Annotated in this window: 55 protein-coding genes and 1 tRNA gene (1 of these 56 only partly in view); 17 read left to right on the top strand and 39 right to left on the bottom strand. The window is 63.7% G+C overall.

Features of this window, described 5'->3' with window-relative positions:
* Positions 1-21: 21 nt before the first annotated feature.
* Positions 22-1365: a M20/M25/M40 family metallo-hydrolase gene (locus MSP7336_RS16075; protein WP_181786778.1), complete on the bottom strand. Its 1344-nt coding sequence runs from the start codon at positions 1363-1365 to the stop codon at positions 22-24.
* Between the two features lie 93 nt (positions 1366-1458).
* Between MSP7336_RS16075 and MSP7336_RS16070 the strand changes: the two genes are divergently transcribed.
* A tRNA-Leu gene (locus MSP7336_RS16070) sits at positions 1459-1544 on the top strand.
* Here MSP7336_RS16070 and MSP7336_RS16065 read toward each other — a convergent pair.
* The 4 genes from MSP7336_RS16065 to MSP7336_RS16050 form a co-directional block, all read right to left on the bottom strand.
* The gene (locus MSP7336_RS16065) at positions 1526-3166 is read right to left on the bottom strand and encodes a recombinase family protein (RefSeq protein ID WP_083080120.1); all 1641 of its coding nucleotides are present in this window, start codon (positions 3164-3166) and stop codon (positions 1526-1528) included. The genes MSP7336_RS16070 and MSP7336_RS16065 overlap by 19 nt on opposite strands.
* A gap of 186 nt (positions 3167-3352) precedes the next feature.
* Positions 3353-4837 (bottom strand): replication initiator, encoded by a 1485-nt coding sequence (locus MSP7336_RS16060; protein WP_234808194.1) that lies wholly within the window; start codon positions 4835-4837, stop codon positions 3353-3355.
* 86 nt (positions 4838-4923) lie between these two features.
* A complete protein-coding gene (locus MSP7336_RS16055) occupies positions 4924-6336 on the bottom strand; it encodes an FtsK/SpoIIIE domain-containing protein (protein WP_083080117.1) in 1413 nt (470 codons plus the stop codon).
* A 91-nt stretch (positions 6337-6427) separates the two neighbouring features.
* Complete coding sequence (locus MSP7336_RS16050) at positions 6428-6766, bottom strand: SCO3933 family regulatory protein (protein WP_083080115.1); 339 nt, start codon at positions 6764-6766, stop codon at positions 6428-6430.
* 104 nt (positions 6767-6870) lie between these two features.
* Between MSP7336_RS16050 and MSP7336_RS16045 the strand changes: the two genes are divergently transcribed.
* Together MSP7336_RS16045 and MSP7336_RS16040 are read left to right on the top strand one after the other, a co-directional pair.
* Complete coding sequence (locus MSP7336_RS16045; RefSeq protein ID WP_244917477.1) at positions 6871-8139, top strand: hypothetical protein; 1269 nt, start codon at positions 6871-6873, stop codon at positions 8137-8139.
* The gene (locus tag MSP7336_RS16040) at positions 8136-8855 is read left to right on the top strand and encodes a creatininase family protein (protein ID WP_083080114.1); all 720 of its coding nucleotides are present in this window, start codon (positions 8136-8138) and stop codon (positions 8853-8855) included. The genes MSP7336_RS16045 and MSP7336_RS16040 overlap by 4 nt, the downstream gene beginning before the upstream one ends.
* A gap of 142 nt (positions 8856-8997) precedes the next feature.
* Here MSP7336_RS16040 and MSP7336_RS16035 read toward each other — a convergent pair whose 3' ends face one another.
* The 14 genes from MSP7336_RS16035 to MSP7336_RS15970 all read right to left on the bottom strand — a co-directional run bounded on the left by MSP7336_RS16035 (position 8998) and on the right by MSP7336_RS15970 (position 25705).
* A complete protein-coding gene (locus tag MSP7336_RS16035; RefSeq protein WP_083080113.1) occupies positions 8998-10197 on the bottom strand; it encodes an acyl-CoA dehydrogenase family protein in 1200 nt (399 codons plus the stop codon).
* A 164-nt stretch (positions 10198-10361) separates the two neighbouring features.
* A complete protein-coding gene (locus MSP7336_RS16030; protein WP_083080112.1) occupies positions 10362-11468 on the bottom strand; it encodes an NDMA-dependent alcohol dehydrogenase in 1107 nt (368 codons plus the stop codon).
* A gap of 146 nt (positions 11469-11614) precedes the next feature.
* Positions 11615-12025 carry an SCP2 sterol-binding domain-containing protein gene (locus MSP7336_RS16025; RefSeq protein ID WP_083080110.1) on the bottom strand — a complete coding sequence of 137 codons (411 nt, stop codon included), beginning with the start codon at positions 12023-12025 and terminating at the stop codon, positions 11615-11617.
* 93 nt (positions 12026-12118) lie between these two features.
* Positions 12119-13177, bottom strand: a complete 1059-nt coding sequence (locus MSP7336_RS16020) for a BtrH N-terminal domain-containing protein (protein WP_083080109.1) — start codon at positions 13175-13177, stop codon at positions 12119-12121.
* Between the two features lie 46 nt (positions 13178-13223).
* On the bottom strand, positions 13224-14369 hold the full coding sequence (locus MSP7336_RS16015) for an acyl-CoA dehydrogenase family protein (RefSeq protein WP_083080107.1): 1146 nt from the start codon (positions 14367-14369) through the stop codon (positions 13224-13226).
* A 38-nt stretch (positions 14370-14407) separates the two neighbouring features.
* The gene (locus MSP7336_RS16010) at positions 14408-16027 is read right to left on the bottom strand and encodes a fatty acid--CoA ligase (RefSeq protein WP_109560643.1); all 1620 of its coding nucleotides are present in this window, start codon (positions 16025-16027) and stop codon (positions 14408-14410) included.
* Positions 16028-16053: 26 nt separating this feature from the next.
* Positions 16054-16707 (bottom strand): transglutaminase-like domain-containing protein, encoded by a 654-nt coding sequence (locus MSP7336_RS16005; protein ID WP_083080104.1) that lies wholly within the window; start codon positions 16705-16707, stop codon positions 16054-16056.
* Complete coding sequence (locus MSP7336_RS16000) at positions 16704-18161, bottom strand: cytochrome P450 (RefSeq protein WP_083080103.1); 1458 nt, start codon at positions 18159-18161, stop codon at positions 16704-16706. Before MSP7336_RS16000 ends, MSP7336_RS16005 begins: the two co-directional genes overlap by 4 nt.
* A 100-nt stretch (positions 18162-18261) precedes the next feature.
* Entirely contained in the window at positions 18262-19824 is a 1563-nt protein-coding gene (locus MSP7336_RS15995; protein WP_083080101.1) for a flavin-containing monooxygenase, read from the bottom strand.
* Between the two features lie 76 nt (positions 19825-19900).
* Positions 19901-20866, bottom strand: a complete 966-nt coding sequence (locus MSP7336_RS15990) for an alpha/beta hydrolase (RefSeq protein ID WP_012296509.1) — start codon at positions 20864-20866, stop codon at positions 19901-19903.
* The gene (locus tag MSP7336_RS15985; RefSeq protein WP_011560579.1) at positions 20863-22380 is read right to left on the bottom strand and encodes a flavin-containing monooxygenase; all 1518 of its coding nucleotides are present in this window, start codon (positions 22378-22380) and stop codon (positions 20863-20865) included. The genes MSP7336_RS15990 and MSP7336_RS15985 overlap by 4 nt, the downstream gene beginning before the upstream one ends.
* 44 nt (positions 22381-22424) lie before the next feature.
* Positions 22425-23918 (bottom strand): flavin-containing monooxygenase, encoded by a 1494-nt coding sequence (locus tag MSP7336_RS15980; RefSeq protein WP_083080100.1) that lies wholly within the window; start codon positions 23916-23918, stop codon positions 22425-22427.
* Positions 23915-24838 carry a reductase gene (locus tag MSP7336_RS15975; RefSeq protein ID WP_083080098.1) on the bottom strand — a complete coding sequence of 308 codons (924 nt, stop codon included), beginning with the start codon at positions 24836-24838 and terminating at the stop codon, positions 23915-23917. The genes MSP7336_RS15980 and MSP7336_RS15975 overlap by 4 nt, the downstream gene beginning before the upstream one ends.
* A gap of 12 nt (positions 24839-24850) precedes the next feature.
* The gene (locus MSP7336_RS15970) at positions 24851-25705 is read right to left on the bottom strand and encodes an SDR family NAD(P)-dependent oxidoreductase (RefSeq protein WP_083080097.1); all 855 of its coding nucleotides are present in this window, start codon (positions 25703-25705) and stop codon (positions 24851-24853) included.
* Between the two features lie 128 nt (positions 25706-25833).
* Between MSP7336_RS15970 and MSP7336_RS15965 the strand changes: the two genes are divergently transcribed.
* Positions 25834-26466, top strand: coding sequence for a TetR/AcrR family transcriptional regulator (locus MSP7336_RS15965; RefSeq protein ID WP_109560635.1), 633 nt, complete (start codon positions 25834-25836; stop codon positions 26464-26466).
* A gap of 178 nt (positions 26467-26644) precedes the next feature.
* Here MSP7336_RS15965 and MSP7336_RS15960 read toward each other — a convergent pair whose 3' ends face one another.
* Positions 26645-27514, bottom strand: coding sequence for a metal-dependent hydrolase (locus MSP7336_RS15960; RefSeq protein WP_083080095.1), 870 nt, complete (start codon positions 27512-27514; stop codon positions 26645-26647).
* Between the two features lie 69 nt (positions 27515-27583).
* Here MSP7336_RS15960 and MSP7336_RS15955 point away from each other — a divergent pair, with 69 nt between their 5' ends.
* The 6 genes from MSP7336_RS15955 to MSP7336_RS15930 all read left to right on the top strand — a co-directional run bounded on the left by MSP7336_RS15955 (position 27584) and on the right by MSP7336_RS15930 (position 35844).
* Complete coding sequence (locus MSP7336_RS15955) at positions 27584-28258, top strand: TetR/AcrR family transcriptional regulator (protein ID WP_083080094.1); 675 nt, start codon at positions 27584-27586, stop codon at positions 28256-28258.
* A 343-nt stretch (positions 28259-28601) separates the two neighbouring features.
* Positions 28602-30203, top strand: coding sequence for an acyl-CoA carboxylase subunit beta (locus tag MSP7336_RS15950; RefSeq protein WP_011560585.1), 1602 nt, complete (start codon positions 28602-28604; stop codon positions 30201-30203).
* Positions 30204-30208: 5 nt separating this feature from the next.
* Positions 30209-32242, top strand: a complete 2034-nt coding sequence (locus MSP7336_RS15945) for an ATP-binding protein (protein ID WP_005116476.1) — start codon at positions 30209-30211, stop codon at positions 32240-32242.
* A 54-nt stretch (positions 32243-32296) separates the two neighbouring features.
* Positions 32297-33451, top strand: a complete 1155-nt coding sequence (locus tag MSP7336_RS15940) for an acyl-CoA dehydrogenase family protein (protein WP_011560586.1) — start codon at positions 32297-32299, stop codon at positions 33449-33451.
* 26 nt (positions 33452-33477) lie between these two features.
* Positions 33478-35031 (top strand): acyl-CoA synthetase, encoded by a 1554-nt coding sequence (locus tag MSP7336_RS15935; RefSeq protein WP_011560587.1) that lies wholly within the window; start codon positions 33478-33480, stop codon positions 35029-35031.
* Positions 35032-35250: 219 nt separating this feature from the next.
* The gene (locus tag MSP7336_RS15930; RefSeq protein ID WP_011560588.1) at positions 35251-35844 is read left to right on the top strand and encodes a TetR/AcrR family transcriptional regulator; all 594 of its coding nucleotides are present in this window, start codon (positions 35251-35253) and stop codon (positions 35842-35844) included.
* On the opposite strand, the gene MSP7336_RS15925 is transcribed toward MSP7336_RS15930, so the two are convergent.
* From MSP7336_RS15925 to MSP7336_RS15870, 11 genes are all read right to left on the bottom strand, one after another.
* A complete protein-coding gene (locus MSP7336_RS15925; RefSeq protein ID WP_011560589.1) occupies positions 35841-37565 on the bottom strand; it encodes an acyclic terpene utilization AtuA family protein in 1725 nt (574 codons plus the stop codon). The two genes, MSP7336_RS15930 and MSP7336_RS15925, sit on opposite strands and share 4 nt — an antisense overlap.
* Positions 37562-38374: a TIGR03084 family metal-binding protein gene (locus tag MSP7336_RS15920; protein WP_011560590.1), complete on the bottom strand. Its 813-nt coding sequence runs from the start codon at positions 38372-38374 to the stop codon at positions 37562-37564. Before MSP7336_RS15920 ends, MSP7336_RS15925 begins: the two co-directional genes overlap by 4 nt.
* Position 38375: 1 nt before the next feature.
* Complete coding sequence (locus MSP7336_RS15915; RefSeq protein ID WP_011560591.1) at positions 38376-39143, bottom strand: enoyl-CoA hydratase/isomerase family protein; 768 nt, start codon at positions 39141-39143, stop codon at positions 38376-38378.
* A 43-nt stretch (positions 39144-39186) separates the two neighbouring features.
* Positions 39187-39657: a hotdog family protein gene (locus tag MSP7336_RS15910; protein ID WP_011560592.1), complete on the bottom strand. Its 471-nt coding sequence runs from the start codon at positions 39655-39657 to the stop codon at positions 39187-39189.
* Positions 39654-40145, bottom strand: coding sequence for an FAS1-like dehydratase domain-containing protein (locus MSP7336_RS15905; RefSeq protein WP_017205330.1), 492 nt, complete (start codon positions 40143-40145; stop codon positions 39654-39656). The genes MSP7336_RS15910 and MSP7336_RS15905 overlap by 4 nt, the downstream gene beginning before the upstream one ends.
* A gap of 32 nt (positions 40146-40177) precedes the next feature.
* Positions 40178-40603, bottom strand: a complete 426-nt coding sequence (locus MSP7336_RS15900) for a dihydroxy-acid dehydratase (protein WP_011560594.1) — start codon at positions 40601-40603, stop codon at positions 40178-40180.
* Positions 40600-41058: an FAS1-like dehydratase domain-containing protein gene (locus MSP7336_RS15895; protein WP_011560595.1), complete on the bottom strand. Its 459-nt coding sequence runs from the start codon at positions 41056-41058 to the stop codon at positions 40600-40602. Before MSP7336_RS15895 ends, MSP7336_RS15900 begins: the two co-directional genes overlap by 4 nt.
* Complete coding sequence (locus tag MSP7336_RS15890) at positions 41051-42094, bottom strand: LLM class flavin-dependent oxidoreductase (RefSeq protein ID WP_014382413.1); 1044 nt, start codon at positions 42092-42094, stop codon at positions 41051-41053. The genes MSP7336_RS15895 and MSP7336_RS15890 overlap by 8 nt, the downstream gene beginning before the upstream one ends.
* The gene (locus tag MSP7336_RS15885; RefSeq protein WP_011560597.1) at positions 42091-42528 is read right to left on the bottom strand and encodes a Zn-ribbon domain-containing OB-fold protein; all 438 of its coding nucleotides are present in this window, start codon (positions 42526-42528) and stop codon (positions 42091-42093) included. Before MSP7336_RS15885 ends, MSP7336_RS15890 begins: the two co-directional genes overlap by 4 nt.
* On the bottom strand, positions 42525-43691 hold the full coding sequence (locus MSP7336_RS15880; protein ID WP_011560598.1) for a thiolase family protein: 1167 nt from the start codon (positions 43689-43691) through the stop codon (positions 42525-42527). Before MSP7336_RS15880 ends, MSP7336_RS15885 begins: the two co-directional genes overlap by 4 nt.
* Positions 43692-43971: 280 nt before the next feature.
* The gene (locus MSP7336_RS15870) at positions 43972-44976 is read right to left on the bottom strand and encodes a helix-turn-helix domain-containing protein (protein ID WP_011560599.1); all 1005 of its coding nucleotides are present in this window, start codon (positions 44974-44976) and stop codon (positions 43972-43974) included.
* A gap of 114 nt (positions 44977-45090) precedes the next feature.
* Here MSP7336_RS15870 and MSP7336_RS15865 point away from each other — a divergent pair, with 114 nt between their 5' ends.
* Genes MSP7336_RS15865 through MSP7336_RS15855 form a run of 3 tightly spaced genes read left to right on the top strand, consistent with a single transcriptional unit; the run spans position 45091 to position 48026 of the window.
* The gene (locus MSP7336_RS15865; protein ID WP_011560600.1) at positions 45091-45411 is read left to right on the top strand and encodes a 2Fe-2S iron-sulfur cluster-binding protein; all 321 of its coding nucleotides are present in this window, start codon (positions 45091-45093) and stop codon (positions 45409-45411) included.
* A gap of 30 nt (positions 45412-45441) precedes the next feature.
* Complete coding sequence (locus MSP7336_RS15860) at positions 45442-46830, top strand: cytochrome P450 (RefSeq protein WP_113964954.1); 1389 nt, start codon at positions 45442-45444, stop codon at positions 46828-46830.
* Complete coding sequence (locus MSP7336_RS15855) at positions 46827-48026, top strand: NAD(P)/FAD-dependent oxidoreductase (protein ID WP_113964111.1); 1200 nt, start codon at positions 46827-46829, stop codon at positions 48024-48026. Before MSP7336_RS15860 ends, MSP7336_RS15855 begins: the two co-directional genes overlap by 4 nt.
* A gap of 84 nt (positions 48027-48110) precedes the next feature.
* On the opposite strand, the gene MSP7336_RS15850 is transcribed toward MSP7336_RS15855, so the two are convergent.
* The 4 genes from MSP7336_RS15850 to MSP7336_RS15835 form a co-directional block, all read right to left on the bottom strand.
* Positions 48111-48692 (bottom strand): TetR/AcrR family transcriptional regulator, encoded by a 582-nt coding sequence (locus MSP7336_RS15850; RefSeq protein WP_181786994.1) that lies wholly within the window; start codon positions 48690-48692, stop codon positions 48111-48113.
* 90 nt (positions 48693-48782) lie between these two features.
* Positions 48783-49694: an alpha/beta fold hydrolase gene (locus tag MSP7336_RS15845; protein WP_113964109.1), complete on the bottom strand. Its 912-nt coding sequence runs from the start codon at positions 49692-49694 to the stop codon at positions 48783-48785.
* Positions 49694-50131, bottom strand: coding sequence for a PaaI family thioesterase (locus MSP7336_RS15840; protein WP_085149944.1), 438 nt, complete (start codon positions 50129-50131; stop codon positions 49694-49696). The genes MSP7336_RS15845 and MSP7336_RS15840 overlap by 1 nt, the downstream gene beginning before the upstream one ends.
* A gap of 53 nt (positions 50132-50184) precedes the next feature.
* Positions 50185-50871 (bottom strand): TetR/AcrR family transcriptional regulator, encoded by a 687-nt coding sequence (locus tag MSP7336_RS15835; protein WP_113964108.1) that lies wholly within the window; start codon positions 50869-50871, stop codon positions 50185-50187.
* Between the two features lie 45 nt (positions 50872-50916).
* On the opposite strand from MSP7336_RS15835, the gene MSP7336_RS15830 reads away from it, so the two are divergent.
* From MSP7336_RS15830 to MSP7336_RS15815, 4 genes are all read left to right on the top strand, one after another.
* Positions 50917-52410 (top strand): acetyl-CoA acetyltransferase, encoded by a 1494-nt coding sequence (locus tag MSP7336_RS15830; protein ID WP_164517852.1) that lies wholly within the window; start codon positions 50917-50919, stop codon positions 52408-52410.
* Positions 52407-53507, top strand: a complete 1101-nt coding sequence (locus MSP7336_RS15825) for a zinc-dependent alcohol dehydrogenase (protein WP_113964106.1) — start codon at positions 52407-52409, stop codon at positions 53505-53507. Before MSP7336_RS15830 ends, MSP7336_RS15825 begins: the two co-directional genes overlap by 4 nt.
* A 33-nt stretch (positions 53508-53540) precedes the next feature.
* Positions 53541-54119, top strand: coding sequence for a carboxymuconolactone decarboxylase family protein (locus tag MSP7336_RS15820; protein ID WP_085149371.1), 579 nt, complete (start codon positions 53541-53543; stop codon positions 54117-54119).
* 218 nt (positions 54120-54337) lie between these two features.
* Positions 54338-55021, top strand: a complete 684-nt coding sequence (locus MSP7336_RS15815) for a phosphoribosyltransferase (protein ID WP_113964105.1) — start codon at positions 54338-54340, stop codon at positions 55019-55021.
* 24 nt (positions 55022-55045) lie between these two features.
* On the opposite strand, the gene MSP7336_RS15810 is transcribed toward MSP7336_RS15815, so the two are convergent.
* The 4 genes from MSP7336_RS15810 to MSP7336_RS15795 form a co-directional block, all read right to left on the bottom strand.
* Positions 55046-55384, bottom strand: coding sequence for a DUF308 domain-containing protein (locus tag MSP7336_RS15810; RefSeq protein WP_113964104.1), 339 nt, complete (start codon positions 55382-55384; stop codon positions 55046-55048).
* Between the two features lie 86 nt (positions 55385-55470).
* Entirely contained in the window at positions 55471-56271 is an 801-nt protein-coding gene (gene wag31 / locus MSP7336_RS15805) for a DivIVA-like cell division protein Wag31 (protein WP_069397875.1), read from the bottom strand.
* A gap of 221 nt (positions 56272-56492) precedes the next feature.
* Complete coding sequence (locus tag MSP7336_RS15800; RefSeq protein WP_069397876.1) at positions 56493-56783, bottom strand: YggT family protein; 291 nt, start codon at positions 56781-56783, stop codon at positions 56493-56495.
* A 120-nt stretch (positions 56784-56903) separates the two neighbouring features.
* Positions 56904-57060: the 3' portion of a cell division protein SepF gene (locus MSP7336_RS15795; RefSeq protein ID WP_069397877.1), read on the bottom strand. 464 nt of this gene lie beyond the right edge of the window; 157 of the gene's 621 nt are visible here — the last part of the coding sequence; its start codon lies off the right edge, out of view; the stop codon is at positions 56904-56906.

Raw genomic sequence — 57060 nt, 5'->3', positions numbered from 1 at the left:
TTTCTTATCGCAGTCTTGTCGCTAGCAGTGGGTCAAAAAGTGCGACATCACTTCGGTGCCGAACTTCAGCGCCTCGACGGGCACGCGCTCGTCGACGCCATGGAACAGTGCAGTGAAATCCAGTTCCGGCGGCAACCGCAGCGGGGTGAAGCCGAAGCAGCGAATTCCCAACCGCGCGAAGGCTTTCGCATCTGTGCCGCCGGAAAGCATATAGGGCACGGTCCGCGCATCCGGGTCCACCGCCAGCAGTGCGGAGTTCATGGCGTCGACCAGGTCGCCGCCGAAATGGGTCTCGTAAGAGGGTAACGAGGTCATCCACTCCCGGCTCAGGTCGGGTCCGATCAGCTCGTCGACCTCAGCCTCGAACGCCGCTTGGCGTCCTGGCAGCACGCGGCAGTCCACCATCGCCTCGGCGACGGCCGGGACAACGTTGGCTTTGTAACCGGCCTTGAGCATGGTCGGATTGGCGGTGTCGCGCAGCGTGGCTTTCACGATGCGGGCAACGGGGCCCAGCTTGTCGATGGCGCCCTCGATGTCAGGCGACGCGATGTCGAAGACATGCCCGGTCTCCTCACCCACCGCCGTCAGGAACTGGACCACGGTTTCGGTCAATACCAGCGGGAAGCGGTGCCGGCCCAGCCGCGCCACCGCCTCGGCGAGCACCGTGACGGCGTTGTGATCGTGCACCATCGAGCCGTGCCCGGCCCGCCCCCGCGCGGTCAGCCGCATCCACTGCAGGCCCTTCTCCGCGGTCTCGATCAGGTAGAGCCGGCGCTCACCGCCGTCGCGCCGCGGCACCGTCAGCGAGAATCCGCCGACCTCACCGACCGCCTCGGTGACGCCCTCGAACAGCTCGGGGCGATTGTCCACCAGCCACTGCGCGCCGAATTTGCCGCCGTGTTCCTCATCGGCGAGAAAGGCGAATACCAAGTCGCGGGGCGGCACGATCCCAGCGCGGCGAAAATGGCGCGCCACCACGATCATCATGCCCACCATGTCTTTCATGTCGACGGCGCCACGCCCCCACACGTAGCCGTCTTCGATCGCCCCGGAGAACGGGTGCACGCTCCAATCCGTCGGCTCGGCGGGCACCACATCGAGGTGGCCGTGGACCAGCAGGGCCCCCCGCGAACTGTCCGCGCCCGGCAGCCGGGCAAATACGTTGCCGCGGCCCGGCGCGCCGGACTCGAGGTAGGTGACCTGATAGCCGACCTCTTCGAGCTGGGCCGCGATCCACTGGGCACACTCGGCCTCGCCCTTGGTGGTCTCGAGTTCACCGGTGTTGCTGGTGTCGAACCGGATCAACCTGCTGACCACGCTCACCACATCGTCGGCAGAAGTCTCGGTTGGCACCGTCACAGTCACCTTTCCTACCACCTGGACGACAATTGGCCCGTTCGACTTCGGTTTGGGTCCGCTGTGGGAGATCCGATAGCCTTAGCTGCCAAATCAGATTCGGTCCGAGTGGCGGAATGGCAGACGCGCTAGCTTGAGGTGCTAGTGCCCTATTGATGGGCGTGGGGGTTCAAGTCCCCCCTCGGACACATCCGGCGACACGACTTAAGTCGGCCGTCGCCTTGACTTGTCGCAGGTGGGGATCGTAATCAAGACGTAGGCCCAGGCTTGCGTACACCTGAGCACGCTCCGGCCCGGTTGCTTCACCGAGCACCGCTGCCAGCCCACCCAACTCCTGCACCAATTCGGTGATCTGTGCAGCAGACATGGCGCGAGGTTGCTCGACTCGTTCCAGGCGCGCCTTCAGTTCGTCGCGCTCGGCGCTACGGCGGCGCAACGCTTCGGTGAGATCTTCGACAGCCACGCCGGACTCCACGGCGGCAATCAAAGCGGCAACCTTGCTGTTCGCTTCGCTGAGTTGGCGCAGCAAGGCGGCGTTGCCGGCTCCCGGGTCGACTTCCTGTCCGCGGGCCAGGTCTTCTGGATCGGCCAGGCTGGCGATCCATTGGTCGAGTCGGGGTGTCACCGCGTCCTCACGCAGGTAGACCGTGCGCGGGTGATCAGTCAGGTCTACAGGTACAGAACGCGACTTACCCAGTTCACATCGGTACAGGATGCGTGTTGCTTGCTTCCCGCCGCGAGCGGCGCCCTGCATCCGCCGTCCACACACAGCGCAGAACAGGATTCCGCGAAGCGCATACGGCACCGTCGATTCCCTGCTGCACACCAGGCCGGGACCACGCCGGGTCTGGGTGCGAAGACGAACGGCCTGCGCCAGTTCGTCGGTGATCAGCGCTTCATGAGTGCGGCGGTCCGGCACGACCCAGGCAGCCTGATCGCGCCACCGCATCCGTGTCTCATACCCCGCAGCGACATCGTCAGGATTGACCAGGACTTCGTATTTCTCCTGCTTGCCCCACACGCGCACACCGAGATAGGTCGGGTTGTCGAGGATGGCGCGGATCGCCGAATGAGACCAGCCTCGCGGGTCACGGTGGCGATTGCGTGCCGGGTCGTATTGGCTCGGAGACGGCACACCGTCGTCGGTGAGCCGCTGCGCAATGTAGCGCAGGCCCGCGCCGTCGGCGTACATGCGGTAGATCCGCTCGACGACCGGCGCCGTCGCGGGGTCCGGTTCAAGACGGTGCAGCCGCTGCCCAAGACTTGCCTTGGCAGGGTTCGGGTGCGGGCCGGCATCAACGAGCCGGTAACCGTACGGCGGTCGACCACCGAGATATCTGGTCGTGTCCTGCGCCAGTGTCGACATCGCGGTGCGCACGCGCATCTGGATTCGAGCGCGCTCACCCTTGCTCATGCCACCGAACAGAGTCATCACCAGGTCGTGCGCCTCAGAACCGGGATCGACCGCGCCACCGACCTCGGGCACCCACAGGCCGACTCCGTAGTGCGTGAGCACCGGGAAAGTCAGCGCGAACTGCGGACCGTAGAACGCCCGAGCGGGTTCCCCGATCACGACGGCATCGAAGCCACGGTCACGACCGGCGACATCGGCAAGCAGCCGTGATGCCTCTGGCCTGCGCTTCCACGGCAGCGAGCGGCTCTGCCCCACATCGAAGTAATCAGTGACAAGGACTCCGCCGTGCGGACCGATTAGGTCCGTGGCGCGCCGCTTCTGCCAGCTACGGCTCGCCTCCGGATCTTGAGCGTCTTCCGTGCTCACTCGGCCGTAGAAGGCGAACCTCAGGCTCACGCGACTCCCCTGTCTGATCCGAGCATCCGGTCCCGCACGGCCATTATGACGCGCACCAGCGCGCGGTTGGCCTCATGCGGAAGGCAATAGCTCTCTGGTACGACAATTTCAACACCTCCCTCTGACATCGTCGGCGCATCGCTGCGACCGTTGTACTCGGAGTGAGGATGTGCTGTTTGGGAACCGTCAGCCATCGTGTCCCCCTGGCGGATCTCCATGCTGGTCGCGGACTTGACGACGGGCTTCCACCAATCCAATGCGCCGGGTGTGGATGCGTTGGAGGGCCGCGGAGTAGACGAGGGTGCGCTCCCCCGCACTGGTGTGTCCGGCGTGGTTGAACTTCCAGAGCACCTCGTCAGCATCCAGGCTGGCCTGCGCCTCCGTTGTAGGGACGTCACGCCCGATTGGCCACGTATGAACCTGGTGTTCAATCGGTTTGGCGTTTTTCTTGCTCGTCCAGGTCGCACGTGCGGCGCGCAGGGCGCCCATGGTGGTCGAGTAGTGCCGCGATTTGGTGGTGATGTGTCCGCGATAGCCCAGCGTGTGCAGCCATCGCCCAATTCCGGCCATCGGCTCAACACGTTCGGCGAGTTCGGCGATGGTGGTCAAGATCGACCGGACGTGTTCGCTGACGTCGAGGGTGGCGATCGCTTCCGTCGAGAGTCGCCGGGCGGTGATACCGAAGTCCTGCAGGGATTTGGTGACGTATTTGGCCAGGTATGCCGCCACCCGGCGCGGCGACAAGCGAGCTGTCGGCGCTGCGCCGACCGGTTCGGCCATTGCTTCGCCGCTGAGCGGTTGGGCGTCGATCTGGGTGCCGAACCGCAGCTCGCGTACGTCGCCATCGAGGGCGAGAACGTCAACACGGATCTGGCGCGCAGCACTCTGAATCAGCGTGGCCAGCTCGCCCGCGGTGATCGGCGATACCCAGCCGCGGGGTCCGGCACCCGAACGGGGCTCCCCACCGCCACAGGTGGCGGCGGGGCCGTAATGGTTCTGGTCACTCTGGGTGGTGGGTGCTGACGGTGGGTCGAGGCGGATCAGGGCATGGATGTGCGGGATGGCACGGGCTTGCAGTTCGACGACCTTGACGAAACTCACGCGTACCGAGCCCCGGTCCATCCCACGTGCTCTCAACTGTGCTGCTACGGCGCGCCGCAATGCGATGGTGAAACGGCGCCACAGCTCGGGCAGATGCCAGGTAAAGAGAACATGCCCGACGTAGTCGTAGCACTGGCCGCATAACGGCTGGCCCACTATTGGATCACCGACGGAATGGGTTAGGTTGCACCGCACTGGATTCCCATGAATACAGCGGCTTCCTGGACTCGTCGATGTGGGGCGGCAACGCGCGCCGGTGGCGTGGTGCACCGTGCCGTAGCTCGGCGCGGTCAAGGTGGCGAACACCTGTGGGCGAGCGGCGACCTCGGCGGGCATGTTGTGGTGGCCGCCGGCGGCACCGGCGTGCACCAGCTGCCAGGTGTCACGGGCGTACAGGTCCGAGCATGACGGGCAGACGCTGGCTCGGCGGTTGTTGCACCGTGTCCACACCACCTGCCGGCGCCCAATAGAGCCAGCGCCGACCAGCTGAATCGGGTGAGCACAGCATCCCACCGATTCGACACGCCGCCACCACATCTCGAAACCCGCAGAGGATGCGCGCCGAACCATCTGGGTGATCACCCGTGCGGAGTCGGTGGTGGTGGGCAGGCCCGGCAGCGAGACCACCGATCCGCCCACACCGTCGGCTGGAGCACTCACTGTGGTTCCCGGCCCTGCGAATGCTCACCGCCCGTGCGCGGCGCCCGAAAGGTGCGGGCCAAGCCGGCGATGTCGCGGTCAGTGACGTGAAAGGCGCGCACCCGCACCGGCTCAGCGGTGCCGTCGATCATCACGTACCCGACCCCGGGGGTGGCATCAGCAATCAGATCGCATTCGGCACCAGCATCACGAGCCCCCTGGCCGAGCACCATCGTGGTCTGGGTGGCCTCAGTCATGCGCAACCCGATCCGCACCGTGAACAACTGCCGCACCGGCAGGGTGTCTTTGGCCGGGTCCTGCACCGCCGCCACCACCGAAATCCCGACCGCACGACCCTGCGACAACAACAGCCCCAGCAGCTGCTCGATCTCGGTGCGCAGTTTGCGGTCGGTGACATAGGCGGTCAGTGCGGCGATCTCGTCAACGATCAACACGATCAGCGGCTCGCTGGGCGTGGGGTTGTGCAGGCGAGTGTGTCCACGCAGCCGGTTGGCGCGTGCCTGCATCAGCTCCACCAGCTCGTGCAGCAGCACCACCACGGGTTCACCGGTGTGGTGACAGAACCGGGTGAACAGCGCTGCGCCAGCGCCGAGTTCCATGCCGCCTTTCGGGTCGATCACGCACAACCTGACCCGGCCGGACTTGACCTCGGGCGCTAGTCCGGCAATCAGCGACCACAACACCGAGCCCTTCCCAGCCCCGGTGGCACCGGCAACTAGGAGGTGCTGACCCAACACGGGTAGGCGCCACCAGGCGCGGGCTTCGGTGATGCCGACCCGCACCGCGCCCAGATCAACGGGGATCGCAAGGCGCGGCATGGACAACGCGATCGGTTGGCCGAGTACATCACCGCGACCGATGATGATCCGCACCTGCCCCGGCGTGGTGGCCCGGATTGTCAACCGCTCGGCCCGCCACGCCGCCGCCAACGCCGGACCGCGTTTCTGCCAGTCGGTGAGGCATTGGCCGGTCACGACCTTCACGGTCAGGGCGTCAGCGTGATGGCCGATGCGCGCCGAGATGACGGCCGGTACCAGGGTGCGCTCGCCGTGTTTGGCGGTCAAACCGTGCAGAGCGCACACCGATTCCCAGGTGCGGTGATAGCGCCACCACGCCAGCCAGCGGTGCCGCAGCGGTGCGCTCACCCACCGAGTGAATGATGCCGGTTCCAGCACAGCCCAGCCGATATATGCCGCGACCGCCGCGAGAGCAATCCCTAACCCGGCGCGGGCGCCGTGGCCAACACCGACCCAGATCGCCGCAACGGCGGGGATGCTCAGGGCGGGGAACAGGATCGCCCACCACAGCAACTGTCCGGTGGCTTTGACTCCTGCCCAGATCAGCTCGCCGATCCAGTCATCGTCTGTTTGATTAGTGTTGTGGTTCTTACGGTTTGGGGTATTGGACATGGGGATCTGCTTTCGCTACGGCGGGAAGATGATGGGGGCGCTGACCCGGCAAGCGCGCGCTGCTGCGGTTGCTTGCCGGGCCAGGCCTTGGTTACCGGGGCGGCTGGGCCGGCTTGGCCGCCGCGGCCGGGTCGGCGGCGGTGATGGTTTCGGCGCGGTACGCGATGCCGGAGCGGCCGTCCTGCGACCACGGCAGCGCGACCAGACCCGACACCGCGACCGGCTGTCCGACCGTGAGCTTCGGCTCCCCGACCACAGTGACGGCGAGCACCTCGCCGCCGGTGGCGTCCAGGGCGATCAACTGCACCTGCCACAACGCTTGACCAGTTGCCTTATCGATGCGTGGCGTACCGGTGTCGAAATTGGTGCGCTGCTCCGGAATCCGGGTGCACAGGAACGTCACGCCGGTCGTATCGATTTTCAGTTTCATCTCGGTGCTGTCCTTCCTTTGTTGTTCTCACGCGGGCGTGTTCATCCGCGGATCAAGGACAGCGCTACCGGCGATGCTTCTGGAAGTGACGGGCAGTGATAACAGTGATAACCGCAAACGCGCAAACCTGGCTGACCTGCGCCGATGTATGCGGCATGATCGACACCATGGCCGCAGCCGACCCGATCCGCGCACTCAATGCGCAGCGGCTCAGCGCGGCCCGGAAACGCTACGGCTACAGCCTGCGTGAGTTGGCAATCGAGGTTGAAAACGTCCGCAAGCTACGTGGCGATGCCGACCTACCCGAACGGGAGTCCCTACGACAAAAGATCGCCCAGATCGAGCGAACCGGGATGCTCGGCCCGATGTGGCGTGAAGACCTCGCCGCGGTGTTCGGCGTCGAACCCGACGAGTTGTTCAGCGTGCCCATCGCCACCGCATTGCCGCACCCGCTGCTGGTGCGACTTCCTGTCAACCGCGACGTACTCGCTGTCATCGAGTCCCGGCAACAAGCCCATATCGAAGTCGAGCACACCTTCGGCCCTCAGCACGCCCGCCCCCTGGTGGAATCCGACCTTGCCACGATCGAATCCCTGATTGCGCACGCACCTTCGCAGATCAAGACCGAGATGCGGCATGCTGCCGGGGCTACCGCCGAGGTCGCTGGATGGATCGCCCAAGATGTCGGTGATCACGCCGCCGCAGAGAAACTCACCCACACCGCTGCCCTGCACCTGCGCACAGCCGGCCCAGCATTCAACGCCATGATCCTGATGCGCCAGTCCAACATCCTGACCCGCAGCGACCCCGACCTGGCCGCCGTCTTGGCTGCTGAGGCCGCCGAACTGATCGACGGGCGCGACGTGGGTCGCCTGGCCGCCAGTATCGCCCGCCAACAGGCCCTAGCTGAGCTGTTTAACCAGAATGAGCGAGAATTTCATCGCCGTGCCGCCGCTGCCCTCGAACTCGGCGATCTGCAACCCCATCCTCATGATCATGCGATCTACGCCCACGCCGCCTACGTCGCCAGCGAGATCGCCTTCGGCTACCTCCGCATTGATGACCCCGACAAGGCCGTCGCCCTGCTCGCCGGACACCATCACGCCTGGACCGCACACCAGTACCGCGATCAGACCGTGGCCGACATGCGGCTCCTGCACGCCTATATCGCCACCGGCGAATACCAGCAAGCACTGGCCCTCACCGACACGGCGATCCCGGGCTACCTCGCGGCACCCTCGCAGCGGGCCAGACTTCATCTGGCCAAGGCGGGCACACTCGTGCGCGACCGCCGACGACGACGAAACAAGGACCCGATCCTGCAACAGCTCGCCGGCCGTATCAAAAACGCCACCCAAGGAGTCATCGCATGAGCCGTCGAGTCATTCCCGACACCACCAGCACAGACCCCGCAACTGCCCGCTCTATCGCGGTGCTGCCGGTCGGCTCATTCGAGCAACACGGCCCCTACCTTCCGCTCGGCACCGACACGCTCATCGCCAGTGCTATCGCATCGTCAATCAGTCAGCACCACAAAGTGTTTCAGTTACCGCCGGTTACATTCGGCTGCTCTCACGAACACGTGGCCTACTCCGGCACCGTGAGCATCAGCGCCACCACCCTCGCCGCGATCGTCGCTGACATCATCGAATCACTGTCACAACAAAACACCGCCGGATTGATCATCGTGAACGGCCACGGCGGCAACGCTGTACTGACCAACGTCGTCCAGCAGGCCAACCAGCCCAAGGCCCCCATCAACGTCGGGCTCTACCCCAGCCGCGAAGACTGGGCCGAGGCCCGAACCGCCGCAGGCATCCATAGCAGCAGCCACGACGACATGCACGCCGGGGAACTGGAGACCTCCATCTTGCTCGCCACCGACCCCGACTACCTACGCGAAGGCTGGCAGACCAGCGACCACACCGCCACCGACCGCCGCTACCTGACCACCATCGGCATCCACGCCTACACGCCCACCGGCGTCATCGGCTACCCATCACAAGCCACCGAAACCAAAGGCAGCCAAGCCCTCGACCACCTCGGCCGCAACGCCGCCACGCTGATCGGACTCCTCACCGGCCAATAAGCCAAGCAGCCGGGCGGGGCGGCTACCGTCCGCTGGCGCTCCCGTCCGCCGCCCCGCAACACCCCAGCTCAAGACCGCCGACGCCCACCAGCAGCCACCGTGGACCCAGCTCGTGAGAACTTTCTTTACTGGTATCAAGTAACTAGAGTCCGATACGCTTGGCGATGATCTCGTTCATGATTTCGTTGGTGCCGCCGCCTATTCCGAGAATCCGGCAGTCTCGATAGTGTCTCTCGATCTCAGACTCACGCATGTAGCCCATCCCACCGAAGATCTGAACCGCCTCGTTGACCACGTAGTCGCACGCATACACAGCGGTGTTCTTGGCCATCGACACCTCGGCAACGACATCCTCCCCTGCTAGCCACCTCTGCATGACCGCACGGGTGTAGGTGCACGCCACGTCGACCTGTCGAGCCATCTCGGCAAGCTTATGGCGAATGACCTGGCGCCCCGTCAACGGTCTACCGAACGTTTCACGCTCCCGCGCCCAACTCTTGGCGAGATCGAGAGCCCTATCCGCCGTCGCGTACGCCTGGACAGCGATGCCGAGCCGTTCAGCCTGAAATTGCTGCATGATCTGCAAAAACCCGCTGTTCTCTGCCCCCACCAGGTTCTCAGCCGGTACGCGAACGTCGACGAAAGACAACTCGGCGGTGTCGCTACATCGCCACCCCATCTTGTCCAACCGGCGGGACACTTCAAATCCAGACGAATTCTTGTCGATCACGAGCAATGAAACTCCCCCGTAACCCGGTCCGCCGGTGCGTACCGCCGTAGTAACGAAGTCCGCCCGAACTCCGCTGGTGATGAACGTCTTTGCTCCGTTGACCACGTAGGTGTCGCCATCGCGCACTGCGCGTGTGCGCAAATTCGCGACATCTGAGCCTGCCCCAGGCTCGGTAACGCCCAGCGAGCCGATCATCTTTCCTGCGAGCGTCGGACGGACATATCGTTCAATCAGGACTTCGGAGCCATTGGCGGCAATGTGGGGAAGGGCAATGCCATGGGTGAACAAGGCGGCGCAGACGCCAGTGGACCCACCTGCGGCCAGGATGGCCTCAGTGACCAGTGCAGAGTCAATCGCGTTGCCGCCGCTGCCGCCGACTTCTTCCGGGAACCCGATTCCGAGAAGCCCGACCTCGGCAGCATTGAGGTGCAGGTCGCGCGGGATCTCACCCACCCGCTCCCATTCCGCTAGCTTCGGCGCGATTTCACGTTCGACGAAAGACCGCGCCATTTGACTCAGCGCTCGTCGCTCCGGCGTAGTCCACACCTTCGGGGCGACAACGAAACGAGCTGCCCCATCCTCGCATGCCGTGGTCGTGCCTGCGTCCGTCATCTCAGCCTCCGCGAGAATTTGATGGATTGATTACAAGGTGGCTGACGCTTGCCGTCCTCAGGATGGGCAAGGAGGACGCGACGCGCAGCAGCCTAAGCGGTCCGGCGGCGTGTAATCTGCAGCGGCGCAAGGACGTGAACATGAGAAGTGAAGCATGGTTCTCTTCAGAACCGGACGAGCCCTCGGATGTTTTTTCCTGAACGCATATCCTGGTAGCCCTCATTGATTTGGTCGAGGGAGTATTCGCGGGTGACCAACTCGTCGAGCTTCAACCGCCCGGCCGAGTAAAGCTCGACCAGCCGCGGAATATCGTGTGGCGCATTAGATGAGCCATATAAGGCGCCACGAATCTGCTTTTCGTAAAGCGTCATCTCCAGCAGTGACCCTGAGATCGACGACTCGTCGGGATGCCCGATGGCCGTAACCACGACGCGTCCGCGCTTTCCGACCAAGGCCAGCGCTTCGGCGGTATAAGAGGCCTCAGCCACATCAGTGGTGAGGATGCAGACATCGGCCAGCTTGCCCAGCGTCATATCGCTGACTAGCGACCAAGCTTCATCCATCGAGGCGGCGGTATGCGTCGCGCCGAACCCGCTCGCTTGCTCTCGTTTGAACTCCACCGGATCGACCGCCACAATTGCCAGCGCCCCCGCGATTCGCGCGCCCTGAATCGCATTCATTCCGATTCCGCCTGCTCCCACTACCACGACGGTGTCCCCGGCGCGCACCTCCCCAGTCCGCACCGCAGATCCGTAGCCGGTCGTGACGCCGCAACCGATCAACGCTGCCCGATCCAGAGGGATTCCGCCGTCAATCTTGACCACGGATGCCTGCGGCACCACTGTGTACTCGGAAAACGTTCCGAGCAAACACATCTGCCCGACGTCCTCGCCTCGTGCGTGAAAGCGATAGGTGCCGTCGACCTGCGGTCCCATCATCAGCGCCGCTCCCAGATCACAAAGATTGCCCATGCCGCGCGCGCAGTAGGAGCAGCGCCCACACGAGGGGAGGAAGGTCAAGATGACAGGATCACCTTCGGACAGATCCTCAACCCCTTCGCCGCACTCCGCGACTGTGCCAGCACCCTCATGGCCCCCTACTACCGGCAATGGGATCGGGAGGTCGCCGGTGACCAGATGTTCGTCGGAATGACACAAGCCGGTGGCCGCCAGCCGCACGAGGACCTCCCCGGGACCTGGCGGATCCAACTCGACTTCTTCGACCTCCCACTTCTGCTCCAAGCCCCACAAAACAGCGGCACGTGTCTTCATGCTGAAGTCCCTTCTATCTAATGACGCTTCTGAAGTAGTAATCCCGACTGCGCACGGTCACAAGAACTCGTCCTGAATGTCTCCCGACATGTCGCCGTAGGCCGCGGCGACCACTCGCCCGCACCCGGGCTCGTACCGGACTGGCATCACACATCGAGCAGGTCGTGACGCTTGTCGGCTTCGAGGATTGCCCGATATTCTGGAAAAAGGTTTTTCGCCTGCGGAATTAGCTTGATCAGTTTCGTGACAGGACCTTTCGCTCGTACCGTTCCCTTGGCCATCGCCATGGTCAAGTTCACCTTCCCCAACCAGAACCTATTTCCGGTATCCGCGGACATGAACAATTCGACATTCGGTGTAACGCCACTGTCCGCGCCGGTTTCTATCACCCTCTTCGGCATATCCACGGTTACTACCGCATCTGGATCGGTGTAATGAATCCGCAACACCACCCCGGACCCGGCAAGTCTGTTCGCAAGGTCTTCGTTCTCCAACCCTCGTCGAAAGATTCCGGCGAGGTAGCGGTAAACCTCTTCCGCATCAGCGAAGACAGCCATCGTGAATCTCCATTCTGGTTGACGCAGTCCAAGCACTCAAAAAAATTCCGTTGGGTCGCACCCAGTTTGATTTCCACCGCAGGTAACCTGCATTCATAGGAGTAGATTTCCTGCCTCCCTCAGCGCCTGCGCGAGTCGACGTTCGGCTTGCGGCAACTGCGCAGCGAGACAGGCCGCGCCACTCGCTCGCCGGCGCGGATCTGCACCGCGTTCGTAAGCGGTTCGCGCGACAGCGGTCCACAGCTTAGATGCGGTCTTCGCAGCCTCCGCTGCTCGGAACGCAGGTTCGAAACCCAACTCTTCAGCGACGCGCCGACATCCGCGTGCCTGCAGATCTCGGAAAAGACCGCCTCCGGTTCCGGCCTTTTCGATGAAGGCGCTCAGCGCAAACAAGGCACCGTCGAGGGTGTCGTCGTCAAAGATCTCCGGCCACCGCTCGAGGTCCTTCACAAACGTCGACACACCTGATAATCCACGCGCCTGAGATTCACAATCGGAGCCCTCGGTAATCGGCGCGCTCACAAACGAACCCTGCATCGCGTCCGCAGACCTACGGAAGGCCGACCGGGCAGCATTGCCGAGATCTGGTGCCGCGCTGGGCCACTCGACCACGTAGGTGGTGTGCCGCGTGGGGACGGGAAATCCCGTCGATGCGCGTGCCTTTCGTAAATTCTCATAAGGCACGGCTTGAGTTACATCGCGATCGTTATCGACTACGAACGCGAGTTCCTCGTCGTCGTCGTACCCAACGATCACGACATCGTGTCGGCTCATACTCAGACGCGTTCTCAGATAGGGCAATTCGGCGATGTCAGTCCACACCATGACCGGGGTACCGGCATCGATCTGTTCGGTCACCCATTTCCAACCGAGATCGGGGTCGTCTGTCGAACGGCACTCGAAGCGCGCACCCAACCGGGTCAAGTATTCGTCTTCGAGGTCCGCGCTGCGTCCAACGAGGTAGATCGGTGGATTTAGGTGTGCCGAGCGAACATACGAGAAGTCGAGGGCCCCGCCGAGCGCAAACACGATACCTTCGTCCGGGGTGTGGCCACCCCAACGGACCCCCGCCCATTCGGTCAAATCCCGAAGAGCACCCGATCCGCAATGTCCCGCCGTGTCGTGGCGATACGGCACCACTATCGATGCCATCAATCCTCCTCCAAGTGACTAACGTGCAGGCGGCAACTTATCTGAGTCATAGGGAACGCGAGATGATTTCCTTCATCACCTCGTTCGTGCCGGCATAAATTTTCTGCACGCGTTGATCCACCCACAATCTGGAGATGGGGTACTCGGTCATGTAGCCATATCCGCCGTGAAGCTGCATACAGTCATCGAGTACCTTCATCGCTCGCTCCGTGGTCCACCACTTCGCCATGGCGACGGTCTGCACGTCGAGTTGACCCGCAAGGTGCAGGTCGATGCAGTAGTCGAGGAATACTCGCGCGATGCGCGTTTCAGTCGCAGCTTCCGCCAAGGTGAATTTGGTGTTCTGGAAGCCGAAGACGGGCCGACCAAACGCCTCCCGTTCGCGGGTGTATTTGAGCGTTTGATCCAGGGCGAGTTCCATCGATGCGACAGCTCCCACCGCGACGATGAGTCGCTCTTGTGGCAGCTGCGTCATCAGCTGAATGAAGCCCTGTCCCTCAGCCTGGCCCAGTAGATGCGAGCGCGGAACTCTCACGTCATCGAAGAACAATTCGGAGGTGTCCTGGCCGCGTTGGCCGATCTTGTCGAGAACCTTGCCCCGCCGGAATCCGGGCCGGTCAGCCTCGACAGCGATCAAAGAGATGCCCGCAGCGCCCTGGCTCGGATCTGTCTTGGCAACAACGATGATGAGGTCGGCCTGTTGGCCGTTGGTGATGAAAGTCTTGGAGCCGGTGACTACGTACTCGTCACCGTCCAGGATGGCTTTTGTCTTGACGCTCTGCAGATCGGACCCAGTCCCCGGTTCCGTCATGGCTATCGCCCCGATCATTTCACCGGACGCCATCTTGGGAAGCCACTGCGCGCGCAGCTCTTCAGTCGCGTAATGCAGGATATAGTGGGCGACGATTCCGCTGTGCAGTCCCGCACCCCATGAGCTGTCACCGATGCGGGCCTGCTCTTCGAGCACGACCGCTTCGTGCGCGAAAGTTCCGCCCCCTCCGCCGTATTCCTCGGGTACGGACATGCAGAGCAATCCCAGCTCGCCCGCTCGGTTCCACAGTTCTCGGTCGACGTGGTGCTGGTCGGCAAAGCGTTGCGCATGCGGCGCCAATTCGGCCGAGAAGAACTTCGAAGCGAGATCACGAAGCTCGAGTAATTCTGCATTCATCCAGGGAGAGATTGGGGACGACATGATTACCTTCCGACTGTTGCAATTCCAGGGATTCGACGTTATGACGTTTCGATTTTGATGAGGTATTCGCCGGCAGAGTGGCGCGCACGGATGGCCTTTTTGTCGTACTTTCCGACGCTCGTCCGCGGAATATCGGACACGAAGCTCCATCGCTCAGGAACCCACCATTTGGCGACTTTGCCCGAAAGGAACGATCGGAGTTGGTCAATGTCAACGTCGGTTCCTGGGTGGACGACGACAAGCGCCAACGGCCGTTCCTGCCACCTATCGTCCGCGACGCCGACCACCGCCGCTTCGTACACGGCAGGGTGCCCGATCAGCGCGTTCTCCAGCTCCACCGAGGAGATCCATTCGCCACCTGACTTGATGACGTCTTTCGAGCGGTCGGTCAGGGTCAGATAGCCCTCGGCGTCGATCCTGCCCACATCACCGGTACGCAACCATCCGTCGTCGAACTTCTCCGTATCGTTGTCTCCGAAATAAGAACCGGTAATCCAAGGGCCGCGCGCCTGAATTTCCCCAACTGACCGACCGTCCCACGGCACGGGTTTCCCGTCGTCGTCCCGCAACCGGATTTCGACACCGCAGATCGGCCGGCCCTGGGATGCGCGCATCTCCCATCGTCGCGTCGTGTCGGCTCCGCGAGCCGGACGTGCAACGGTCGCCAGCGGAGAGGTTTCGGTCATCCCCCATGCCTGCACAATGGGCACGTTGTACTTCTCTTCGAACGCCCGCATCAAGGAAAGCGGAACAGCAGATCCCCCGCACGCCACCAGCCGTAGCGAAGAAATGTCCCGCCCAGGGTGCGAATCCAGATATCGGTCGACATCGTTCCAGATCGTCGGCACTGCACCGGCGACGGTCGGCCTGGTGTCTTCGATGATCGACACCAACGGCTCGGCCTGGAGAAACCGGTCGGGAAGCACCAAATCCGCGCCGGACATCAACGCGGCGTAGATAAGCCCCCAGGCATTGGCGTGAAACATCGGGACGATGGCCAGCACACTGTCGGCCTCGCTGACTGACAACGCGTTAGCTGTGCAGGCGGCCAGGGAGTGAAGGTACGTCGAACGGTGGCTGTAGACGACGCCCTTGGGATCTCCAGTGGTGCCGCTCGTGTAACACATGGCCGCGGCCGACCGCTCGTCGAGCTCAGGCCAGTCAAATGACTCTTCCTGACCGGCAAGCACTTCCTCGTAACGCAGAACGGTCTTCCCGCATCCCTGTAACGGGGCGAGGTCGCCGTCTCCGGTAACGATGACGGTGTGCACCGACGCCATCGCTGGGAGCGCGGGCGCCAACAACGGGGCGACCGAAGCGTCGACGAGGACGATCTGATCGCACGCGTGGTTGGCGATGTACGCGAGTTGCTCCCGAGCCAAACGAATGTTGAGCGTGTGCAGGACCGCTCCCATGGAGGGAATCGCACAGTAGGCCTCCAGATGCTCTTGGTTGCTCCACTGGAAGGTGGCCACGCGTTGGTCTGCCGTGATGCCAAGGCTGCGCAGCGCATTAGCAAGGCGAGCCACTCGCGCCAGCAGACTACGGTAGGGCGTTCTCCGATACCCATCTCCGGTCGGAGTGATGACCTCGCTGTCACCGTGTATGGCTGCCGCATGCTGAACAATCGCCGACACCGTGAGGGGAACATTTTGCATGGTGCTTTGCATGGTGCAGGGCCCTTTCAGGCGAAGAGGTCGGGACGGCTGTTCGGCTGGTCGATGAATGTTCCGTAGTGCGTTCTCAAAGCCTGCACGATGTCCGCTAGGGGTAGATCGTCGTAGGCTCCCCGGTCACGGAGATATTCCATGTGCTGGGTGCCGTCCCCGGTGAACCCGTGCAGCAGCGCGTCGCTACGCCCGTCGAAGTCGATGGGCGAGACACCGAACCGTGCGCACAACTCCCGATTGAACGCCGGGGTCGCCTTGACCCACGCACCGTTGAGAAGCATGAGACTGTAACCGTGATAGACGAAAATGTCGGTACCACCCATACGCTCGCGCAATGTCTTGGTCTGGAAGTGGTTTCGGACATCGGCGAACCCCAGCCGCGCTTGGATTCCCGCCGCTCGGCACGCCGCAGTCAGGAGCACGGCCTTCGGGATGCAGTAGGCTCGTTCTGCGGTTGCGACGGTGCTGGCGCGATAGGCGTGCGGGTTGTCGGTCACCGTGTACGGGTCGTACCAAATGGAGTCACGGACCGCGGTGAAGATGGCGATCGCCTTCTCGGTGTCGCCGCAGGCGCCACGGATGGCCGATGATGTGAAGTCACGCACCGAATCGTGTTGCCAGTCAAGGAACTCCGTGGGATCGAGGTAGGGCCTGTGGCCAACGGTCATCGGCGCTTCATCTCCAACGGAAGTCCGTCCACCGGAATGGGCAGCGAGGTGTTGTCCCATCGGATGTGATAGTTCTGCGGAACCGTCCAGGTGAACGAACGCAGCATCCTGTGCAGGATTGCTTTGACCTCGAGGGTCCCGAACTGCATGCCAATGCACTTGTGCGCTCCACCACCGAACGGTACCCAGGCGAATCGGTGGTGTTGGTCCTCACGCCGAGGCTCGCCAAAACGTGAGGGATCGAACCGGTCCGGATCACTCCAGATCTTCCGATCGAAGTGATTCACGGCGGGCGTTATGGCGCACAACGTGTTCGCGGGGATGTGATATCCGTCGAGGGCGACATCTCGAACCGTCTTGCGCATCACCAGCGGAACAGGTGCAAGCAGTCTGAGCGCTTCCTTGAGCACAAGGTCGATAACCGTCATCTTCTCCAGGGCTTCGATGTCTGGCAACCCGTCACCGACGGCCTCGGCTTCCGCAGCCGCTGCCTCCTGCCACTCCGGATACTTGGCGAGGAAATAGGCGACCGCAGTGGTGGTGATCGTCGATGTGTCGTGGGCCGCCATCATCAGGAAGATCATGTGATTCACCACGTCCTCGTCGGAAAACCGCTCCCCGTCCTCGGTGGTGGCTTGACATAAAGCAGCGAACAGATCGTTCGTCTCGCCGGCTCGCGCGGCCGGCAGATGCCGGAAGAAGTAGTCCTCCAAGACGCGCCGGCCTCGCACACCAGCGCGGAATCTGGTTCCCGGAAGGGGAGCACGCACAAGGGAACTCGCCGCCCGGACCGTGGCGACGAACGCCTTGTTGACAGCATCGCTCTCGTCCTTGCCGCGGCCGCCCATGAAGACGTCAGTGGCTATGTCGAGGGTGAGTTCCTTCAGCAGTGGGTAGATGCGAACCGACGGACCCACCGGCCACGCGGGCACTGCCGTGCGAACGCGTGGGGTCACCTGTTCGACATATCCGGTCAGGCGGGGACGCGTAAACGCCTCTTGCATGATGCGCCGGTGCATCAGGTGCTCGTCGAAGCTCATGAGCATCAAACCGCGATGGAAGAAGGCGTCGATCAGGAAGGACCAGCCGTCCTGAGAGAATGCCTTCGCTTCGCTCGTGAATGCCTCGCGAGTAGCGTCCGGGCCGGCGATGACCACCATCTTGTGGCCGAACGCGCCCATCCACGACACCGAACCCAGACGGTCGTAACGCTCCCGACTGAAATCCGAGCCGAATCGGATGTAGTCGAGCGTGTGACCCACCAAGGGCAGTCCCGCATCCCCCCGGATAGCTTTCAACCCACTTCCCGCGGGTACTGGTGACAGTTCACGAACCGGCCAACCACGACTCCATCGACGCCATCTGTCGTCGACGGCGTCAGGCGCGGGGACCATGATCACAGAGGACAACCGCTCCTTCACGTGGCGTGCAGGCGCGAGAAGATGATTCGTCATGGTTCCTCCTCCTGGACGCTTGGCCGCTCTGACGGCGTCGCCACTAGTCTTTACAAATGTGCGATTGATGTCAATATCTGGACAATATTGGTCTAAGTGGTTAAGTGAGCGCCTCGGACCCCTGATCGTCCCGGCGACGCAACAGCTTCCATTCGGAGCTGCTTTTTACCGCTAGGGGCCCAACCTTTCTCAAGACGTAATCGCTGCTTCGCGGATTACGGGTGAGGAGTCGGTAGATGAAGGTAGGGCCCGGCCAGTTCGTCGGGATTTCCCCACTCGAGGTCCGATACCAGCTCGCACAGAGCGCCCACACCGACCTCCCTAGTCGCCGTTTCAAGCGCGTGTTGTAACGCTGCGCAATCTCTGACTTCACATCGATCGCATGACCTGGATGGGCAGCCACGACCTTGATGAGCGTTGCGATGTGACGAACTTGTGACTCGATCATGTAGAGGATCGACCCCGAGCCCACATTCGTGTTGGGACCATAAAGCAGGAACAGGTTCGGGAACATGGGGACAGTGATGCCCAGATATGCGTGTGCCTGGGTCTTCCACACCTCGGCCAAGGAGACTCCGTGGGAGCCGCGCACGGACATTGGGGCGAGGAAATCGGTGGCGCGAAACCCGGTTCCGTAGATCACGACATCTGTAGGACGAAATTCGCCGTCCTCGGTCGTGACACCCTTGTCGCAGAGTTTTGCAATCGCGTTCGGCACCAACGACACGCGATCACTCGCGATTGCTGGATAGTAGTCATTCGAGAACAGCACTCGCTTGCACCCTGGCGCGTCGGAAGGCGTTAATTGCTCGCGCAGAGAGCGGCTGGCGACCTGCCGATGTAGGTGGTGGCGCGCGATCGCACCGAGGACGCGTGAGAGGGGCTTCGCGTCGACTAGCGTCACAGCGAGCAACTCGAAAATTAGCCATACCGCGAAACGCTCGAGGCGCAGCGCCATCGGCAATAATTCGCTCACCCTGTGGTGACGGCCTCGATATGTGCTGTCCCATTTCGGGAGAATCCACGGAGCCGTACGCTGGTACAGCGTGACATGCTCCGCCTCCTGGGCGATGTGTGGCACGAATTGGATGGCACTTGCTCCTGTGCCGATGACGGCGACTCGCTTGCCGCGAAGCGACACCGATCGGTCCCAACGTGCCGAATGAAAGCGCGGCCCCTGGAAGGAGTCTGCGTCGGCAATATCGGGTATGTAGGGCAAGGAGAGCTGACCCACGGCCGAGACGACGACATCGCAGGTTATTGTCTCGTTCGAGTTCGTAGCCAGGGTCCAACGCCCGAACTGCTCATCGAAGCTCAGGTCGACAACTTCGGTCTCTGTGCGTAGATGTGCGTCCAGTCCGCCACTCTTCACGAGTTGTTGGAGGTACTTGAGTATCTCGGGTTGCTCGGCATATCGCCGTGACCAGCGGGCATTGGGCTGGTAGGAGAGCGAGTACAACGCTGACGGCACGTCGCAGGCCGCTCCCGGGTAGGTGTTGTCACGCCAAACACCCCCGATGTCTGCAGCCTTTTCCAGGATCGTGAAGTTCGTGAACCCGTCCTTCTTCAGCCGGTGGGCCATCGCAACCCCGGCGAAGCCGGCCCCGATGATCACGATCGACGGATCGTACGCGCGACAGGCCGTCGCGAAGTTGCTGCTCATGAGGCAGAGACGACTGACTTCACGCTGCGGCGGTCGAGGTGGTGTAGGTGTAGGAGCATTGCCTGTTCGGACACTTTCACCTGACTTCCGAGGCTTCAAGGAAGCGTCCCGCTCGATGAATCGCGTCTCGGGCTTCGGGAAGAATCCGGAACATAGCCTGGAATACATGGATCTGTCCCCGGTATACCTGGATCTCGACGTGGGATCCAGCTGATTGAAGTCGCTCGGCGAGACGGCGCGAGTCATCGATCAACATTTCTCTCCCGCCCACCTGAATGAGGATCGGCGGCATCGAGGTGAGGTCCGCGTCAAGCACGCTGAGGCGCGGATCTCCGCGATCTGCGCCACCTACGTAGAGGTCAAGAGCGCGCGCCGCTGATTGAGCGGAGGCAAAAGGATCCCGGCGGCGAATTTCACGCGCTCTGGCAAGTTCGCACCTGAGATCCAGGACGGGAGACATCAGCAGCATCGCATCAGGGAGCGGCAATCCAACTGCACGTGCGCCCAAGGCCGTGGCCATCGTGAGCTGACCGCCCGCTGAATCGCCGGCAACCGCGACGGTGCGCTGACAAGAACCCGGGGACCCTCCGCTGGTAAGCCAGCGATACGCATTCAGCGCATCGTCCGCGGCTGCGGGATAGGGATACCGCGGGGCAAGACGATACTTCACTGCGAAGATGGGGCGCCCGCTCGCCGAGGCGAGTTCACCAAGAAGACCGCGGTGCGTCTCCGGCGAGCACATAGAATAGGCGCCGCCGTGGATGTACAGCAAAGGGTTGGCATGCGGATTAATGGCAGGCGTGGTGATCCAGTCCCCACGAACCGGGCCTCCGGCGAATACAGTGTCAACCTTGCGCACTGTGACGCCGCGCCGAGGCCGTGAGGCTACGAGCGCTGTTCGAAGCACGCGATCCATCACCGCAAGTCCGTAGGCGTTTGATGGCATCAGCTGCGCCAGTGGCCGCAGCGTGGTTCGCGAGGACATCGCGACGAGATGACTGGCAAGACTGGGCTGCCAGTCAGGGGCATCCATTCTGGTCACCGGGGACACACCTCTTCGGGCCGATTCTCGAATCGGTAGTCCGAGAGGCGAAAGGTGCGGCTCCGCCAATAGGTCTCCAGAGTCGTTGATGGACGGAGTGGAACGTCACCGTGCCTGTCGAAGTAGTAGCTGTTGGCATTGGAACAGCTCGGCTGCCAGAAAACCTGTCTGTGACGCCGCCTTAGCACTTCGGCGAAATAACGGTCGTTCGCCTCCTTCTTGACCTCCACGCAGTTAGCACCCAGCGCCCGCGCGCGACGAAGACACCGGACGATGTGCCGACTCTGCGCCTCGATGAGCGTGAAGTACGAGGAACCGTTGTAGCCGTACGGGCCGAAGATGTTGAAATGATTCGGAAATCCCGGGACGCTCACCCCTTCGAAGGCCTGCAGTCGATGCTCGTCCCACCATGTAGCCTGCTCCAGCCCGCCGCGTCCCTTCAATACGTAAGTTGGCATGTTGCCCGACTCCATCACTTTGAAGCCGGTGGCCAGGATCAAGACGTCAATGGGATGAGCTTTGCCGTCTCGAGTATGGACGGATGCATGGTCGATATGGGTTATGCCGCTCGTCTCGAGCGAAACGTTGGACCGGTTGTACGTTGCGAGATAGGAATTGTGGAAGCTGGGTCGTTTACAGCCCAACGAGTAGCGCGGAATGAGTTGTTCTCTCGTCGTCGGGTCATGGACCTCACGCCGCATGTACCGCTTTGCGGCGCTCTCCATGACATCGGCGAACGGTATCACCGTATGAAAGTGAGCGGCGATTGGGAAAGTGATTTCCACGAACGCCTGGCTGGCGGTCCGGGTCGCCAATTGTGCCCCCGGCAGGAAATGTAGAAGCCTTCCACCCCACGTCGGTATGGGGAAGTCTGGCTTCGGCAGACAATAAATTGGAGTTCGCTGAAATACCGTCAGACTCTCTGCTTTCTTTGCGACTTCGGGTATCAGTTGCACCGCCGATGCACCGGTACCGATTACTGCAACCCTCTTCCCGCTGAGATCTTTGGCATTGTCCCATCTAGCCGTGTGGAGCGTAACGCCGGCGAAATCTCGCACCCCCTTGATTTCAGGCCACTTTGGCCGACTGAGAACGCCGGAGCAATTTATCACGAAGCGTGCCGTGAACTCCTCACCATTGGCACTGGTCAAATGCCACCGTGTTGCGTTCTCGTCGAAACAAGCCTCGGTAATGGTTGTGTTGAAACGAATATGGTCCCAGAGCCGATACTTTTCAACACATCGCTCGGCATAGGCTTTGAGCTCATTGCCGTGGGCGTACGTGCGCGACCAAGAGGGCCGCATTTCGTATGAGAATTGATAACTGAACGACGGTATATCGACAGCGATACCCGGGTAGGTGTTCCAGTGCCACGTACCACCTACGCCATCGGCGTCATCAACCATCAAGAAGTCGGTAAATCCCGCCTTCATCAAGCTAATGCCAGACCCGATGCCGGAAAATCCAGCTCCTATGATAATTATCTCGTAATTACGGTCGGACTTGCGATCCATTCCTGTATTTCACCGTTCTGACGGTCAGCCCTGCAAACTTGTATTCAGAGTGATTGCGTCAGCTCGACGTGTGTATCGTCGCGCCGGGTTATCACGTAATCATGAGGATTCAAGCGGGATAGTTCTCTCGTAAACTGGGTCGCGAAACCTGGGTACATCGTGCCGTTGTAGCCGTCCTCGGTCAAATACCAACTGCTGCACCCCGAATTCCAGGTCGTTCGTCGAAGGCGGCGCTGAATTTCGGAGTGATAGCGGTCCTGACGATCCTCTCTCACATCCAAAGTGCTGATGTCATTTTGCTGAAGGAGCTTGATCGCCTTGACGATGTAGTCGATTGCGGCCTCCATATATACGAGCGCCGAGTTGTGGCCTGGCCCGGAATTCGGTCCGAAAGTGAAGAATAAGTTCGGATACCCGGCCACGCTCACGCTCTTGAACGCGAATGTCCCCTGAGACCATTCATCGCCGAGCTTCCGACCGCCGAGGCCGCTGATCGGGAACGGGGTGCCGCGTTTGCACACATCGAAGCCGGTGGCAAACACGATGCAGTCCACTTCGTGCTCGACACCGTCGGCGGTCCGGATCCCGTTGGGTGACAATGTGGCGATCGGCCAGCTGATCAGCTTGCAGTTATCCGCCTGTAGCGCAGGGTAATAATCGCTGGTCATGAGCATACGTTTGCAGCCGGGTCTGAAATGGGGCGTCAACTGACGTCTCAACCAGGGGTCTTTCACCTGCCGACGCAGATGAGCCTTCGCCGCCAGCTGTATCGCCGATGTCGCGGCGGTGTTCCAGACCATACCCACTGCCATCACTTCGTGGGTCCAGAACCAGGCGTCGCGGAGCGCTTGTTCGCTCATCGGCAGTCGTTTGAAGGTCGAACGCGCCCAGGCCGGATGCTTGAAGTTCACCCGCGGTAGCACCCAGCCGGGCGTTCTTTGGAAAACTTTGACCGACGCAGCCGACTTCACGAGCTCAGGAACGATCTGCACCGCGCTCGCGCCGGTTCCGATGACCGCAACCCTCTTATCGCTGAGGTCATAGCCGTGATCCCATCGAGCACTGTGAATTTTCTTTCCCTCATACGAATCAATTCCTCGAATATCGGGAAAGCTGGCGTTGGCAAGTGGTCCACTGGCCATCACAACTGACCGGGTGTGATACCGCTTTCCATCTGCTGTGTCGGCCATCCAGATGCCGGCATCCTCATCGAATTCCAAGGCAGTCACGTCGGTATCAAACTGGATGAACCGGGCAAGATCGTACTTGTCGACCATATCGTCGATATATTCGAGGATCTCAGCGCTCCCCGAGTAGGTTTGAGTCCAGCCCGGATTCGGCTCGAACGAGTAGGAGTAGAGAAGCGAGGGAATATCGCAGGCCGCACCGGGATAAGTATTGTCTCGCCAGGTGCCTCCGACGCGGTCTGACCGTTCCAGGATGACGAAGTCATCCGTGCCCTCTTGAAGCAGTCTGATCGCCGCACCGATACCTGCGAACCCGGCGCCGACGATCAACGTCGTCGTGGTGCCTGTCATTTGGCAACCGGTTCGTAGGTCAGTTCGTCCGTCCAGGATGGCGGCCGACCGAAGATCTGAACAGGGAAAACATCGATCGCATTGCCAAGGCGCTGAGACACGAAGTGCAGAGGCTGGGACCGCTTGATGGACGACGACATGTGCGCCTTCAAGATGTGATAGCCGGGCACCCTACGCGTGTGTTCACTGCGATCGCCGACATTGGCGTACCGCGTCACTGCGTTGTATAACTTCTCCTCGGACAGACCCATAGCGTTGAGATTCATCAACATGCGCGTCAACAGCGGGATATACAGCAACGCGCCGGTGAGAATGCGCGGGTCGACCAGAGCGCCCGCAGTTTGAATGGCGTGGATTCGCATCGGGCTGGCGCCCAGGTCGTTCAAGACCTGGAAGCCAACCGCGAGATGCCTTGATTCGTCGCTGTTGACCTTGTTGAACACCTCCCCGCAGACGGGGTCGTCAACCTCATCGAGGAGAAACTTCAGCAGCGCTCCATCGAGCGCAGTCTCCAGTGCCGGGATCGCGGCCCCGATGACGGTCAGGGGCAGGGCTTCGGCGTAGCGGTCCAGCCATTCGATGACCAGCCGAATATTCTTGTTCGGGATCGGTTTCTTGCCTTCCTCGAGCATGCCCCAGCGACGCATCAAGGCAAGTTCGGCGTTGGCGTGACGCTGTTCCTCGGCGTGAAAGTAACGGTAAATGTCTCCGAGCGCTTCGAATGGCGCCTTTGGAGCCATCGCGGCGAAGGCACGCGCTCCAACATGCTCAATCCACACCACGTCGGACATGAATTGCTTGAGTTTGGGACGCTGTTCGTCGGTGATCAGTTCCGCCCCAGGAGCGTCCCAATCGATATCGGCCAGAGCCCACTGCCTGTTTTTGATCGTCTCGAGCATGTCACTGTATGCGAAAGCCACTTTCCTGCTCCTTTACTCGGCTGAATCGTTCCACGAGGCCATGCGCTCCACGAGGCCCAGCGTGCGTGTGAAAGGACCAGGAAGGCCCCTCTTGAGTTGCCACAAGACTTTGGCGTCAAGTTGCGGCACTACGTAAATCCGTCCGCGATCATGTGCGTCCAAAGTCATGCGAGCTACGTGCTGTGGCGAAATGCCGGTCCATTTCATCAGGTTGGTCGCGAGTCTTGCAGCCGCCTCGTCGATTTGAGGATTGTTGACGATGTTCGTCTTCACGAAGGTGGGGCAAAGCACTGTGACGTTGATGTCAGTACCGCTCAGTTCGGCCGCCAATGTCTCCGACAGAGCGAGCACTCCGGCCTTGCTCACGTTGTAAGCCGCCATCCGAGGGGCCGAGCCAAAGCTCGCTGCGGACGCCACATTGATGACTCCGCCGTGCCCATTGCTGCGGAGCCGAGGCACAAAAGTCTCGCAGCCGTAGATAACGCCCCAGAGGTTGACAGAAATCGCCGCGTTCCAGTCCTCGATCGACGTCGCGCCGATGCGGTTGCCGCCCGCACCGATTCCGGCGTTGTTGATGACGAGGCTCGCAGCCTTCTCGAACCAGTCTTCGCTCACATCAGCGAGGTTGCGGACCTGCTCAAGATCGGTGACATCGCATTCGATGTCGAAGCCCTCGCCGCCAGCCTGCCTCACCAACTCTGCCGACTCTTTTGCAGTGACGGGATCTTTGTCGGCGCACACCACGCGTCCACCTCGGCGCGCAAGCTCCACGGCGAATGCGCGGCCGATACCGCTTCCTGCGCCCGTGACGACTGCATCGGCGCGGTGCGTTCTGCCTGGTGCGCCGCCGAAGGGCAGCAATCTCATCCGTCTGCCTTTCGGGTCGCGACATGGACGTCTGCTGTGGGGAAACTCTCATCTGGGGGCACCAGCCACCATTGGTGTCGCATGCCACCAGTTTGGTGGTGGAACGAGCACCTTGTCAAGATGGAGAGGTGCGGTCGAGAAACAAGCGCTGGGGTGGTCGGACCGGGGCCGAGCGTCGTGCCGAGCGACGGCAGCAATTGATCGAGGCCGCAACCGAGATTTGGAGTGAGAGCGGTTGGGCCTCGGTGACTATGCGCGGTGTATGCGGCCGCGCAGGGCTGAACGATCGATACTTCTACGAGGGCTTCAAGACGCGCGATGAGCTGCTCGTTGCTGCGTGGGATGGCGTCCGCAATGACATGCTCGGCGAGGTCGCTGCGCTCTTCAACGAGCGTGCGAATCGGCCGCCGATCGAAACCATCACCGCGGCGATCGCCGTCGTCATCGACCGGATCGCACGCGATCCCGGCCGGGCACGCATCCTGCTTGCTCAGCATGTCGGTAGCTCACCGCTGCAAGACCGCCGCGCCGTGGCGCTACAGGAAGCAACGCAGTTGGTCGTTGAGGCAAGCCGGCCACACCTCCGACAAGATGCCGACGAGATGGCCCTTCGCATGGACACTCTGATCGCCGTAGGCGGGTTCGTCGAAGTCATGACAGCCTGGAACTCGGGTCTGCTTGCGGTGACCGAGAAGGAAGTGGTCGCGCACACGAGCAGACTGGCTGAGACCCTCGCTCAACGCTATGTCGTCAGCGACTGATCCAGGCCCACAGAGCCAACCATCTCCGTGGCCGTCGCTGCCGAACCGCATTCGTGGTTCGACCGTCCCGGCGCCCACGTGACCGACGGCGCGCGCGTGAGGCTGCCGGCGTCGCACGCTGTTCGGAAGGAGCGACGCAGGAACGGTGCTCCTGCGTCGCCGAACTTCCGCACCGTTGCTATCCCGGCTGAGCGATAATTCTCTGTGAACCGTCTTGGTCGAACAGTTCCTTGCTCCAACGCTCCAGGACCGCGGCGCTGTCCCAATCATCAGGGTGGAAACCCGGGCGGTTGTAGGAACGGAATCGCCGCAGCGCATCGGCGGTGAACATCGGGGTGCGACTGAAGCGGTACAGACTGCGCACCAGGGTGACCGGGTTATATGAGGCTTTGTCAGCGGCCATGGACAGGGCAGTCTGCAGAATGAGTTCGCCGAACAGAATTACTGAAGCGATCCGCATGCCCCGTACACGGGTGCGCTCGGTTGCTCCCACCAGCCGATAGACATCAAAGGCAACCGCTTTGTGCTCCGACTCCTCGAAGGCATGCCACAGCAGAATCGGTCGAACCTCTGTCTGGCCGATGAGCTTCTGGGCGTCTTCGCTGGTAAGAATGATTTCTGCCAGCGTAGCGGTGTAGTGCTCCAACGCGGAGGTCATGGACAGCCGCATTTCCGGCGAAAAGCGCCGTTCCAATCGCTTGATCAAGCGTCCGACATGACGGTCGATTCGCGCGGTCGGATAACCCATGACCTGGAGTCGCTCGTTGAGGAGACGATGCTGGTGTCGATGTGTGGCCTCTTGTCCGATGAAACCCTTGACCGCTGTCTCTAGTTGGGGATCGTCGATGGAACTCTGGAAGTTCCTGACCGAGCGGATGAAGAAATCCTCGCCTTCCGGGAACGTCGCAGAAAGCACCGAGATGAAATGGCTCATCACCAGGTCGCCATCCACGAAGTGTTGCCGCTTCGTGGAGGTCGGCATCGGAAACCGAACGCGCCTGGGTTTTGGCAGCACCCGGGTCGGGGTCGGGGCTTGATCGTCCGACATGTGAGGTCCTTCCTCGAAGTTTGGATCTGACTTTATGCCTTGTCAGATAAGACTGCCAGACTGTAGGACATGAGTCCAGCACGTGTCTATGGCGGGCTGTCCGCAACTCAACGCGATGCGCAGCGTCGCGTGATGTTGATTGATGCGGCGGTCTCAATCATGGGCACCCACGGAGCTGCCGCGTGCACCGTGACCGCCGTGTGTGCGAAATCAGGAGTGACGAGCCGGTACTTCTACCAACAGTTTCGCGATCGAGACGCGCTCTTGCGTGCGGTATTTGCCAAGATCTCCACTACCTTCCAAGCGGTGATAACCAGCGCCATTCCGGACGACACGGTTGCTCCTCAAGAACTCGCCTTCGCTCCGATCAAGGCCCTGGTTCAGGTGATCGAGAACGATCCCCGCATGGCCCGCATACTGTTTGTCGAGTCGGGCGCAGAACCCCTCCTTCGGCAGCTGCGAAGCGATCTGATGACCGATTTTGCGGAGCTGGTGCTCAGAGAGGCCCGCTTGCACCTCGATATACCCAGCGATGTGCTTCAAGTCGCAGATCTCGCCGCTACCTACGGTGTCGGGGGCCTGTTCGAGATACTCCGTCGCTGGATAGATGGACAACTGAACCTCTCGACTGAAATGCTTATCGAGCACTGTGCGGGTTTTCTCGGCATTCTCGGCCTGTATACCCTCGGACAGGCGCCTGATCAGGCCGCTCCGCCGCTGGCCAAAGCCGAGGAGACCCGATAGATTCTGGCCGACCGGCGTTATGCACTACTCGGTTGGCTGAAGGGCATGGCGCGACACTGACAATCGCTGCGGGTGTTCACCCGAGATCGCGAACCGTAGACTCCACGCGCGCCGGACGAGGAACTCGATACGACCTCGCACGGGCCCTGTGTGCCGTCCCTCCCCAGTCAATTCCTTCGATCGCTCGATCTGCAGCGAACGCACCGCTTCGATCCTCGCCATTCGACGGAACCACGGCGCGGAACAAATCCGACGCCCGCCTGCGCCGTTGTCACCTGATGTTAATTGCGGCTAACATCAGCGCCTAGTAGATCGACGTCGATGCTCGCCCGGAAGGAAAACTTTGGTACAGGTCCTGCCCGATCGGGTCGACGACACCGCGCCCGGCTATCTCAAGAACCGCGAAGGACTGAGCGCGCAACTCGACACCATCGCGGAGCAACTGGCGCTGGTCAACGGCGGCGGCGGCGCGAAATACGTTGCGCGCCACCGTAAGCGGGGCAAGCTGCTTGTCCGCGAGCGCATCGAGCTGATGCTCGACCCCGACACGGCGTTCCTCGAACTATGCCCCTTCGCCGCCTGGGGCAGTAAGTTCCCCGTCGGCGGTAGCGTGGTGGTAGGCATCGGCGTGGTCGAGGGCATCGAGTCGATGATCATCGCCCACGACCCCACCGTCCGCGGCGGCGCATCGAACCCTTATACCTTCCGCAAGGTGTTCCGCGGCATGGCCATCGCGCGGGAGAACCGACTGCCCATCATCAACATCGTCGAATCTGGCGGCGCCGACCTGCCCACACAGGCAGAGATCTTCGTGCCCGGCGGACAGCTGTTCCACGACTTGACCCAGCACAGCGCAGCGGGGCTGCCGACACTGGCCCTGGTCTTCGGCAACTCGACCGCGGGAGGTGCGTACGTCCCGGGCATGTGCGACTACGTCGTGATGGTGCGCAACCGTTCCAAGGTGTTCCTCGGCGGTCCGCCGCTGGTCAAGATGGCCACGGGCGAGGTCTCCGATGACGAGTCGCTCGGCGGCGCCGACATGCACGCCCGCACCTCGGGGCTGGCCGATTACATGGCCGAGGACGAGCAGGATGCGATCCGCATCGGCCGTCGCATCATGGCGCGGCTCAACTGGCGGAAGAACGGCCCCGGACCCACCACGCCGCCGCACCCACCGGTGCACGACCCCGATCAGCTGCTCGGCATCGCGTCGGTCGATCCGAAGGTGCCCTTCGACCCCCGCGACGTCATCGCCCGAGTGGTCGACGGCTCGGCCTTCGACGAGTTCAAACCTCTCTACGGCACGTCACTCGTCACCGGCTGGGCCTCGATCCACGGCTTCCCGGTCGGCATCCTCGCAAACGCACGGGGCATCCTGTTCAGTGAGGAGGCCGAGAAAGGTTCGCAGTTCATCCAACTGGCAAATCAGATCGACACCCCCCTCATCTTCCTGCAGAACACCACCGGTTTCATGGTCGGTGCCGAGTACGAACAGGGCGGCATCATCAAGGACGGCGCCAAGATGATCAACGCCGTATCAAACAGCACGGTCCCCCACGTGACCATCACCATGGGTGCGTCCTACGGTGCCGGGAACTACGGCATGTGCGGGCGATCGTACTCACCGCGTTTCCTATTCGCTTGGCCTAACTCGAAGTCGGCCGTGATGGGTCCGGCGCAACTGGCCGGAGTGCTGTCCATCGTGGCGCGCGAGTCCGCCGCCGACCGCGGGCTGCCCTTCGACGAGCAGGCCGACGCCCAGATGCGCGCCGCCGTCGAGGAACAGATCGAGCGCGAATCCGTCGCACTGGCCAACAGCGGCCGACTTTACGACGACGGGATCATCGATCCCCGCGATACGCGGACCGTTCTCGGGTTCTGCCTGTCGGTGATCCACAACGGCGAGGTCCGTGGCCAGCGTGGCTACGGCGTGTTCCGGATGTGATGGCGATGCCCAAGATCCGCAAGGTCCTGGTCGCCAACCGTGGCGAGATCGCGCGGCGGGTGTTCCGCACTTGCCGCGATCTCGGGATCGCCACCGTCGCGGTCTATTCCGACGCCGACGCCGACGCGTGGCACGTCGCCGACGCCGACGAGGCCGTGCACCTTCCCGGCTCGTCTGCCGCCGAGACCTACCTCGACATCCACCGGATCATCGCCGCTGCCTCGCTCACCGGCGCGGACGCAGTACACCCCGGCTACGGCTTCCTTTCGGAAAACGCCGGGTTCGCGCGCGCCTGTGCCGCCGCCGACCTCGTCTTCATCGGTCCGCCGCCCGGGGCGATCGACGCGATGGGCTCGAAGCTGCAGGCCAAGAAGACGATGTCCGACGCGGGGGTGCCTGTGCTGCCCGGTGGCGACACGACGGGGCTATCGGCCGAGCAGCTGGCGAAGCTGGCCGCCGACGTCGGCTACCCCGTGCTGGTCAAGGCCAGCGCCGGCGGCGGTGGCCGAGGCATGCGCATTGTCGCGTCGCCGGACGAGCTCGACGAAGCGGTCACCTCCGCTTCGCGTGAGGCCGCCGCCGCGTTCGCCGACGGCACCGTCTTCCTCGAGCGTTACGTCCAGCGCCCACGCCACGTCGAGATCCAGATCATGGCCGACACGCACGGAAACGTCGTCTCTCTGTTCGAGCGCGAGTGCTCCGTGCAGCGTCGACACCAGAAGGTGATCGAGGAGGCGCCGTCACCGGTCGTCGACGACGCGTTGCGCGCTCGGATGAGCGAGGCCGCCATCGCCGCCGCGCGCGCCGTCGGCTACGTAGGCGCCGGGACGGTCGAGTTCGTCTACGACGCCGCTCAGGATGGCAAAGCCGACTCCTTCGCCTTCCTAGAGATGAACACCCGGCTGCAGGTCGAGCACCCGGTTACCGAGCTGATCACCGGCCTCGACCTGGTGCGTGCCCAGCTGCTCGTAGCCATGGGCCGCCCGCTGCCTGAGGAGATGCACAACCCGCGAATTCGCGGTCACGCGGTCGAGGCCCGGCTGTGCGCCGAGGATCCGGCCGATGACTACCGGCCCTGTACCGGCACCCTGCGCACCTTGGATGTCCCGGCGCTTGCCGGCGTGCGGGTTGACTCGGGTTTTCGTGCCGGTTCGGTCATCAGTCATTACTACGATTCGCTGCTGGCCAAGGTCATCGCGTGGGCACCAACGCGCGACGAGGCACTTGCCAGCCTCTCGGCGGCGCTGGCCGGCGCCCGTATTCACGGCGTGACCACCAATCGCAACCTGCTTGTTCGCGTCCTGCGCCATGACGAGTTCGCCGGGCGGGGCACCGACACTGGGTTCCTTGACCGACACGACGTCGCCCAACTCGGCGCTGCCCTCCCAGACACGCAGTCCGAGCGCCTGCACGCCGTCGCGGCGACCGTGGCCGGGGTGGCCGCGCGGCGTGCCGTCGCAACTCTGCAGGCCACGTTGCCCGCCGGCTGGCGCAACAACCCTTCGCAGCCGCAGACCACAACCTGGCAGACCCAGGGCGGGCGCGAAGTGCGCGTCGGGTACACGTTAGGTTCGACAGGGACCTGCCTGCAGGTCGACGACGAGCCGTTGGCCGACGTCGAGGTTGTCGAGGGCAGTAGCGAGCGGGTGGTGCTGCGCGTCGACGGGGTGCGCCGCACTTATGATGTCGTCCTCGACGGCGATGTTGCCCACCTCGACTCGGTCGCCGGCTACTCCGCCCTGCGGCTGGCGCCACGCTTCGTCGACCCGAGCACTCTGAACCCGCCCGGGTCGCTCACCGCGCCGATGCCGGGCTCGGTGATCCGACTACCGGTCGCCGAGGGCGAGACGGTGTCAGCCGGTCAAACGCTCGTCGTCCTGGAGGCGATGAAGATGGAGCACACCGTCGCGAGCCCGATCGACGGGGTGCTGAGCGCCCTGCCGGTCCAGGTCGGCCATCAGGTCTCGAGCGGTGACGTCCTCGCCGTGGTCGAGGCGGTGGACGGCGGTGAAGTGGCGTCGGACGCCACGGAGCTCTAATGAAGCCGGCGCGCTCCCGATCGGTGGCGCGTCGATACCGATGTGAGGAGTGTCATGGAATTGCACGAGACAGAGGAACGTCAGGACCTGCGCAAGGCGGTCGCCGAGATCGCCAAGGACTTCGGACACGAGTACTACCTGGAAAAGTCGCTGGCCGGCGGGAAGAGCACCGAGCTGTGGCAGGCCGTGGGCAAACAGGGCTTCCTCGGGGTGAACCTTTCCGAGCAGTACGGCGGCGGCGGCGGCGGCATCTACGACATGCAGATCGTCGGTGAGGAGCTCGCCGCGGCGGGCTGCCCGCTGCTGATGACCGTCGTCTCGCCGACCATCTGCGGCACGATCATCCAGGCATTCGGCAGTGAGGAACTCAAGCAGCAGTGGCTGCCGGGCATCGCCAGCGGCGAGACGATCATGGCATTCGCGATCACCGAGCCGGACGCGGGCTCGAACTCGCACAACATCTCCACGACCGCGAAACGCGACGGCGACGACTGGGTCATCAACGGCACCAAGTACTACATTTCTGGTGTCGACGAAGCCGAAGCGATCCTGGTCGTCACCCGAACGTCTACCAACGACAGTGGTCGCGGACTACTCAGCTTGCTCGTCGTGCCCACCGATGTCCCCGGGCTCACCAAGTCACTCATCCCGGTGCAGGCGGTCACTCCAGAGAAGCAGTTCACTCTATTCTTCGATGACGTCCGCGTGCCGGCCGCCAACCTTATCGGCGCGGAGAACGAGGGCCTGCGCCAGGTCTTCATGGGCCTGAACCCGGAGCGAATCATGGGGGCGGCGCTCGGCAACGGCATCGGTCGCTACGCGCTGGATAAAGCCGCCGATTACGCCCGCAACCGCCACGTGTGGGGAACGCCGATCGGCTCGCACCAAGGCGTATCGCACCCGCTCGCCCACGCCAAGATCCAGGTTGAGCTGGCCCGGTTGATGACTCAGCGTGCCGCCTCCCTGCACGACGCCGGCGATCCGGGGTCGGGTGAGGCGTCGAACATGGCGAAATATGCCGCAGCCGAGGCGGGCATCCTGGCGCTCGACCAGGCGATTCAAACCCACGGCGGCAACGGCATGGCCACCGAGTACGGCCTCGCCACGTTGTGGGGTCCGGCCCGGCTCATGCGCACCGCGCCGATCAGCCGCGAAATGATCCTCAACTTCGTGGCGCAGCACAGCCTGAAACTGCCCGCGTCCTACTGAGTCGCCGCGGAATGAAAGGGAATCGAATGCAACTCGGCATCGGTCAGTGGGTGAGCCGGCGCGCCTTCCTCAACGGCGGGCGCACCGCGTTGATCAGCAACGGCGCGCACATCACCTACGCCGACCTCGATCGGCGCACCAACCAGGTCGCCGCCGCACTCATCGCCCTCGGCGTGCGCAAGGGCGATCGGGTCGCGATGCTGCTGGTCAATTCGACCGAGTTCATCGAGGTGCTGCTGGGCTGCGCCAAAATCGGCGCACTTGCAGTTCCGCTCAACGTGCGCCTTGCCGGACCCGAGATCGGCTACATCCTGGCCGACTCAGGCGCCGATGTTCTGGTCTTCCACGAGCCGTTCGCCGCGCAGGCCAGGAGCGCCGTCACCGAGTCCGGAGTCCGCGTGCGCCATGTCGTGCGCGCCGGTGGGGTGCCGGCGCCGGGCGAGCTCGGCTACGAAGACGTCGTCTCGGGCGCCGCGCCCGAACCGCTCAACGGTGACGTCGACGGCCGCGACCCCGCGTTCATCATGTACACGTCGGGGACGACGGGCCGACCCAAGGGCGCGATCCTCACCCACGACAACCTGCTATGGAACGCGATCAACGTCCTCGGCACCGACATCGGCCTGCGGGGCGAGGACGTCACCGTCGCGGTGGCGCCGATGTTCCACATCGGCGGGCTGGGAGTACACACCCTGCCGCTGTTGTACGTCGGCGGCACCAGCGTGATCATGCCGTCCTTCGAGCCGCGAGCGACGTTACAGGCGATGGCCGACCACCACGTCACGGTCCAGTTCATGGTGCCGGCCATGTGGACCGCACTCACACAGGTGCCCGACTTCGACTCCTTCAACCTGTCTGCGCTGCGTTTCGCCATGGGCGGCGGGTCGCCCGTCCCCCTCACGGTCATCGACTTCATGCGCGAGCGAGGCGTGCCCTTCACCGAGGGCTTCGGCATGACCGAGACCGCTCCCTTGGTGACCGTCCTCGACGCCGAGAACGTCAGCACGCGGGCCGGGTCGATCGGCCGCGTCGCAATGCATGTCGACGCCCGCATCGTCGACGACGACGACCGCGACGTCGCGACCGACACCGTGGGCGAACTGATCGTGCGCGGCCCGAATGTGTTCACCGGCTACTGGATGAAGGCCGAGGCGAGCGCCGAGGCGTTACGCGGGGGCTGGTTCCACACGGGCGACCTCGGGCGCATGGACGCCGAGGGCTTCATCACCCTCGTCGACCGCAAGAAGGACATGATCATCTCCGGCGGCGAGAACGTCTACCCGATCGAGGTCGAGCAGGTTCTCTTCCGCCACCCGGCGGTGTTCGACGCCGCCGTGATCGGCGGTAAGGACGCGAAGTGGGGCGAACGCGTCGTCGCGGTCGTGGTCGCCGACCCGGCGACACAGGCGCCGAGCGCCGAGGAGATCGTAGCGTGGTGCCGGGAGCGGCTGGCACACTTCAAGTGTCCGCGTGACGTGCACTTCGTCGCCGAACTGCCGCGCAATGCCACCGGCAAGCTGCTCAAGACCGAGCTGCGCGCGCAGTTCACGGGCATCGAGGGCGGAGTCGTTTTGCGCTGAGTCGTGCCGCTGCACATCGCGGGTTCGAAGCAGGGCCCCTAAATCATGAACTGAGAAGAGGATGCGACAGCATCGGCGGGGGCTAGCGGTTTCGTTCACCTCCCTTGATTTGGTGCGGCGGGTGCCGACGCAGGCAACCCCAGCGCCGGTAGGATCCCAGCCCGGCCCAGCGGATCGGACGGCGAACAACGTAACCACAAATCGACAGGAGGCCTGAAAGTGGCCGGTTTGCGCCGCAAACTGCTCCTCGAGGCCGCCGCCGACCTGTTCGCGCGGCAAGGCTTTCACGCCGTGGGCATCGACGACATCGGTGCCGCAGCAGGGGTGAGCGGGCCGGCCGTCTACCGGCACTTTCAGAACAAGGACGCGATCCTGCGCGAGTTATGCGACGCCGCCATGACTGAGCTGCTGGCCGGCGCCCGGCGCGCCACCAACGCCGGCACACCGACGGAGGTCCTGCACGCCCTTGTCGACCTACACGCGGCCTTCGGCGCGCGACGACGCGGCCTGTTGGCCGTCTACGCCCGCGAGCACCGCTCGCTGTCGCCGCTGGCGACCCGTGCCCTGCGACGCCGACAGCACAGGTACGAGTCCTTCTGGGTCGACGCGCTCGTACGAGCACGGGGCGATCTGGACCGTGAGCGCGCACAGGGCCTGGTCGCCGCCGTGCTGTCATTGCTCAACGCGTCCGCGTACATGCCGGCGTCGCTGGACGACGCGACGATTGAGGCGATGCTGGCCGCCGCGGCCGTTGCGGCGCTGTTCAGCCGCGCGGTTACACAGCAGGTAGACGGCGCCCCGCACCGGATTTAGTGTGTGTCGAGCAGCGATTCGGGAACGTCCACCACTCGGGATCGCACGTACTCCCCGAGCCCCTTGGCCTGCGCGTCCGGCCGGGTCGAGGAGGCCACCCCGTCACCGAGCAAGCCGTGCACCACCACGTTGAGCGCGCGCAGGTTCGGCAGTTCGAAGCGCTCGATGCGCAGGTGCGCCGTCTCCGGCCCGAGCAGTGTGCGCAGCCGCTCGACGCTCAGGTACTCGCGCGCCCACGCGTAACCGGGGTCGTCGCGTGCCCACAGTCCGAGGTTGGCGTTGCCGCCCTTATCTCCGGACCGCGCACCGAGTACCGACCCGAGCGGCGCGAGCCGCGTCGGCCCGGATGGCGCCGGCAGCTTCGCGGGCGGGGCGATCCCAGCCGGCGGGACCGCACCGGTCGGCGGGTCAGGGATCACGTGCCGATTGCCGTCGGCGTCGACGAGCACGTGCGTGAGGGCCGAGCGCGGAACGTAGGCCGGCCGGTAGACGCCGAACGCGGTCTCCGAGGACGGTGGCGTGGTGGTGTGGAAGCCGGCGAAACCAGCCAGGGCGATCTCCATGACCCCGCCGGAGAAGGCTCGGCCCACCTTTCGCGGGTCGGCGTCCTTCACCGTCACACGCAGGTGCGCGCAGGCTTGCTCGTTCGTCGGCGCATCGGAGACGTCGAAACGCAACAGTCGCACGTCGACTTCGTCGAAGGCGTCGCGTCCGCCGAGAACGTCGAAGAGCTGCTGTTCGGCGAAGGCCGCCTTGGCCTCGATGTCGAGGCCGGTGAGCACCATGGTCATCGTGTTGCGGAAGCCGCCCACCTCGTTCAGCGCCACCTTCAACGTGTCCGGCGGCGGACTGCCTTTCGTACCGCTGATCGCGACACGGTGCTCACCCTGTTGAGCCAGGCGAATGGTGTCGAAGTGGGCGACGACGTCGGGGCCGAGGTAGGCAGGTTCAGCGATCTCGTAGAGCAGCTGGGCGGTGACCGTGCCGACTGAGACCAGTCCCCCGGTGCCGGGATGCTTCGTGATCACCGAAGAGCCGTCCTCGGCGACCTCGGCGATCGGAAACCCCGGGTAGCGGCGGTCGGTGATCTCGTCGAGGAACGCGTAGTTGCCGCCCGTCGCCTGAGGGCCGCACTCGATCACGTGCCCGGCGACGACCGCACCCGCGAGCCGATCCCAGTCGGCGCGTGCCCAGGCGTGCCACCAGGCCGCGGGACCGACCACGAGGGATGCGTCGGTGACCCGGCCGGTCACGACGACGTCGGCGCCCGAATGCAGCGCCTCGGTGATGCCCCAGGCGCCGAGGTAGGCGTTGGCCGACACCGGTTTGATGTCGCCGACGGGCGGCGTGATTGCGTGGAGGTCGCCACGTAGGTCGTCGCCCTCGACGTGCGCGACGCGCGCGGTGAGGCCGAGACGTGCGGACAGCTCGCGCAACGCGGCGGCCAAGCCGGCGGGATTCAGCCCGCCCGCGTTCGCGACGACCTTGATGCCACGATCGAGACAGGTGCCCAGCACCTGTTCCATTTGGGTGAGGAAAGTCCGCGCGTACCCGCCGGACGGGTCTTTGGCCTGGGCCTTGGCCAGGATGAGCATGGTCAGCTCGGCCAGATAGTCACCGCACAGGACGTCGATCGGTCCGCCCTCGACCATCTCGCGGGCTGCGGCGATGCGGTCGCCGTAAAAGCCGGAGCAGTTGCCGATGCGGACCGGGACGCTCACCGCTGACCCCCTGCGAACTGGCCCGCCACGCGCCCGCCGCCAGGGGGCCCCGCGAAGGCCTGGGCGATCGCGAGCCACTGGTCGGCCAGCGGTCCGTCGGCGACCAAAGCGGTGTCGTCGCGGTGGCGGCGTTGGGTCACCAACAGGCAAAAGTCCAGCGCCGGCCCGCTCACGCGGTTGGCGGCGTCGGCTGGCCCCCACGTCCAGACGCTGCCGTCCGGAGCGGTCAGCTCGACGCGTACCGGGTCCGCGGGGAGGTCCAGACCGTTGGCCAGGTAGCTGAAAGCGCGCGCACCCACCCCGATGTGGGCCACGTGCCGCAGCCGTGCCGTGGCCTCGCGGGTCGCGCCGAGCGCGTCGACGATGTCCTGGCCGTGCGCCCAGGTCTCCATGAGTCGCGCTGTCAGCGACGAGACCGCGCTCATCGTCGGCCCGAACCACGGCAGGCGGGTCGCCGGGGCAATGTCCGCGAACGCCGCAACGAGGGCTGCACGCGACGTGTCGAACCACGCGAGCAGGTCGGCAGCCGGCATTTGACGGTAGCGCTCAGCGATGACGTCGGGTGAGATGCTTCCGTCGGCCATCATCGGCAGGTAGTCGCTGCTGAAACCGTCGGGGTCGGTGGCCGAGCGCACCGCCACGTCGTCGAAGAACGCCAGATGGCTGATCTGGTCGCGGATCGCCCAGCCCACGGCCGGAGTCGGCGCGTCCCAGCCGCGCGGACCTTCGGGCAGCGGTGCGATGAGTTCGCGCAACGCGGCCGTTTCGGCTTCGATGTCGGCGATTACCGACTGCATGGTCACCGCCATGTCAGCGTCCCTTCCACTGTGGTGCGCGCTTCTCGCGGAACGCCGTCGGGCCTTCCTGCGCGTCGTCGCTCAGATAGACCGGCTCCCATATCTCGTCGGCCAGGTCGTAGGCGGCGGCGAGGTGGTGCTGTGCCGAGAGGTACACGGTGCGCTTGGACGCAAGCACCGATAGCGGTGCGTTCGCGGCGATGCTGAGCGCCAACTGCCGGGTACGCTCGCGCAACTGATCGGCCGGCACCACCTCATTGACTAAGCCGACCTGGTGGGCGCGCTCGGCGGTGATCGGGTCGCCGGTCAGCAGGATCTGCATGGCAACGCGTGGGGGCACCAGCCACGATAGCGGTGCCGCCCACGGCGACCCGCGGCCGACTTTGACCTCGCTGACGGCGAAGGTCGCGTGTTCGGCAGCCACGACCAGGTCGCACTGCTGCGCGAGCAGGAAGCCCCCGGCGAACGCGACACCGTTGACGGCCGCGATCGTCGGCTTCGCGACATCGATGTTGCGGCCGAACTGCGGAGCGAAGTCCTTCGGGGGCACCTTGAGCGCGTTCTGCGCCATCTCCTTCAAGTCCCCGCCGGCGCAGAACGCCTTATCGCCCACGCCGGTGAGGACGAGCACCTTCGCCGCGTCGTCGTCATTGAAGCGGCGTACCGCGTCGAAAAGCCCCGTGCGCACAGCGTTGTTCAGCGCGTTGCGCGCCTCGGGCCGGTTGATCGTCAGCCAGGCCACGCTGTCGACGACCTCGTAGCGAACCGGTTGCTCGGCCACCGAGCCTCCGTCCCTCACCGTCGCCTCGCATGTGAGTGGCAGCTCACCCCGGCACCTCGACAAACGGGTCGGCCAGCTCAACGGTGGCTTCACTCGGCACGCACGGACCATCTTCGCTCGAGACGAGCAACTCGAGGTCGACGAGGCGCCGTCCGCCATCGTCGCGTTTGGCCACGACCTTGCCGCTCAGGGTTGCGGTCTGGCCCGGATAGATCGACCGGATCATTGAGATTCTGCGGCGCCGGATGAGCGCGTCGGGTCCGGCCCATTCGTTGAGGCCGCGGTCGATGAAGCCATGGAAGAAGAGGGTTGACAGGTAGATCGTGCGCTGGCCCTGGCTGCGCGCGTAGTCGGGGTCGTGGTGACCGGGGAACCAGTCCCATGTCGAAGCCGCGTTCATGCAGATGCGCTTGTAGCTGATCTCGATCGAGACGGGCGTCAGGGTGTCGCCGACGGCGATGTCCTCGAACCGCACGGGGACGCGGACCATGCTGCGCTCGGTGGAGTCGTTCATGATGCGCCTTCACTATCGGCGGTGTCGTATCGGAAGAGCACGTTGGTGTTGCGGCCGATGACCTCACCGTGCTGGTCGGAGAAGGTGCTCACCGTGGTGATGAACACACCGGTGCCCACCCGCGTCGTCTTGGGCTCGGAGATCGAGGCGATCTCCTCCACGATCGACACGTGATCGCCTACCCGGGGCCGGCGTTCGAACTCCGTCGTCGTCGAGGCGTTGATGATGTGGTGGCCCGGCAACGGGACGCTGAGCGCGAACATCATGTCGGCACGCGCTAGGTACCCGGGCACCCACTGCGGCGCGAAGCCGAGGCTCATCAGCAGCCCGGGCGGGCAGTCCTCACCCTCCCAGTAACGGGGGTTCGCGTCCTCGACGAGCGAGCAGTAGTACAACACCATCGAGCGGTCGATCGGGAACCACGCATGCCGCGGTTCGGAGCGATGACCGACCCACGCCCGGCCTTCGTCGAAGGTCCCGAACGTCATCCCGAGGCCGGTGACGTCGCTCGTTGGCGCGCTCACCGGGTCACCTGCACGACGGCGCTCCCCTTTATCGCGGGTTCGCCGGTCTGGCGCGTGACCACGAGTTCGAGGTCTGCCACCTGCTGCCCTCCGGCCTCGCGCACGCCGGTGACCCTGCCGCCGAAGCTGAGCAGGTCACCGGGCCATACCTGACCGGTGAACCGGATGCGGAACGAGCGGATGTTGGCCAGCCCCACCCAGGCGGTCAGCCGCTGCGCGAGCACACCGCCGTGCAGCAGTCCCATGCCGAACACACCGGGCATGCCGGCCGCGCGGGCGAACTCTTCGTCGTGGTGGATCGGGTTGAAGTCGCCGCCGGAGCCGGCGTAGCGAACGATGTGCGAGCGCGTCAGCGGGCCGAACTGTGAGGTCGGCATCTCGTCGCCGATGGCCAACGCCACCGGCGCGGGGGATGTCGTCATTGGGTGGAGCCTCCGGTTTCGATCAAGACGTCGGTCTGGCGCACGACGAGTTCGTCGCGCTGGTTGGTGAAGTCGGTCTCGATCGTCACGATTGTCATGATGCCGCCGCGCTTCCCCTCGCGGCTGGTCACGTTCGACACCCGACGAGTCTCGGTGAGCTCGTCGCCGACGAACACCGGCGCGAAATACTCCCAGCCGCACTCACCGTGCAGTACGCGTCGCAGGTCGAGCCCGAGGGCGCCGAACATGTCGTCGTCGGCGCGCCAGTGAGCCGAGGAGACGACGAAGGTCGGAGGAGCGGGGATCGCGCCGAAGCCGGCGGCGCGGGCGGCCGCGACGTCCTGGTAGATCGGGTCGCGGTCGCCGAGCGAAAGTGCGAACTCGCGCACTTTGGACCGGTCGACGGGAAACGTGGTCCTCCCGAGTTGCGTCCCGATGAGCGATGCGTCAGCCACTCTGGTCACCTTTCCCGCCGGCGAAGGCCGGCGCACAATCGCGAATGAGGCTGCCGAGGTTCTCGGCGATGCGCTCGGGCGCGAGACCAATCGAGGGTGAGTAGAGAACGATGTGGTCCAGCACGCCCTCGTAGCGGCGCAGCCCTTCTCGGACCTCGGCGGCGGTGCCGGCCACCGCCATCGCGTCGATCATGTCGTCGGTGACCGCGGCGAACATGGCCGGCAGGTCACGCCGTGCGAACGCGTCGCGGATGGCCGCTGCCTGCCTGGCGAAACCGCTGACGTCGAGCACGTGCTCGTAGGTCTTCACCGAGGAGTAGAACGCGATCTGCTGCGCGGCCTCACGACGTGCGATCTGTGGGTCGTCGTGCACCGCGCAGATGACCATCGAGACGATCTCAATGTCGGCGGGATCGCGTCCGGCCCGCTCCGCACCGCGCACGACGGCTGGGCGGGCGACCTCCTCGACGTAAGTCGTGGTGAACAGCGGATGACCAGCCAACCCGTCGGCTACGCGCCCTGCCACCTCGCACATCCGCGGACGCACGCCCGCGGTGATGATCGGGATCGCTCGCTTCGGCGGCGCGACGTCGCCGGTTGGGACGAGATTCATCCGGTAGAAGCGCCCCTCATGGCGCACGGGGCCCTCGTGCAGGTTCCAGATCCGACGCACGAGCGGGACCAGCTCCTCCATGCGCAGAGCGGGAGCGGAGGTGTCCTCCACGCCGTGCCAGTCGCTCATCATGCGGCGTGTACCGTTGCCGAGCCCGAGTACGACGCGCCCGCCTGAAAGCTCGTCGAGGTCACGCGCCTCGGTGGCGAGCACGAGCGGGCTGCGCCCGACGCCATACAGGATCGACGACCCGATGCGGCAGCGCTTTGTGCGCGCGGCCATCGCGGCCATCGAGATCGAGCCGGAGCGCGAGTAGAACTCCGAGGCCCAGGCGGCGTCGAAGCCGGCGAGGTCGGTAGCCTCGGCGGTCTCGACAAGGGTGGCCAAGTCCGCGCCGAGCACCGAGACCCCGTACGTGGTCACGACGCCGCCAGCCTGAATCGGACCAGCCCAAGGTCCTCGTTCACCCGCTCGAACACTGCGCGCACTCTCGCCCCGATCGCAACTTCATCTGGGGCCACGCCCTCGAGACTGGCCAACAACTGCGGCCCCTCGTCCAGACGAACGAGCACGACGACGTACGGCTCGCTGCGCGGGAACGAGTCCCACGGGGGGCGGTACACCGGCGCGAAACTGACGATCTCACCAGTACCCGCCGCGGTCTCCCAGGCCAACTCACCGTCATGGCAGACGGGACACACCAGCCGCGGGTAGAGGAAAGGGTGGTCGTTCGCGCACCGCTGGAAGACGAGTACACCGCGGGCCGCTGCTGCGAAGTAGGGACGGTTGACATCGGTCAGCGGCGGCAGCGCCTCAGGATCGTGCAGACCGTCGAGAGAACTCGAAGCTGCGGTCATGACGCTCCCTCCATCACCATGCTGACGTGACTGCACAGCATCGAGCCGTAGCTGTGCACGAACGCGGTATCCGCCCCGGGCACCTGACGGCCCTCGGCGCGACCGGACAACTGCCAGTAACCCTCAAGGATCTGCGAAATGCCAGAGGAGGTCCCGGTGTGCCCGAACCGGATTAGGCCGCCGTCGGTGTTCACCGGAAGGTCGCCCCCCGGATCGGCGCAGCCGTCACGGTAGAAATCGCCTGCCCCACCGGGCTTCACGAAACCCGCCTCCTCAAGGATCATCGCCGGGTTGGAGGCGAAGGCGTCGTAGAGCAAAGCGATGTCGACGTCGGCCGGCGCCCGTCCGGAGCGCTCAAAGGCCATCGGACCCGAACGGGCGGCCCCGGTACGACCCGGCCGGGCCAGCGAGGTCAGAAAACCGTGGGTGTGACCCTCTCCAAAGCCCAGCAAATGCACCGGCCGGTGCTTGCCCGCGCGAGCCCGGCGGGCCGAGCCCAGCACCAGCGCGCCACCGCCCTCGCAGGGAATCGAGCAGTGGTAGAAGTGGAACGGCCCGGCGATCGGCCGGGACGCCAGCACGTCCTCCACAGTCAGGCGTTGAGCGCCGTGCGCGATAGCCGCGGGGTTCAGTGCGGCCCACCGGTCCTGCGACACGGTGACCTCGGCGATGTCCGCCTTGCCCTGTCCCGTCTCGTGCATCCAGGCCTGCGCGATCAAACCGTAGAGCGCCGGCACGGACGGTCCATAGGGCATCTCGAACGCGTGGTCACACACCAGCGCCATCAGTTCGCGCCCGCCATCGCGGATCGGTGGAAACTTGCCCGCCGACACGACCAGCACCGTCTCGGCCTCGCCCCGGGCGATGACGTTACTCGCCATGCGCGTCATGGCGAGATGGGTCCCGCCGCCAAGCTGACAGGTCATCTGAAGTTTCAGATTGTGCAGCCCGAGATAGTCCATGAGGTCCTCGGACAGGAAGATCGAACCCTCGTTCGTCATCGGCCCGGCGCACACCAGACCGTCGACCTCGTCTGGGACCACCCCTGCGTCGGCGAGAGCCGCGACCGCGGCGCGCACATGCAATTCAGTGGAGGTGTACGGAACGTTTCTCCCTGGAGCGAGTTCGGCGGCACCGATGATGGCCGGCTGGTCGTGTGGCATCCGGACTCCTCTCGACCACGCGTCCAACGCCGGTCCCGACGTGAACGACGGTTAGCATAGCGTGCCTAGAGGTCCGCGTCACCCCCGCCCGCACCCGCCGCTAGCGCGGTATGGATTCTCTGGAATGTCCTTGCGCCTCTTCCCAAGAGGGTGCTGCGATGACCGAAACCCGCGCCGATCGTGTCGTTTCTCGACGATGTCCAGGTGACAGATGAGGCCGATCGTGAAGCCCGCTGGTTCCGATGGTCGCCCGGCACACGCCGGGGCGGATCTATAGCCCTCAGTCGCGCGTTTTTCTGAAGTGGCGCGGTGAACGACCGGTCCACCGTTTGAAGGCATGTGTGAAGTTCGTGAGCTCCGCGTACCCGAGTTCTGCCGCGATCTCGCTTACAGACAACGATCTGTCGAGAAGTCGCAGAATTGCTCGCTCCCGCAAGAACGACTGACGCAATTCGCGAAAGGTGGTCCCCTCTTCGCGGAGGCGCCGCTTCAACGTGCTCGGGGATATCGAAAGCTCGCCCGCCGTCCGGCTGATGTTCGTTTTTCCGGGATCTTTTTCGAGCAGGTCCCTTACTTTTTCGGAGACCGACGTGTCACGTCGTTGATCGAGAGTTCGCTGCAAATCGGTGACGGCAATCCGGTACGCCACAGGATCGGAGAATCGACAGACCTCCTCGAGCGAAGCCGCGGGAACGTGGACGAACGAGCTGGGGGCGTCGAAGAAGATCCGACCCGCCAACACTTCGTCATGAAGAACCCACGACTCCGGCGCTGAATGACTTAAATGCAGTTCAATATTCGGTACGGCACCCGCGAGCATGTCGAGCAGACGCAACAGCGCCAGCCCACCGTAGGTGACGGCCAGGCAGTTCAGGCCCGCGTCACCGGTGCGACCGGTGAGCCCGATCGTGAGGCCGCGTTCCGTCGAATGGAACGTCGGGCTGAGGGCTGTGGTGATCACCGGCAGATAAGCAAGCAACTCGACAACCTCGGCTACCGAGCCCGCGCTGACCAAGGGAACACTGAGTGCCCCAAAGGACGTCAGTTTGGCGTGTTCAGCGAACGCGAAACCCAGACGGGTTCCCTGATCACAATCGAAATCGGAATATATCTCCCTGAACCACCGTAAGGGGACCTGCGCGTCGCGACCCACCAACATCGACTCGGTAACGTGCTCGCGAACCATGATGCTGCGGAGCGCAATGCTGGCGTCATGCCCCAGCGCCTCACTGTCCAGCATCTGCAGGAAAGCCAGCGCTGGCATACCCGAGTCGTCGAGTTTCACGTGCCTCCCTGCGCGTGAGCTAAAAACACAACTTTTTGACTCCTGCGAGCCTAGCGACGCTGGTCACGCGCGACAACGCTAAATAGAGGAGTTCCAAATTGAGGAGAGTTAATCATGGCAGTCGTCACCTTCGTCTCTCACGACGGCGAGAAGTACGAAGCCCCCTTGGCCGAAGGGCAGTCCTTGATGCAGGTTGCGGTCAACAACGCGGTGCCCGGCATCGACGGCGATTGTGGAGGGGAAGCCGCATGCGGAACGTGCCACGTGATCGTCGCTCCCGAGTGGTCGGACACGGTGGGACTCTGCGGCGCCAACGAAGAGGAGATGCTCGCGATGAACCCCGAGCGTCAGCGGACGTCGAGGCTGTCTTGCCAGATGTCCGCCTCCGAGGCATGGGATGGCTTGACGGTCGAGCTACCTGAGTTCCAGCTCTGAAACAACGTCATGGATTTGGAGGAAACAATAATGAGTATTCCCGCGGCAGTGGCCGCCAAAGCCCAGTCTGCCGTGCCTCTGGAGCTGCAAATCCGCGGCGCACACCTCTACGACAAGACACGCCGGTGGGTAACCGGAACCAATGGTAAGAAGATCTTCACCGAGACGCCCATTCCTCCGGTCGAGGACGTTGATATCGCCGACATCGATCTCAGCAACCCGTTCCTCTACCGCCAAGGCCGCTGGAAGTCCTACTTCGAACGCGTGCGCAACGAGGCGCCGGTGCACTACCAGGCTCACAGTGCGTTCGGCCCGTTCTGGTCGGTGACCCGCCACGCGGACATCATCGCCGTCGACAAGAACCACGAGGCTTTCTCCGCAGAGCCGTTCATCATCATCGGGAGACCGCCCCGCTTCATGGACATCGCCATGTTCATCGCGATGGATCCGCCACAACACGACTTGCAGCGCGCTTCCGTCCAAGGGGTTGTCGCGCCGAAGAACCTGCGCGAGATGGAGGGGCTGATCCGCTCGCGTGTCCAGGAAGTGCTGGACGATCTACCGGTGGATCAGCCGTTCAATTGGGTGCACCACGTCTCCATCGAACTGACAGCGCGCATGCTCGCGACCCTGCTGGACTTCCCGTACGAGCAGCGGCACAAGCTCGTGGAATGGTCGGACCTCGCCACCTCCATGGAGCAAGCCAATGGTGGTCCCTCCGACAACGACAGAGTGTTTCGTGGCATGGTCGACATGGCGAAGGGGCTCAGCGCTCTCTGGCATGACAAGGCGGCCCGTACCGCCAACGGGGAGCGACCGGGCTTCGATCTGATCACGATGCTGCAGGCCAACGAGGACACTAAGGATCTCATCAACCGCCCGATGGAATTCCTTGGCAATTTGGTATTGCTGATCGTCGGGGGAAACGACACGACTCGCAACTCGATGAGCGGAGGGGTTCTCGCCTTGAACCAGTTCCCCGATCAGTTCGAGAAGTTGAAGGCGAACCCTGACCTGATTCCCAACATGGTATCCGAGATCATTCGCTGGCAGACCCCGTTGGCGTACATGCGCCGAGTCGCGAAAAAAGACATCATGTTGAACGGGCAATTCATCCGCAAGGGCGACAAGGTCGTGATGTGGTACGCCTCCGGTAACCGCGATGAGCGTGTCTTCGAGCGGGCCGATGAGTTGATCATCGATAGGAGCAACGCCCGCAATCACATCTCGTTCGGGTTCGGCGTGCACAGGTGCATGGGAAACCGACTTGCTGAGTTGCAGCTTCGAATCCTGTGGGAGGAATTGCTCCCTCGCTTTGAGAACATCGAGGTGGTCGGCGAACCCGAGTATGTGCAATCGAATTTCGTCAGGGGTATCAGCAAGCTGATGGTTCGCCTCACTCCCAGGCCCGGTGCATGACTCCCGAACGAGCGGTGATCGTCGGCGCGAGCCACGCCGGCGCGCAGTTGGCAGCCAATCTTCGGAGGGAGGGGTGGGCTGGGGAGGTCGTGCTCATCGGCGACGAGGGGGGACTGCCCTACCACCGGCCTCCGTTGTCGAAGGGATACCTGGCCGGCAAGAACGGCCTCGACGACCTTAGGATTCGCGGCGCTGATTTCTACGAAAAGCAGAACATTCGACTCTTGAATGCGACCGTGGAGGCGATCCACCGGAGTGCCAAGCGTGTGTCTCTGAGCACCGGCGACACGCTGGCCTACACCAAGCTCGCGTTGTGCACCGGCGCAAGGCCCAGACAACTCCCCACACCAGGGTTGGATCTTCCCGGAATTCGCTACCTGCGTACCGCTGCAGACGTCGAGTTGATCCGTGCCGCCGCTACACCGGGTCGGAGGGTTGTGATCGTGGGCGGCGGTTACATCGGATTGGAAACGGCGGCCTCGCTGTGTTCGCTCGGCTTGAACGTCACTGTCCTCGAAGCAACCGAGCGTGTACTCGAAAGGGTCACCGCGCCGGAGGTTTCCGCGTTTTACACGCGAATCCACCGCGGCGAGGGAGTGGAGATCCGAACACACGCTCTCGTCGAAGCTTTTTCCGGTAACCGTGGGGTGCAGGAGGTCGTGCTGGCTGGCGGCGAATCGATCCCCGCCGACTTGGTGATCGTCGGCGTCGGTGTGGTGCCGAACACCGAACTCGCCGCAGACGCAGGACTATCCATCGACAACGGCATTGTTATCGACGACCAGGCCCGCACCTGCGACCCCGACATCGTGGCCGCCGGCGACTGCACCAGCCACATCATGGCTCGATACGGCTCGCGTATTCGCTTGGAGTGCGTTCCGAGCGCCGGCGAGCAGGCCAAGATCGCTGCGGCGACAATCTGCGGAAAACACAGCGCGATCGCTGCCCTTCCGTGGTTCTGGTCCGACCAGTACGATCTCAAACTCCAAATTGCCGGTCTCAACGCCGGATACGACGAAGTGTTGCTCAGTGGTGACCCGTCGCGCGACCGTGACTTCAGCTGCTTCTACTTCCGCGAGGGCGAACTCATCGCCGCCGACTGCGTCAATCGTCCTCGCGATTTCATGTCCAGTAAGCGGGCCATCACCCAGCAACTTCGGGTTGACCGCTCAGACCTCCTCGCCGGCTCGATCTGACATCCTGCGACGGCAAAACCATGCGCTCGAAGCTCCGCAGACTCTGCCGTCTGGTCAGATGCATAGGTCGCGAAAGCTTGCTGGTCACAAACTGTGGACAACTCCCAGGTACCGGAGTGCTACGCGGGAGATCCGCTCACCAGTGGTGGCGATGTCCGCGCCTGGGAGTACAACATGACTCACTGTCAGTCGCACCAGAACATCTGCGACGTCCTCGACGTCTTCGGGGTCGAGATCGGCGAAGTGGTCGTTAAACCACGTGGTCAGAGCCCCCGAGCAGAGCGCAAGCAGGGAAGCCGAGGTCGGCAGAAGTGGAAGGACCCCCGTAGACGACGAGCCACCGTCATCATTCCCCGAGGGGTTGGACGTCAGAACTGCCTTGAGGAGCGGGCTGTCTTCTGCTTCACAGAGGGTGAACTGCACCGCTGCGGTGATGCCGCCCTGCACATCGCCCACATGTTCGGCAAGCACGGCACGAATGCCCTCCAAAAAGCGCTGGCCCTCTGACACCACAAGCGCGTCACCGAGCCCCTTTTTGTCGCCGAACTCTTTGTACAACGTCGGGCGGGAGACGCCGACCGATTCGGCAACCTCGCTCATCCGGACCTGATCCCAGCCCTTCTCAATGGTGAGTTCTCGTGTCGCCCTCAGAACCTGTTCGCGCACATGCCGGCGGAAAGACATCCGCACTGGTTCAGTTGGCATAGAAGCAGGATAGGCGCCAGCCCTGAAAGGGCAGTAAACCGACTGCAGGGTTCATATGGTCCTGTCGAGGAATTCGACGACCGCCGTCGAGAACGCGTCGTTGTTGTCGCCAGCAACCATGTGGCCTGCGCCCGAAACGTCGACGGTTTGCGCGTGGGGAACCAAGGTGAGGAAGTCCTTCACTGTCTCTTCGGAGACGATGTCGGATAGCAGGCCGCGGACCAGCAGCGTCGGCGCGGACACCTGCCGCGCACCATCGAGAAGGAACGCGCTCATCATTTCGAAGTCTCTAGCGCCTTCGTCTGGATCACCCTGGAGGAACTGGAAATTCGACGTCACAAACGCAGGGTCCCATCGCCAGACCCAGCGACCGTCTGTCCGTAGCCGGAGAACTTTTTGGAGGCCGTCGAGGTTCTCGGGGCGAGGACGGTGCGGGTTGTACGCGGCGATCACGTCAGCGGCCGACTCCAGGCTGTCGAAGCCTTCGGGATGTGCCGCCATGAAGGCCACGACTCGTCGGGCGCCCTGCATCTCCATTCGCGGAGTGACGTCAACCAGCACGACGGCCCGCCATAGCTCCGGCGAGGCGAGCAAGTGTGTGCCGAGAATGGTCAAACCACCCAACGAAGCCCCGATCGCGGCGACTGGGCGGCCAGAATCGGCGTATGAGCGCACGGCCAGCAGGTCGGACCCGAGTCGGTCCATGTCATAGCATCCCTCCGGATCCCAGTCGCTGTCCCCATGTCCCCTGGTGTCGTACGCGGCAACCGTGTAGCCCCGCTGGTGCAGGCGTTGGGCGGTGACATCCCAGGCCTGTCGGCTCTGACCACCGCCGTGAAGGAGCAACACGACCGCCCGCGGCGCGTCACACCGGTAGAGGTCGACCGCTAGCGACAGTCCATCCGCCGTGGGCACGCGCTCGACGACAGGGGCCGACGAATCACCTGCTCTGTGTGCAGACATCAGGAGTTCGTCTTCGGTGCGACGACGGTGACGGTGCCCTGGGCCGCACACACGGCTCTGCCGCCGTTGCAGATGTCGATCCGCGCCACACCGCTAGTTCTGCCCAGCGAGATGATCTCCGCCGTGGCTACACAGGTGCCACTGGAGACAGGACGAAGTAAATTCAGTTTGAACTCCGTCGTCGCGACCCAGGATCCCATCGGAATCACGGGATAAAACACCACTCCGAGACAGTGGTCGACCATGGCCGATAAGCAGCCCCCATGCAAGTTGCCGAAAGGCGTCTTCAGGTCGTCGCGTGCGTCCATCTCCGCAACGAGCCGTCCCGCAGTGAATTCCGTGTGCCGGAAGCCGAGGTAACCGGCCAACCCGCCCGTGGTTTCTGCTGCACTCTTCAGTTGCTCAGCGACCTGTCCGTTGAACATGGTGAATTGCACAGACACTTCCGGCCTCCTACCTCAGCTGCGGTTGAGACATTACGCTATACTTGTCACACCGGTCGACGGTGGTCACCCGCCAAGATCGCGGGAAGGAGGAACCTCGACAGAAACGCCCGGAGTCCGTCACGACTGCGATCCCGCGGCCCTCGAACAGTCAGCAGGCTCAGTATCGTGCGTACAACCCACTCGGCGGCGTCGTCGACGGAGACGCCCGGTTGCACGCAACTCCAGTGTCTGGTGAAGATGGGACGCAGAAATTCGGTGACGATTTCGAAGAGGGACGTCGAGGTCCCCGCTGCGAGACCCACGCCGGCGAGTTCCTCGTCGCTGCCGAACAACAATCCGATGATCTCTTCGCGGCGCGCGGCGTCAACTGTGTATTCCACGAAATCGACGAGCGCGGATCCCAGGTCGGCGTGCGCCGCGATCCGCGGGCTGATGCGGTCAAGATAACGCTCGGCGGCGCGAATGATGACGCCCGACATCACCGCCTCCCGACTGGGGAAGTAGCGATACACCGTTGCCCTGGACACACCCGCTGTCCTGCCGATGTCCTCCATGGTCGTGCCCACCACACCCCCACCCTCGAGGCACCGCTCGGCAGCATCGAGCAACCGGTCGCGAGCGGACCCAGGATCTGTCGGCGCGGCGGCGCCCCATCGCAACAACTTCGTCGACACACAGCCAGTATGCCGCGATCGCGCACCATTGTGACTCGCCCACGCACATGACACCATCGCAGTTATGTCTCAAGTCAGCCCCGTGGCCCTGAGCGGGTGCCGATGCCGGTAGAAACGCGTACCCCGGTTGCCGTCGGCGTGGGCGAAGTCACCCATCGCGGGGACGACTTCGTGGACCCGATCAACTTGGCGGTGGAGGCCGCACGCCGTGCGGTCAAAGACGCAGGTCGCGCGGTCGAGCGGCGCATCGACACCGTCGCGACTCCCGGCATCCTGGTCATCCCGCGGGACAATCCCGCCAGCAGGATCGGCGAAGCGTTGCGCATCGGTCCCGCCCGCCGCATCAGCTGTCCAGTCGGCGGAAACACCCCGCAGTATCTCGTCGAGGTGTTGAGTGGCGAAATAGCCAAGGCCCGAGCAGATGTCGTCCTGGTCGTCGGTGCGGAGAGCGGGCATTCCGCGCGCAAATTCCAGGGCGGGGCACTTCTCAACTCGCCGCCCCCGCCCCGCTCCGGCGACGAATCCCTGGGGGACGCCCGCCCAGGGTTGAGTCAAGCCGAACTGTCGGTGGGTCTGAGTTGGCCGCACGAGGTGTATCCCATCTTCGAGTCCGCGATCGCCGCGCGCCACGGCCGTGACTTCGCTGCCCAGCGGGAGTGGCTGGGAACGCTGATGGCACCGTTGACAGCCGAGGCGGCACGCCATCCCGAGCAGGCCTGGTTCCCGCGCGCACGAAGTGCCACCGAACTCAGCGAAGTCACCGCGGAAAACCGCATGGTCTGCTTGCCCTATCCCAAGCTGCTCAACAGCATCATGTCCGTCGACATGGCTGCCGCCTTCATTCTCATGGCGGCCGAGGTGGCCGACGAATTGGGCGTCGCGCGCGATCGTTGGGTCTTTCCCTGGTCAGCAGCGACTTGCAACGACGTGTACTTCCCCGTGGAACGGCCGGACCTCAGTCGCTCATCGGGTATCGAGGTAGCGGCACGGAAGGCTCTCGATGCGGGCCGGTTGACCACCGACGACATTCGGTGGTTCGACCTCTACTCCTGCTTCCCGTCGGCAGTTGAGATGGCCGCCGAGGCTCTCGACGTGGACCCGCTCGACGACAGAGGCCTCACAGTAACCGGCGGCCTGCCTTATCACGGCGGTCCCGGAAACAATTACGTCAGCCACTCGATCGTTGAGATGGTCCGACGGTGTAGACGCGACCCAACCGATGTCGGACTCGTCACCGGCCTCGGGTGGTATTCCACGAAGCATTCGGTCGGTCTGTGGTCGGCCACCCCGCCACCAACCGGGTGGCGACTGCTCGACACGGCGGTCGAACAAGCTCAGATCGATTCATTGAGGTTGGGTGTCGCAGGCGTCGACGAGTCGACCGGTTGCGCGACAGTGGACGGATACACCGTCGTCTACGACCGAGACGGGCAACCTCGATGGACTCCGATCATCGCGCACCTGTCTGACGGGCGAAGAGTTGTCGCACGCAGCGACGATCCGCAGATCGCCGAGGCGATGGCGAGTGAGATGTACGTCGGCAGAACGGTCAGCCTCCGAACAAGAGGATCGTTCAGCGGGTTTGAGCTTCCATGATCGCCGAGGCGATGGTGCTGACCGGACCGCGGAATCTGGAGCGACGCCGGATGACCATTCCCGACGTCGGTGACCGGGGTGCGATACTGCGAGTTGAAGCGTGTGGTCTGTGCGGTACGGATCACGAACAATTCACCGGACACCTGCCTGCCGGCTTTTCATTCGTTCCAGGGCATGAAATCGTCGGCATCGTCGAGCGGGTCGGCGCCGCGGCCGGCGAACGCTGGGGGGTGCAGGCGGGCCAGCGCGTGGCCGTCGAGGTGTTCCGGTCCTGCCGAGACTGCCCCGAGTGCCGCCGCGGCGAATACCGGCGGTGTGCGGTCAACGGCATCGCCACCATGTTCGGCTTCGTCGACGTGGAGATCGGTGCGGGGTTATGGGGCGGATACGCCACCCATGTGGAGCTTCCCTGGGACGCGATGCTACTGCCGATTGCCGAAGACATGGACCCCGTTCTCGCCACGTTGTTCAACCCTCTCGGGGCCGGTATCCAATGGGGGGCGAGTCTTCCCGACACCAAGGCGGGGGACGTCGTAGCGATCCTGGGACCCGGCATCCGTGGAATCTGTGCGGCCGTGGCGGCCAAAGAGGCGGGAGCCGCGTTCGTCGCGATGACCGGCGTCGGCCCACGCGACGAACAACGACTGGCGATAGCCAGATCATTCGGTGTCGACCTGCCCATCGATGTATCGAAGGACGATGCAGCGACCGCGCTCCAGCGTGAGACAGGCGGACGGCTTGCCGACGTGGTCGTCGACGTCACCGCGAAAGCACCCTCCGCATTCGCCGATGCCGTCGGCCTTGCCAGGCCCGGCGGCACAGTTGTGGTGGCCGGCACCCGCGGAGGAGGCGGCGCGCCCCGGTTTGAACCAGACTTGTTGGTCTATAAAGAATTACACGTCGTAGGCGCACTCGGCGTGGAGTATCCCGCCTACCGGGCAGCCCTCGAGATTCTAGCCATGGGCCGCTGGCCGTTCGACCGGATCACCAGAGAATCAACCGGATTCGCTGGGCTCGCGCAGCTGCTCACTTCGCTTGCAGATGAAAGTGCCCGATCAAGTGGGGCGCTGCACAACGTCTTTTTGCCCACGCCCTAACGGCGTGCAGAGGTTCAACAGAGAGGGCCACCCGTGACCATGGCGGAACGCGTACCGATGCTAGACCGTGAGCAGGCCCAGCTGCGAGCTGCCGAATGTGGGTTGCCCGAAGAGTTGGCAGAGCTGTCGGTATTCCGCGTGGCACTTCATCAGCCGCGTGTGGCGGTTGCGCTGTATGGGCTGCTGGACGCGTTACTCTTCCGCGGTTCCCTTGACGCGCGGCTACGCGAGCTGATCATCATGCGACTCGGCTGGATCACTGGCTCCGAATACGAATGGACTCAACATTGGCGAATCGCCACACTGCTCGGCGTGCCTGAGCAAGATCTCCTCGCGGTGCGCGACTGGCAGAATTCCGAAAGCCTCGGGCCAGTCGAGCGTGCGGTCCTCGCAGCGACCGATGATGTGGTGCGCGACGGGGTCATCTCCGAGGAAAACTGGGCTGGGTGCCAGAAGGCATTCAATAGCGATCACGCGGTTTTGGTCGAACTTGTCGGAGCAATCGCCAATTGGCGGCTCTTTTCGATCCTGCTTCGATCCCTGAATATTCCGCTTGAGTCCGGAACCGACGGCTGGCCGCCCGATGGGCGAGCTCCTCGGCGTGGCGATTGAGCGAAAACGTGGAGCGATGCTTGACCGAAGCGGTCAGCGCCCCAATCGCAGGACCACGATCCGTGTCGTAGACGGACAAGTCCCCCCTCGGACACCGTTGGCAGACGGCCCGTTTCTGGGCCGGTTTCAGTCGGCGTCTCGCGGGGAAGCCGCAGTGCAGCGACGGCTTCGGCCGTAGTCTGAACGGACCGGCACCACAACCGACGCCACCTACGACGATGAACCGATCGAGCGGCTTTGTGCGACGGGCATCCCGCCGCAGTTTTGGTGACCGCGCCGAGGCGGGTCGGGTGCTGGCCGAGGAGCTGGCCTCTTACCGCGGAAGAGACGGACTGCTGGTGCTCGGGCTGGCCCGCGGCGGTGTCCCGGTCGCCCGGGAGATCGCAACGGCGCTGCATGCCCCCTTGGATGTGTTTTTGGTCCGCAAGCTTGGGGTGCCGCACTGGCCGGAGCTGGCAATGGGCGCGGTGGCCAGCAACGGCAGTGTCGTCAGGAACGAGAACGTGTTGTCCAGCCTGCGCATCAGCGAGGCGCAGGTGCGCGCCGTGATCGAACGTGAGACGACCGAGCTGAACCGCCGCGAGCAGGCCTATCGGGGTGGTCGACCCGTCGCCGACCCGCGCGGGAAAACGGTGATTTTGGTCGACGACGGCATCGCCACCGGGGCCAGCATGATGGCGGCGGTGGGGGCGCTACAGGCGGCCGGTCCTGCCGCGATTGTGGTCGCTGTTCCGGTGGGGCCGCCCTCAGCGTGTGAGCAGTTGGCGCAGGAGGTCGACGACGTCGTCTGCGCGACAATGCCGCCCGATTTCGAGGCGGTGGGTCAGGTGTTCGTGGACTTCCATCAGGTCAGCGACGACGAGGTCCGTGAGCTGCTCGCGGCTCCGACCTCAGAGGGCTGAACGGCAGTCTTTAGCTATTCCGCTCTATTCCGACGACGATTCGTCGTCGGAGCGGGCCTTCACTGGCTGGGCGGGCTGCCCACCGGGCTGGTCGGCGGTCTCGGCGTCCTCTTCCGGGTAGTCCGCGTACTCATAATCGGATGCCGAGGTTTCCGGCTTGGGCTCCTCTGTTGACGCCGACTGGTCGGCCGAGGCGCCGGCCTGGCGGCGCTGCCGTTCCTGCAGCGCATCGATGATCAGCAAGATCACGCCCACCACGCTGGCGGCAATACACACCCAGGCCACCAACTGATTGCTGGTGACGACTGCGAACACCAACGCGGCCAGCCCTATCACCGCTAGTACCAGCGCGCTAATCAGCATCGGTCAACCTCCGCCGGACGAGTCAGAAGCCATGACTGCCAAGGCTGCACGGTACCCGCCCGGCTCGCCCAGCACCCTTGGCTAGGTTAGTTATTACCCCGATTGAACTGATTGAACCCCCCGGCGTCGTTGGTGGCGCTGGAGTCCACCGGTGCCGCCGATCCGCGTTGACCGAGCTCTTCGAGCTGTGATTCCAGATAGGTCTTGAGCCGGGTGCGGTACTCGCGCTCGAAGGTGCGCAGCTGTTCGAGGCGACCCTCGAGGACGGTGCGCTGTTGGTTGATCGTGCCCATGATCTCGGAGTGCTTGCGTTCAGCATCGGCTTGCAGCGCATCGGCCTTCTCCTGGGCCTGGCGCAGCTGGGTCTCCGATCGAGCTTGCGCGTCGGCCAGCATTGCGTCGGCGCGCTGCCGGGCTTCGGCGATTGTGGTGTCGGCTTCCCGGCGGGCCTCACTGATGATCTGGTCGGCGTTGGCGCGGGCGTCGGCCAACAATTTCTCCGATTCGGCCTGCGCGGTGCTGGTCAAGCGGTCGGCGGTGTCCTGGGCCAGGCTCAGCACCCTGGCCGCCTTGATGGCGTGCTCTTCGCTGATCGCCGCGGAAGAGGCGGCCTGCGGAGCGGGCTGAACGGCTTCGGCCTCCGGTTCGGCTTCGTAGTGCGGGATGGCCGCAGTGGGCTGGGCACCGCCATTGGAACGCGCGGCCGCCAGCTCCTGGTCGAGCTCGCTGATCCGCTGGCGCAGATCGGAGTTCTCCTCGATGAGCCGGGTCAGCTCGTTCTCTACCAGGTCGAGGAAGGCGTCGACCTCGTCCTCGTTGTAGCCGCGTTTGCCGATCGGCGGCTTGCTGAAGGCCACGTTGTGGACGTCGGCTGGTGTAAGCGGCATTATTTGCCCCCTCGAGTTGTGGACAGTCAAACCGACCTGCAAAGTGTAGATCGGTGTGGACGGTATCGTAGCCATACTGCAACTGCGGCCCATCCTGTCACACCAGACCCGCCGGTTGCTGATCCGGTCAATAAATAAGACCGAATTTCAATCTTTAAGAAACATGAAAACGGCACCTTAAGACAACGAAATGCCGCTATGGCAAACGGTCTTGGCGCCGGTTAGGTGGCGGCGCTGAAAGCCAGTTGCATGCCGATGAACGCCACCAGCAACAGCACCATGATGGACAAGTCGAAGCGGATCGCACCGATGGTGAGCTGCGGGATCAGCCTGCGCAGCAGTTTCACCGGTGGATCGGTGATCGACATGATGGCTTCCAGCACGACAACCGTGGCGCCGCGCGGGTGCCAGTCGCGGCTGAACGAGCGGATGAACTCGACCACGACCCGGGCGATCAGCAGCAGCCAAAAGATGAACAGCGCGAAGCCCAGGATTTGGAAGAACAGCGCCAACGAGAACCCAACCTTACTGATGAGGATGTGACATTCACGACAAGCGCCGATGCCCGGCGCGGTGACCGTCAGCCTACCTACTTCCAGGGCCGGCCCGTACGTCCGGCTCCTCTGACAAGCCTATTGATAAGCGTAGAAGCCGGTTTCGGCGATCCGGCGGCGCTCCTCCGGCGTCACGTCGACGTCGGCCGGTGACAGCAGAAACACCTTGGTGGCGACCTTGTCGAACGAGCCCCGCAGCGCGAACGCCAAACCGGCTGCGAAGTCGACAAGTCGC

It is taken from the genome of Mycobacterium shimoidei (assembly GCF_900417275.1).
Taxonomy (GTDB): Bacteria; Actinomycetota; Actinomycetes; order Mycobacteriales; family Mycobacteriaceae; genus Mycobacterium; species Mycobacterium shimoidei.
The sequence above is the reverse complement of the archived record's forward strand: the minus strand, read 5'-3'. Positions and strand labels throughout refer to the sequence as shown.

Bases quoted from the DNA above. Each gene is read 5' to 3' on its own strand.
- MSP7336_RS16060 (WP_234808194.1), bottom strand. From the start codon at position 4,837: ATGGTTCGGCGCGCATCCTCTGCGGGTTTCGAGATGTGGTGGCGGCGT.
- MSP7336_RS16055 (WP_083080117.1), bottom strand. From the start codon at position 6,336: ATGTCCAATACCCCAAACCGTAAGAACCACAACACTAATCAAACAGAC.
- MSP7336_RS16050 (WP_083080115.1), bottom strand. From the start codon at position 6,766: ATGAAACTGAAAATCGATACGACCGGCGTGACGTTCCTGTGCACCCGG.
- MSP7336_RS16040 (WP_083080114.1), top strand. From the start codon at position 8,136: ATGAGCCGTCGAGTCATTCCCGACACCACCAGCACAGACCCCGCAACT.
- MSP7336_RS16035 (WP_083080113.1), bottom strand. From the start codon at position 10,197: ATGACGGACGCAGGCACGACCACGGCATGCGAGGATGGGGCAGCTCGT.
- MSP7336_RS16030 (WP_083080112.1), bottom strand. From the start codon at position 11,468: ATGAAGACACGTGCCGCTGTTTTGTGGGGCTTGGAGCAGAAGTGGGAG.
- MSP7336_RS16025 (WP_083080110.1), bottom strand. From the start codon at position 12,025: ATGGCTGTCTTCGCTGATGCGGAAGAGGTTTACCGCTACCTCGCCGGA.
- MSP7336_RS16020 (WP_083080109.1), bottom strand. From the start codon at position 13,177: ATGGCATCGATAGTGGTGCCGTATCGCCACGACACGGCGGGACATTGC.
- MSP7336_RS16015 (WP_083080107.1), bottom strand. From the start codon at position 14,369: ATGTCGTCCCCAATCTCTCCCTGGATGAATGCAGAATTACTCGAGCTT.
- MSP7336_RS16010 (WP_109560643.1), bottom strand. From the start codon at position 16,027: ATGCAAAATGTTCCCCTCACGGTGTCGGCGATTGTTCAGCATGCGGCA.
- MSP7336_RS16005 (WP_083080104.1), bottom strand. From the start codon at position 16,707: ATGACCGTTGGCCACAGGCCCTACCTCGATCCCACGGAGTTCCTTGAC.
- MSP7336_RS16000 (WP_083080103.1), bottom strand. From the start codon at position 18,161: ATGACGAATCATCTTCTCGCGCCTGCACGCCACGTGAAGGAGCGGTTG.
- MSP7336_RS15995 (WP_083080101.1), bottom strand. From the start codon at position 19,824: ATGAGCAGCAACTTCGCGACGGCCTGTCGCGCGTACGATCCGTCGATC.
- MSP7336_RS15985 (WP_011560579.1), bottom strand. From the start codon at position 22,380: ATGGATCGCAAGTCCGACCGTAATTACGAGATAATTATCATAGGAGCT.
- MSP7336_RS15980 (WP_083080100.1), bottom strand. From the start codon at position 23,918: ATGACAGGCACCACGACGACGTTGATCGTCGGCGCCGGGTTCGCAGGT.
- MSP7336_RS15970 (WP_083080097.1), bottom strand. From the start codon at position 25,705: ATGAGATTGCTGCCCTTCGGCGGCGCACCAGGCAGAACGCACCGCGCC.
- MSP7336_RS15960 (WP_083080095.1), bottom strand. From the start codon at position 27,514: ATGTCGGACGATCAAGCCCCGACCCCGACCCGGGTGCTGCCAAAACCC.
- MSP7336_RS15955 (WP_083080094.1), top strand. From the start codon at position 27,584: ATGAGTCCAGCACGTGTCTATGGCGGGCTGTCCGCAACTCAACGCGAT.
- MSP7336_RS15945 (WP_005116476.1), top strand. From the start codon at position 30,209: ATGCCCAAGATCCGCAAGGTCCTGGTCGCCAACCGTGGCGAGATCGCG.
- MSP7336_RS15940 (WP_011560586.1), top strand. From the start codon at position 32,297: ATGGAATTGCACGAGACAGAGGAACGTCAGGACCTGCGCAAGGCGGTC.
- MSP7336_RS15935 (WP_011560587.1), top strand. From the start codon at position 33,478: ATGCAACTCGGCATCGGTCAGTGGGTGAGCCGGCGCGCCTTCCTCAAC.
- MSP7336_RS15920 (WP_011560590.1), bottom strand. From the start codon at position 38,374: ATGGCGGTGACCATGCAGTCGGTAATCGCCGACATCGAAGCCGAAACG.
- MSP7336_RS15910 (WP_011560592.1), bottom strand. From the start codon at position 39,657: ATGAACGACTCCACCGAGCGCAGCATGGTCCGCGTCCCCGTGCGGTTC.
- MSP7336_RS15905 (WP_017205330.1), bottom strand. From the start codon at position 40,145: ATGACGTTCGGGACCTTCGACGAAGGCCGGGCGTGGGTCGGTCATCGC.
- MSP7336_RS15900 (WP_011560594.1), bottom strand. From the start codon at position 40,603: ATGACGACATCCCCCGCGCCGGTGGCGTTGGCCATCGGCGACGAGATG.
- MSP7336_RS15885 (WP_011560597.1), bottom strand. From the start codon at position 42,528: ATGACCGCAGCTTCGAGTTCTCTCGACGGTCTGCACGATCCTGAGGCG.
- MSP7336_RS15880 (WP_011560598.1), bottom strand. From the start codon at position 43,691: ATGCCACACGACCAGCCGGCCATCATCGGTGCCGCCGAACTCGCTCCA.
- MSP7336_RS15865 (WP_011560600.1), top strand. From the start codon at position 45,091: ATGGCAGTCGTCACCTTCGTCTCTCACGACGGCGAGAAGTACGAAGCC.
- MSP7336_RS15860 (WP_113964954.1), top strand. From the start codon at position 45,442: ATGAGTATTCCCGCGGCAGTGGCCGCCAAAGCCCAGTCTGCCGTGCCT.
- MSP7336_RS15855 (WP_113964111.1), top strand. From the start codon at position 46,827: ATGACTCCCGAACGAGCGGTGATCGTCGGCGCGAGCCACGCCGGCGCG.
- MSP7336_RS15845 (WP_113964109.1), bottom strand. From the start codon at position 49,694: ATGTCTGCACACAGAGCAGGTGATTCGTCGGCCCCTGTCGTCGAGCGC.
- MSP7336_RS15835 (WP_113964108.1), bottom strand. From the start codon at position 50,871: ATGGTGTCATGTGCGTGGGCGAGTCACAATGGTGCGCGATCGCGGCAT.
- MSP7336_RS15830 (WP_164517852.1), top strand. From the start codon at position 50,917: ATGCCGGTAGAAACGCGTACCCCGGTTGCCGTCGGCGTGGGCGAAGTC.
- MSP7336_RS15825 (WP_113964106.1), top strand. From the start codon at position 52,407: ATGATCGCCGAGGCGATGGTGCTGACCGGACCGCGGAATCTGGAGCGA.
- MSP7336_RS15815 (WP_113964105.1), top strand. From the start codon at position 54,338: ATGAACCGATCGAGCGGCTTTGTGCGACGGGCATCCCGCCGCAGTTTT.
- MSP7336_RS15810 (WP_113964104.1), bottom strand. From the start codon at position 55,384: ATGCTGATTAGCGCGCTGGTACTAGCGGTGATAGGGCTGGCCGCGTTG.
- wag31 (WP_069397875.1), bottom strand. From the start codon at position 56,271: ATGCCGCTTACACCAGCCGACGTCCACAACGTGGCCTTCAGCAAGCCG.